The following is a 57,671-nucleotide window of genomic DNA, read 5'->3' as shown; positions in this document are numbered from 1 at the left end:
CAACAAGTCAGAAAATATGATTTCATATGGTTGGGTACTTATGTTTAGCGCTGTGGAGCAGGTAGCAGGTTGATCTCTACACGACGATTTTGTGCACGACCAGCCGATGTGCTGTTGCTGGCAATCGGGTCGGCAGAACCCTGGCCAAATGCGGTGATGCGAGTCGCTGGCACGCCTTGGAATACAAGGTAATCTGCAACGCTTTCAGCGCGCTGCTGAGACAGTGGCAGGTTGATCTTATCGCCACCGGTGCTGTCGGTGTAGCCAACGATCTCGATCAGGTTACGGTCATACTCTTTGAATACTTTGGCAACGGAACCGAGCACTGGATAGAAAGCCGATTTGATCGCGGAACGGCTGGAATCAAAGGTGATGTTGGAAGGCATGATCAGGCTTAGCTGATCACCCTGACGATAGACGTGAACACCCGTTCCCTGAAGTTCTGCACGCAGCACGGCTTCCTGTTTGTCGAGGTAATAGCCATAGCCTGCACCTGCAGCACCACCCAGTACGGCTCCTTTAAGAGCACCGTCTTTACCATCGGCAAGAGCGCCCAGGGCAGCGCCGGCCAATACACCACCAAGGCCATACTTCGTGGACTTATTGGTTTGCTGTTCGCCAGTGTATGGGTTAGTTGTCTGGCAGCCTGCCAGTAGTGCACTTACCATGAGTACTGCAGTGGCAACCATCTTATTTAATTGCATGGATATTTCCTTCATCAGAATTTAACCGCGGATAATACTATTTTCCCGGATTTCTTCACCAATTGTTGTGTCCGGACCGTGACCCGTGACCACAACGGCTTCTTCATCCAGAGTGTAGAGGCGTTGTTTGATGGATTTTTCAATGGTTTTGTAATCCCCGCCCCACAGGTCGGTCCGGCCAATGGATCGACGGAACAAGGTATCGCCAGCAATCAATAGTTTGGGTTCTTCAAACCAGAAACACATGGAGCCAGGCGTATGGCCGGGCGTATGCATGGCGACGCCTTCACAGCAGGGCAGGGCTTCATCGTCTTTCAGCCAATAGTCGGGATCTGGCACCGGACGATAGGGAACACCAAACATGCGGCACTGCATTTCCAGGTTATCCCAGAGAAATTTATCGCCTTCATGGAGGTAAATAGGCGCACCGGTTTTTTTCTTGATATCGCCGCTGGCCAGAAAGTGGTCGAGGTGTGCATGGGTATGAATAATGGCCACAACCTTCAGCTCAAGGGCTTCAAGTTTGGCAAGGATGATGTCCGGATCTCCGCCGGGATCTACAACAAAAGCCCTTTTGGTGACCGGGTCACCGATAATTGTGCAGTTACATTGCAGCGGACCAACCGGGAATGTCTGCCGAATAAAGGTTGTCTGGTCTGTCATCGAATCTTCGCAGTGGTTTGTCAGTTCTGCGGTGATTCTAATCTTATTTCTTGCTGGAGTCTTTAGGGGCTAGAGTGGGAGTGATCGTCTTTTGTAATGTGTAATAGGCGATAATTTGAAAACCGGCAGTGTCTAAACGCTCATCACCAAGCCCCAAAAGCTGCTGAGTAAGAAGAATGGGTGAGCCATGACTGACAACAATAACGTACTGGTTTTCCAGATCACATTCCGAATCGTTTACAATGGTATTCAGCAGTGATGTCATACGCTTTTCGATAGCATCTGGCGTCTCGCCACCAAACTGCTCGGGGTTCTCAGGGAACCAGAAGTCTGCTTCCTTGTATTGCAGATAGTCGTGGCCATCCCGTTTGCCAGCATCGGCTTCTATAGCTCTTGCATCCACTTCTTTTTTAAACAGTGGGATTTGCAGCTTTCCTATTAAAATATCTGCGGTTTCGATGGTTCTGGGGAGCGGTGAGGCAATGATTTTGCAGACCTTATCACTGGCGATCCCTAGAGCCAGTAGCTTATTAGCGGTATCTCTCACTTGAGCACGACCTCGATCAGTCAAGCGGACAGGCTGGTAGTCAGGGTTGTTGGGGTGACTGCTATAGATATGTTTGACATTGTGCTCTCCCTCGCCATGACGCACGAGAATAATCCCCCCTTTACCAAGCTTGAGTTCATCGAGCTTTGATTCTTTGAGTTCTGGGTCTTCAGGGGTGGATTGAAGCAGAGTATCACCCATCGTTACTCCCGTATGTAAAATCATTAGGATTATTAAAAAGGAGGACAGAATGTTACACCTGATACTTCTCATTATTCCACCTAACTGTTTTTCCGAGCTATTCTTCCGAGCTATTCCAACGGACTATTTTTGAAGGTCTGTGTTTACTAACACCCGAGATGGATAAACTATAAGCGCGCTTGCGACCACAGTGAATACCGGCGGCTGCCTTCAATCTGACAGAAGTGAGCTTGTTAACGGTTGTGGCATCGGAAGAGTCTACGAGTAAGGCTCGATGCTCTGGGTAAGGGAAAAACCATTCCTCAAGATACTCTTCGCTTTCTTCAGCCTCTTCTGACAGCAAGAGCTCTTGAATGAAGAAGCGTCTTGATACCTTGTGCAATGGTACGCACTGACCGTCATTTTCAGACCCGATAAAGGAAAAATAGATGTTTTTCAGCATTTTACTACTCCTGAGTCATTCAGAGGGCAACACTTAGTAGGTAGTAGGCGTTTTATAATTGTGAAGCCGCACACGCACATGCCATTGGCGGGAGAAGTCTAGTAGATATTAAGATGGGCTTTTGTCCCAAAAGTTCCTGCCCGGATACAGAGGCCGCCATAATACTTCAGAAACCTCGTTCCCACGCAGGAGCATGGGAACGAGCTGGTTGAGAGTTTCGCGACACCCTCAAAGAATGGGAACCAGAGCTTTCGCGACAACCTCATACAGTGAGGAAGGGTTTTTATTTAGCATCATTCCAGAACAGCCCAAGCTAATACCAAAATAAGATAAGGCGTTATGTGGACTCTGTCTATCTTGTAGAATCTGTTTAATTAAATGGGTGTTGACCACAAATGCAGAAAAACCCTTGTCGCTCCGGTCGGACTTTCTTGTTTCTTAATGGCTCGCTTTTTACGGGAAATAGCGTTCTGATTTTTGCCGGCCTATTGGGGATTTTCACAGGCTGGCTTCATTTACCAGAGTTTTATCAGGCCAGCCAGATTGTTTCTGACCTCTTTATCCGAATGCTGAAATTAATAAGTCTGCCGGTTATTTTCTTTTCACTGGTTTCTACGCTGTCGGGGGGCGGTGATATTTCTACGGTGAAGAAAATGGGAAGCAGTGTCCTTAAGTACACACTAGTGACGACGATTATCGCTGCCACCATTGCTCTCGGGTTGTATCTGTTGATTGATCCACTGGGGCTCTCATTGTCAAGGCAAACGGATCAATTTATGCAAGAGACAAGCGTTAATTTATGGACGCACTTTGATAAAGTGATTCCTTCCAGTTTCATTGAACCGTTTCAAACGCACAACGTAATGAGCATGTTGTTTTTAGCGCTGTTGTTCAGTTTTTCGGTGATTTGTTTGGAGCCGAAGCATCGTTCAAACTTGAATGCTTTTTATGACAGTATGTTTGCCGCTGTGATGAAAATGACGTCATTTGTGCTCAAGTTGATGCCTTTAGCCGTGTGGTCTTTCGTTAACCTGTTTGTTCAAGATCTTCATGGGCAAGAAGTATTAACTGAGTTGGCTTTATATCTGGCCTGTATTTTAGTTGCCAACGTGATTCAGGCGGGCGTTGTTTTGCCTGTGTTTCTCAAAAGCAAAGGGTTTTCCCCATGGCAAACCGCTCGAGTGATGTGGCCTGCTTTGACCATTGCATTCTTTGGTAAATCATCGGTTGCAGCTTTGCCCAGTTCTGTGGAGTGTGCGGAGAAACTGGGCGTTCAAAGCAACGTTGCCCGTTTTAGTCTGCCTATTTGCACCACGATTAATATGAATGCCTGCGCTGCGTTTATTTTGATTACGGTGCTGTTTGTGGCTCAAAGTAGTGGTGTGGCGTTTTCAACCTTTGAGATGGTAGTGTGGATTGGTATTGCCACCGTCGCAGCTATTGGCAATGCTGGCGTACCCATGGGCTGTTATATGATGTCCAGTGCTTTTCTGGCCGCGATGGGGGTACCTCTGCAGCTACTGGTAATCATTCTGCCTTTTTATGCACTGATTGATATGTTCGAGAGCGCTGTGAACGTTTGGTCGGATGCTTGTGTCACCGTCATGGTGAATAAAGAGTTACAGGAAGAGCTTGTAGAAGAGTTTGTAGAAAAGAGTGGCATGGTGGCCAATAAAGAGGCTACTCAGGAATCTTTGTAGCCCCCACTGACAACTCACATCATTTTCAGAGCTGGTGAATCCAGTTCAACAGTTCTGACGTAGCATAGACGGCTTCAACGCCTTTATTCATATGATTATCGCCAGAACGTTTGTGGGCATCTTCGATACTGGTGACACCAATAACTTCGTTAATCACCGGTTTGCCAAAACGCTCAGTGACATTCTGGAAGCCGTTAACAACGGCGTGAAGCACGCTTTCATCGTGGCTGGTAATGCCTTCCAGAACCACACCAAAGGCCAGCACTGCATCCAGCTCTGGATCTTTTTCAAACAGCAATCTTGCAGCCAGTGGTAACTCAAGAGATCCCGGTACTTTGTGTACAGAGATATTCTCCGGTTTGACGTCAAGCGCCAACAATTCTTTCTCAGCTCGGTTGATCATGGCGTCAACACAGTCGCTGTGCCAGCTACCGCCAATAATGGCAACACGGGCGTGGGGGATTTTATGGAACTGCTCTGGGGTTTTTGGAAGACCTGCACCCATTGTTTGTACTCCTTTAAACGACTTAATAAATTGTTGTGAAACTGAAAAATAGCGTCATTTTAAATCATCTGCCAACACGATGAAGGACTCTGCAAATACTATTGCACAGAGTTTTCAGTTCTTCAGGGGTGATGACATAAGGGGGCATCACATAAACCAGTTTGCCAAAAGGGCGCACCCAGACGCCTTCTTCCACAAACAAGGGTTGTATTTCAGCCATCACCACCGGCTCTTTTAATTCCACCACACCAATACCGCCAAGCACCCGGACTTCAGAGACTGAGGCCATTTCGGCACAGGGCATTAGCTCATTTTTGAGGACTGTTTCGATCATGGCCAGCTGAGGTTGCCACTCTCCTCGGGAGAGTATTTCGAGACTGGCGTTACCTGCAGCGCAGGCCAGAGGGTTGGCCATAAAGGTAGGGCCGTGCATGAAAGGGCCGTGTTCTGAAATGGTTTTGCTGACTTGTTCTGTGCAAAGCGTGGCGGCCATGGTCATGTAACCACCGGTCAGCGCTTTGCCAACACACATAATGTCAGGAACAACATTGGCATGTTCACAGGCAAAGAGTTTACCGGTACGACCAAAACCGGTGGCAATTTCATCGTGGATCAACAGAATGTCATATTCATCGCACAGCTGACGCAGGCGAACCAGATAATCTGGCGAATAGAAATGCATGCCGCCGGCGCCTTGCACAATGGGTTCAATAATAATGCCAGCAAGCTGGTGGCTTTGGAGATCCAGAAACTGACGAAGCTCTGTCAGGTGGCTGTCTTCACAGGGTTCATGAAAACCACAGGCAGGCCTTGGGACAAAATAGTGCTGAGGAAGAATCCCGGTAAACCAGTGATGCATGCCCCCGTCGGGATCACAGATAGACATACCACCGGTGGTATCGCCGTAATAACCACCACGTACGGTAAGCATTTTGTTCTTTTCAGGGCGGTCTTGGGCGATCCAATACTGCATAGCCATCTTGATCGCCACTTCTACCGCGACGGAACCGGAGTCGGCAAAGAAAACCGTCTGAATCGGCTCTGGCGTCATCGCTACCAGCTTTTTGGCCAGATCGATGGCGGGTTTATGGGTCAGCCCGCCAAACATAACGTGGGAAAACTCATCGATCTGCTGCTTCAGCGCCTGATTCATTTCAGGATGGTTGTAGCCATGCACCATGCACCACCAGGAAGACATGCCATCAATCACCCGGCGACCATCGTTCAGATGAAGATAAACACCTTCAGCCCCAGTCACTGGGAACATATCCGCCCGATTAACCGTGGTGCTATAAGGGTGCCAGATATGATTGGCATCAAAACTCAGTTCTTCTGGTGTTATCTGGCTGCTCAAAGCTGGCTCCTTGGTGGAGGGTTCCTGGTGCACTGTCTGGCCCATAAAGTCTGGCCCATAAAGTTCATTCTCTTCAGGGTGCAGAAGATAATCGTCTGGCACCGGTGCTGGCAAGCACAATAAAAGCCTGCGTAGGTGTTAGTGCGTATAAATGTAATAAATAGATACTGGCTGTGGATAATTTCACTATTAGCTTCCAAAATAACGGTGCTTTTAATTTCTATTAACAAATCACTTAAAAGCTCGGAAGTACTATGCAGGCATTGTTCGTCAATAAGCTCACGACCCTTGATTTCAGCTATCTCTGTCCAGAGCGGGGTGTGGTTGGTGAAACATGGATTGTCGATGTCACGCTGTGGGGAGATCTTGATGAGCAGGGCATGGTGTTTGATTTTGGTCATGTGAAAAAACAGATCAAAGCGATGTTGGATACTATGGCAGATCACCGACTGCTGGTGCCTGCCAAGTCAGAAAGGACGTCTGTCAGTCATGAAGATAATCAACTCACCGTTCAGTTTTCAGCGCAAGGTGGTTTGATTACCTGTGCAGCGCCCGCTCAAGCCCTACTACTGCTGGACAGTGAGAGCATCACCCCTGAATTATTAACGCCTTTCCTTGAAGCCGCTGTGCTATCAGAGCTGCCGGAGAATGTTCAGAAAGTAGATTTGAATTTATACCCGGAAGATATTGGCGGTGCTTATTATCACTACAGTCATGGCTTGAAAAAGCACGATGGTGATTGTCAGCGAATTGCCCATGGGCATCGTTCGCAGATACAGGTTTATGTGGATGAGCATCGAGATCAGGTGCTGGAAGCCTGGTGGGCGGCTCAGTGGCGGGATATCTATATTGGAACCCGGGAAGATCTGCTGGAAACGTTCCGGGTGGATAGCACAGAGTACTACCGGTTTGGTTATCAGGCGAACCAGGGCTACTTTGAGCTCAGCCTGCCAGTCACACAGTGCTATTTGATCGATACAGATTCAACGGTTGAACTGCTGGCACAACATATTGTTCGTCGTTTGGCGGAACAGAAACCAGATCGGCAGATCAAAGTGTTCGCTTACGAAGGCCTGGATAAAGGCGCCATGGCAACGGTTTGAACGTTTGAACATTGCCATGACCTATGCTGCGACCAAGGTCTTGTTATGCTTTGGTTCAGTCTTTTTTATGCGGTTCCACACCTTTTCATGGAAGTAAAAGGCAACAGTGTTGACTGCAGGTTCTACCAAGGCGAGCGCGCCGCCAATAACGATGTCGCCGGTCATTATATAACCTACTGAAAAAGCAACAAAAAAATGTATTACAGCAAAGGACATAGTCTTGATCACGGTGAACTCCGAGGTCTGAATCGTTGATGACTTAATTGTATGAGAATGAATCTCATTTGCAAATAGATTTTGCTAATCCTGATCGATAGGAAGAGGCTATCGCTTTTCGACTAGGCTTAAATAGTTAGCAATAAAGGAATAGCAATAAAGGAGATAGTGCTATGACCTCGTCGGTACAAGAGACTATGAATGAGCGCTCTTACCAGCCTGAGGCTCTGAAGGATCCAGAGTTTGGTGTTTCTGCTGAAGCGAAAACAGAAAGCAATAATGAATTGGGTGTGAATGAAAAGCTGGAAAAGCTAATGAAGATGATGGAGGTCGATTTTAATAAAGTTGAAAACCATCTGGTCAATCTGGCGGCCACGCACCTGAATCGCCCGGATATGGCATTTGGCAAGCAGGCGGATATCGCCATTATCGATAATGTGCAAGAAGTTCAAACTGCACCGGTTGCCCCAGTCAGCAAAACCGCAGCCGGCGGCTATGCCAATGACTTGAGGCATGTGAACACCGCTCTGGCCGTACACGATGCCAAATTGCAACAGATCTTTGACCTTCTTGCACTTTCCCGGGCTGGCAGAAAGCCGGACATGTTTAATCCTGCTGTTGAGTACGATCGACTGTTGTCGTTTTTTCGGCAAACGGAAATGCACTGGATTAATCTCACGCGGATACTTCCGGAAAGCTTACCGGACAATACGGAAGTGACTATGACTGAGTTGATGCCAGAGTTTACGGACAAGCTGCTGAGGTACGATAGTGAGTTCGGATTACTCCATGAAGCGATTGACAAGGAACTTAAACAGGCAGAGCTTGCTGTTAAGAAATTGAATTAAATATCACAGGCTTCTTGCCCTTCACGATGCTGAGGCGTAAAGCCTCAGCTAGGAGGCTGTCGGACTTGAAAGTAAAAACCGGAGATGGGCCGCAATAAAGTCAAAAATCACAGAATCCAGTCTGGAAGTGCTGTTTATGTCGTCAGTCTCTTTTGCCCAAATATCCAAATGCATGCGACAAATAACCTGTAAGCTGAAATAAACTGCATAAAAATGATACTTTCCTGAAGATCTTTCAGCATCAGCGTAAACATCCGCTTCAGGTTAAAACCCATGCACAGAAGATCCCATTCAGCAGACACTGCTTCAAGACCACGGACCAGAAATTGACGGTATCCCATCACTTCCTTCTGTATCCCAAACGTTGGCTCAATGGTGCTTTTTCTCAATGCATACACCGCCCGTCCTTCCCTGGTTTGCAATCGCCAACGCATCAACTCCAGTGCGGTAACATCATCGCCTGCGGGCATCGGCTCATCGGGCTTAAAGCGCTCCAGTAAAGGTTTGTTATGGGCATCCTTCTTTTCTGCAATGTAAGGGATAGCTCCAAACTTATCCACAGCAGACACATTGCCCTGACTGAAGTAGCCCGTGTCGGCAAGAATCGCGCTGGGCTTGCCAATCTGCTCTGCACGAGAGGCCAGTTCTTCGAGGGCAGGCGCTACCTGTTGTTTGTCATTGGTCGCCTGAGTAATATGATTTTCAACAATAAGACCACTGTCGTTATCTACTGCGGCCTGCGCATTATAAGCCTGTACAAAACCGTTAGCAGACGTTGGCATTATGCGAGACTCCGGATCTGTCAGGTTGACTTGATCTTTGTCCCTGGGGCCCGGCGTAGGGGCTTTCGGTTCTTTGCCCCGTGGCTTTTTTCCCGTATCTCTGATCGCATCACGACGGGCAACTTTGTCCTGGAATTCTGCCAGCTCTTGCTGATAACGTTCTTCAGCTCGTCGCTCAATTTCAGCTTTGGCATCGGCAATCACCTTGAGGCGATCTTCCCTGCGTTTCAGCTCATCAGGAATGGATAATTCGTCTGGCAATTTTTCAGTATCTGCTTTTTCAGCCATCCTGAGGAGCTCTTCAACTTCTGCCTTGAGCTGCTTTTCGAGCTTGCATGCGTGCTTGTAACTGAGCGCCTTGTGTTTGCTGGCATTGGCCTTCATCTTGGTTCCATCGAGGCTGATGGTTCCCAGCTTCAACCATTCTGCCTGTTGCGCAATCAACAATATCTGAACAAAAAGTTCACTGATTTCTTTACGGAAGCGCTGGCGAAAGGTGTTGATACTGTCGTGATCCGGATGCTCGTTGGCGCAGATATATCGAAAGGCGATGGAGTCATAAGTTGCTTTCTCCAGTTTGCGACTGGAGAAGACACCTGTTGCATATCCATAGAACAATAACGACAGCATGAGGGATGGATGCCAGGCTTTAGAACCCCTTCCTTTATAGGCGCTGATCAAAGGTGTGAGGTCTAGCTGCTCAACCACCTCTACAACAAAGCGAGCAAGATGCACCTCTGGCAGATAATCCTGAACAGTGGCAGGAAAAAAGTCAGGGATGTCTCGGTCAATGGGTCTGAAAGTCCATTTGTTCATTGGCTGGCTGTCTTTTACGATCTTGCGGGTATTATACTCAAAAGTTGTTCTAAGTCCGACAGGCTCCTAGACTGAAAGACAACCTTCGCTATGGTTCAGCAATACTTTGATGGGTAAAGGAGGCGGCTATGAATGCGCATATTCAGGTTCGTGATTATCTGCTTTACGACCCCCCGGTTATCTATGGACATACTCCCCTCAGTGAAGCAACAGAATTGCTTTGTCGGCACCATCTGACCGGCCTCCCGGTCGTTGATGAACATAAAAAACTGATCGGTTTTCTATCAGAGCAAGACTGTATTCAGAAACTGTTGGGCAGTAGTTATCATTGTGATTTTGATGTTCTGGCCAGTGATGTAATGCGTAAGGAAGTGCTTACAGCAAGTCCATCGGAGAGTATCATCACTCTGGCCGAATCCATGCAAAATAATAAGCCCAAGATTTACCCGGTGGTAGAAGATGGTCGATTGATCGGGGTGATCGGGCGCACACAAATTCTTACCGCGCTTCGAGAGCAATTGAAGGCTCGTCAGGTGCCCGTATGAATTATCTGTGAAGGTTTGTTAAAACTGCGTACAAGTTTCTCAGGCTTGTGTAAAATGCAACAACAATTGATAAGAACAACTGACCAAGAGGTAAAAGTATGTCAGAGCATCCCGTTAGTCGCTCAACCTTCGATCAGGTAATGGTTCCCAATTATGCGCCACAGTCCATGGTGCCTGTTCGAGGCAAGGGATCACGAGTGTGGGATCAGGAAGGAAAAGAGTATATCGATTTTGCCGGCGGCATTGCGGTCAATGCCCTTGGTCATTGTCATCCGGTATTGGTTTCGGCTCTGCAAAAGCAGAGTGAAGAGCTTTGGCATCTCAGCAACATCTATACCAATGAACCTGCGTTAGCGTTGGCGCAACAGTTGATCGATAACACCTTCGCAGACAAGGTTTTCTTCTGTAACTCTGGAGCAGAAGCCAATGAAGCGGCATTCAAGCTCGCCAGAAAGTACGCGTTTGATAATTTTGGTCCAGAGAAAAATGAAATCGTTTCTTTTACCCAATCCTTCCATGGCAGAACTCTCTTTACAGTAACCGTTGGTGGACAGAAGAAATATCGTGAGGGTTTTGAGCCAGTTCCCGGCGGTGTCGTTCACACCGCTTATAACGATCTGGATGCGCTGAAATCGGTGATGTCTGAACGGACTTGTGCTGTTGTACTTGAGCCTATTCAGGGTGAAGGTGGCGTATTACCAGCGGATGCTGATTTTATCAAAGGTATCCGTGAACTGTGTGATCAACATGATGCACTGTTGGTGCTGGATGAAGTTCAATCGGGCATGGGTAGAACCGGTAAATTGTATGCGTATATGGATTATGGCGTCACACCGGACATTCTTACCAGTGCCAAGTCTATGGGCGGTGGTTTCCCAATTGGTGCGATGCTGGCCACTGATAAAGTCGCCAAAAGTTTTGGTTTTGGTACTCACGGCAGCACTTACGGCGGTAACCCACTGGCTTGTGCTGTGGCTCTGGAAGTCATCAAAACAGTCAATACGCCAGAAGTGCTCGATAATGTCGGCAACAAGCATGCTCGTTTCCGTAAGCACCTAGATGCGATTCAGGAAAAGTACGGCATTTTCAAAGAAGTTCGTGGCAAAGGTCTGTTGATCGGTGCGGAGCTGGTGGAAGATTACCATGGTCGTGGTAAAGATTTTTTGGCTGCTGCGGCTCAGGAAGGCACTATGTTGCTGGTGGCTGGACCTAATGTATTACGTTTTGCACCATCACTCATTATCCCGGATGAAGATATTGATGAAGGTATGGCAAGACTGGAAAGGGCAGTTGCCAAAGTGACTTCAGCCTGAGTGAACTCTCGCTAACTCATACCCCCGTTCGCTGAGCGGGGGTGTATAAACACGATGAGACGTTCTCGATGCAACATATAAACGACACTGTTATTGATACACTCCCTTCCGAAATACGTTCCCTGCTGGATTTGTTAAATGATCAGCAGGATGACATGCTTTCCCGCACCATTGAACTGGCAGAAATCAACTCAGGTACCCTGAACCGTGATGGTGTTAATCAGGTACTGGAAAGCCTGCTCAAACTCACTGCTAACCTATCTTCTGACCATGAACGTATACCTGTTGCCCCTTGGGAAGTGGTGAATGATCAGGGCGATATTGTTCATAACCCGTTAGGAGATGCGCTTCGAATTCGAAAACGCCCGGAAGCCCCTTTACAGGTTTTTCTTTGTGGGCATATGGATACGGTTTTTCCAAAAGACAGCCCTTTCCAAAAGGTGAAATGGCTGGACGATGAAACGGTTAATGGACCGGGTGTTACCGATCTTAAAGGTGGCATTCTGGTGATGCTCAAGGCATTGGAAGTACTTGAGCAAAGCCCTTGGGCTGAACATATTGGCTGGGAGATCCTGTTCAATCCTGACGAAGAGATTGGCTCTCCCGGCTCTGCACCTTTGATTGCGGAATCGGCAAAGCGTGTGCATCTGGGGATGATTTTTGAACCCAGTTTTCCAGATGGGAGTCTGGCCGGGCAACGCAAAGGCAGTGGGAACTTTTCGGTAGTCAGTCATGGCAAGGCTGCCCATGCCGGTCGTGAGCATCACCTTGGTCGTAACGCCATCAGAGCTTTATGTGACTTTGTTTCTGCCATGGACGATCTTAATGGACAGCGGACGGGTATTACTTTTAATCCAGGCTTTATTCATGGCGGTGGCCCAACCAACGTTGTGCCGGATAAATGTGTGCACAAATTCAATATCCGTTTGGAACACCCGGATGATGAACAATGGTGTTTGGATAAACTGAATGACATTATCGATGGAATAAACACCCGCGATGGTATTCATCTGGAGTTACACGGCGGCTTTACCCGCAAGCCAAAATTATTGAGCCCTGCCAATGAAAAGCTATTGGCATTAGCGCAAAACCTCGGCGCTGAGCTTGGTTTGAGCATCGATGTGAAACCCACCGGTGGTTGTTGTGATGGCAACAATCTCGCATCCGCAGGGATTCCAAATATCGATACTCTGGGTGTTCAGGGTGGGGCGATTCACAGCGAACAAGAGTATTTGAAAGTAAATAGCCTGGTTCCGCGAGCGAAACTCAGTGCAGCTTTATTACTGACGCTGGCATACCGGCAAGCTAACGGTGATCAACTGGAGTGGCTGAGAGGCGCGTAACAATGAAACTCACGATTCATGAACTGCTTGATGCCATGTGGCAGGATTATTTGGCACTGACTCCGGATGCCCAACCCATCCATCAGCTCTTCGATAAGTTAAATCAAGGCAATGTGATTAATGACCATATTGCCTTGAGAACTTTTAACCTGGAAAAACTCTCTTTAGAGAAAGTGGCGCAGCCATTTGTTGATGCCGGTTATCAGCCCATGGATGAGTATCATTTTCCGGCTAAAAAGTTGTTTGCCCGATACTACAAGCACCCCGATGACACCCTGCCTAAAGTGTTTATCAGTGAGCTTAAAGTGGAAGAGCTACCTGAAGACTGTCAGACGATCATTAATGGCCTTGTTGATCAGGTCACTGAAGAGAGTGTTAATCAGCAAAGCTTTTGTTGCTCGGGTCGGCCATGGACGGTTTCTATGGAGCAATACAAGACACTAGCCGCAGAAAGTGAGTACGCTTCTTGGCTAGCCGCCCATGGCTTTCGAGCTAACCACTTTACCGTTTCGATCAATCACCTGAAGACACCGGCAGATATCAACGGCGTTAATCAGTTATTGCTGGATAACGGTTATGAGCTGAACACCAGCGGCGGATTGGTGAAAGGCTCACCGGAGGTGTTTCTGGAGCAATCATCGACCATGGCGAAAGAAGTAAGCGTCAGCTTTAACGATGGTGAACTGACCATTCCCGGCTGTTTCTACGAGTTCGCCATGCGTCACCCAATGCCTGACGGACAACTCTATCAGGGCTTTGTCGCTGCTTCCGCGGATAAAATCTTTGAAAGCACCGATGTTCAATCTTAGCATTTCGAAAATAGCTGCTTAGCAACGGAACCCGCAGGCCAGTTTCTGGCAAAGCGGGCTTCATCTTTTTTGAGCAGTTTTTCCGCCGTGTTCCCAGGGCTGAGCACCATCGACTGATCCAGATCGATCACCAGTGGACGGCCATTGGCAAACAAAAAGTTAGTGGCTTTCATATCACCGTGGAAAAACAGTGCATCCTTCAACACCTTCAACGTGTCTTTTAATAACTTCGACCGAGTTGTTGCTTCAGGCGTGATGGTTTTCAGCTCATTGAAGTAATGCAGCGCATCTTCCGCTTCAACGAACGCTGTCACCAGATAACTGCAGGTGACGAAAGGCCCGACTTTATACTCCATCAAAGCAATAGGCTTTGGCGTGTCGATACCCAGCAAACGAAGCAAGTAGTGGGCAGTGTACCAACCATTTCTGGCGCGGGATTGCCTGAAGCCCCGGAGAAACCAGTGCAGCAAACCTTTGGTGCTTTTGTAGCGCTTTACAAAGACCTGGGTCTGATCGTTCAGTGTCACAATGGACACGGTATTCGTACTGCCACGTTTGAGTACTTTTCCGGCGTTAATAAGAGGCTCAGGATCAGCCATAAACTCTGTAAGAGCAGGTCTGATTTCCGTTCTGTTAGTCACCTGAAATTTATTAAATTTGGATTCAGCGACAAAGTCTGTGCAGCTTCTGAATATCTTTTCCAGATAGCGTTCTCGCCACTTCCGTCGCTTGATAATGGCCGCATCTAAATTTTCTTCGGATATGTTTCCAAGCGGGAAGATTTGCTGATATTCCTGCAGGCATTGTACAGAAAGGTGGTCGAACCTTGGAAACAGTACCGACAGGAAAAAGCCCAGGTTATCCAGTGCTGTTGCCGAGGATAACGGATGGCTTTCTTTTTTTGTGCCGCCACCATCAATCAGATATAGCGCACCATCTTTCATCAGAAAGTTATCCAGATGAGGGTCGTTATGGACAGTGTTGTGCTTATGTAAGGTGGCGAGTGTTTTAACGGCCTGTTTTAAAAGCGACAGTCGTTGTTCGTCTGCTAATTCCTGTTGCCAGAGATCATCAAGGGATTGCGAAGCATCTAAAAACTCAGTTGTCAGCAGGCAGCAGTTCTGGGCTTGTAGTGTGTTATAAATGGCTGGCGTGGCAATGCCTGCTGCAGTAAATGATTCCAGCCCATTTTGCTCACGCTGCATATGGCGTTTGGCGGATTCTCCAAGAAAGCACTTGGCCAGCACCACTTGATTATCCAATATCGCTTTTGCGACCAGGCGTTTACCCGGTAAAAAGCGCAGCACGGATTCAATAAGCAATGGTTTGTCTTGAATCTGCAGATATGACCCGTTGGCAGGTGCTTCCTTTAAGGCGGTGAGCGCCTCAACGGTGTAAGTGGTAATCCCTGTGGTCATTGCCTTTACTCAAAAATTCATGAATTCGATGGAAGCTTTCTAGCCATACGTTGATAAAGCTTCTGAGCTTTTTTCTCAATGGCTTGCCACATGGGCTCGTATTGAGTTAATGCTTCTCTTAAAGGCAAACCTGTATAGATTTTGATAAACCGGAACAGATCTTTACGGGTAATACCAACGTCCATGGCTGAATAATAAAGTCCGGACAGGTCTTTAATCCGCCAGCGCAGAGGTGTTTCTGTCCGTAGCTGCGCCCGGTGCAGGTCGATCATGTAAAACGTCAGGTTGTCAGGATCTGGTGACAGGACATCCGGCATCATGAAGTGACAGAGATAATAATCCCGATGATTTAAACCGTTGTTGTGAATCGTTTTACTGATAGTGGCCAGTTTTTTAACCATGGCCAACTTTAATAAAAAAGGAGGCGGCGTTTTATTCCAGGGTTTGCAGAAATCCTCCAGAGTAATCATTCCTTCGAGTTCTTCTGTCACGAGAAATGATCTTCGGGTTGCTGGATTGCTGCCAGTTTCACCGTAGGCGACGGGTGTCATGGTATCAATATTCAGGCTGTGCAGGCGCTCCAGCGCTTCCCACTCATTGCGGGCGCCTAATACGGGCATTCTGAAGTGGAGCAGGTTTTCCAGAATTTCCATCCAGCCAACACCACCATGCACCTTGGCGAAGAATCCATTGCCATTCAGTTCAAAGCGGTAGGTGCGACGCGCTTCCAAGGCACGGTAGACTTCGCCATCCATAGTTTCTACTAGATCCTGAGGGTTTTGACCTTCCCAGGCTTTTTTGAAATCTTCTCTCAGGTACAACACTTAGTTCGTGACCTCAATCGGTTTCTTATCCGCTTCAACTGTGGAGGCCCCGGCGGTTTTGAACGCCTCGGCGATAATGATGTCGGCAGCCCGCTCCGGCATGCTGTATAAGTCGGCCTGCTTGCTGAAGCGCACAGCATTGTCGGACCACTGTTGTTTCTGCTCAGAGGTCAGCATTGATAATGTCGCCTTATTCAATGCGTCTTGGGTGAACGGCGATTGGATCACCTGGCCTGCTTCAGCATCTAAAATGTAATGGGCATAGCCACAGACATCTGTCGTTAATACCGGAAGGCCTGATACCAGAGCTTCCAGCAACACTGTGCCGGTGTTCTCGTTGTAGGCCGGGTGAATTAACAAATCGGCACCCAGAAGAAAGCGCGGAATATCATCTCGACCAGCAAAGAAACGAACGTTACCCAGAACGCCAAGACGTTTAGCCAATGCGATGAATGGCTTCTGATTATCCTGACCAATAATATAAAACTGAGTACGAGCCCTTGTCGCTTCTGGTAATGATGCGATGGCTTTAATGGCTCTGTCTAATCCCTTGGTTTTGAAACCCGAGCCAACCATCAATACAAGGTGATCCTCATCGGACAAATTGAAGGACTGACGAAACTCTCTGCGTATAGTCTCAGCATTCTCCGGGCGGCAGCGGTCTTTGGATATTCCCGGCGGTAAAAGGTGAATCCGGTCGTCGCTGGTAGCGTAAATATTCTGGAAGACCGGTTTCTGTAACGCGGAAATTAATAATGAAACGGTGTGACTTTTCTGGCCGAATACGGACGCTTCAAATGCACAATAGGCTTTGTATCGAGCCGTCATTTTATACAGGAAGGATTTGCTGTCCGTTTTGGCTTTATAACAGGTGTCTGCTGCATAGTAGACATCCAACCCGGGCATTTTATTAAAGCCGACTAATAAAGTATCGGGTGAACCTTTTAATGTCTGCTGAACCTGCTGGGCAAAATCTGACATTTTCTGGTGGTTAGAGAGCCCTCTGGGCTTCAGAAAATGGATGTTGAAACCGTCCGGCTTTACTCCCTGCCATTGGGTCGTATAGACCTGAATCTCATGACCTTTTTTCTGGCATTCAAGGGCAATGCGTAGAAAGTCCCGCTGTAGTCCGCCGTAAGGGAAATATTTGTACAGAGCAAAAGCGAGCATCATTAATGAGTCGTCCCGGGCCACTAAATATTCGATTCAGTCTACTTGGATGCAAGTAACGCTGGGATGGAATTTTTGTGAAATTGAATACATGTCGTTATCAGAAAAACGATGGCGCAGAATTTTAGCGTTATCCCACGATAATGCAACCGGAACCGGCCATCGTATGAGCATGGTCTATACATATGAGACAACGTGAGCCGTCTTACTCTTAATTGAAAAGGCGTGGTGCATTACTACTGTAAACGGAAAGAATAATATGGTCACCAACACAGCTAATTTGAAGCCTGCTATTGATGCATGCTATGCACAAAATCAAGAAGCACAAATATCAGGAAACAGCGCCGGTAACTCTTCCGGATTTACCGGAATGCACGATTGCCATGTTGTCGCAACCAACAGGCTTATAGACCAGAGCAATTCCCAGACTTTAAAGCGATTACCTGAAGAAGTGCTAAGCAGAATTTTTCAGTTTACCTCCTTGAAAGATCGTTGTTCTATCCAGCTGACCTGCAAGGCTTTTAAAAATATTGGTCTTTTGCCTGTGGTGTGTCGGGAGCAAGTCAAGAACAGTTATTACGAGCAATCGTATACAAACGTAAGTTCAATAGCATCAATGAAGGAAAACCCAAACCTGATCCGTCGTATTGTCAATGAAGTGCCTGAATTAGCAGATGTCATCAAAGGAAGGCCATTTGTGCAACAGGCATTGGCCAGACATCTTGGTTTGGTTCCTGCTCATTGCACAGGCACTCATGATAACCCTGGAAACCAATATGATGAGTTTCGTGCCTCCAAACTACTTCCTGATGGCCGTTTGATCGTCGCGGTCGGAACTGGAATTTACTGCTTGGACATGAATATAGGAAGTTCAGGCAAGCTTCAACGTATATCTGGCGAAGCCATGCACGATGATATGGTTATGTGCCTTGTAATTCATACGGATGGCCGGTTGGCATCTGCTTCGGTTGATGGAAAAATAAAAGTATGGAAGGAGGAAAAAAAGAATGTCTGGGCGTGTTCAGCCACCTTCTGCGGACCGTGTGAGACTATCTGGCGAATGACTTTTTTAACGGATGATATTCTTATTTCCACGTCCGGAAATGATATCATTCTCTGGGATTTCAATACACACGAATCAGAGCCTTTGGAAATACTTAAGGGGCATAAAGATCGTGTGATGGAGATGATAAAACTGACGGGCAGTCGATTTCTCTCAGTATCCGATGATGCTACGGCCAGAGTCTGGGACTTAACAACGGACGAAAAATGCATTGCTGTTTACGAAGATCATAGTGATGCTATCTGGGATGCCAGTGTTTTTCCTGATGGTAGAGTGGCGACCCCTTCACGAGATGGGACGGTCAGAGTCTGGGATACCAATATTCTCCCTATTCAATTGCCAACTCATGTTCTGGTAGAACCTGAGGTGGATAGAGACTTTATCCGTAAGCCGATTATTTTATCTGATTCACAATTACTGACGTATTCAGAACTACTGTGCTCCCTTTGGGATTTATACTTACCTGTGAATCTCAAAAAGGAGCAGGGAATTATTACTAACGGTTGCAAGTTAGCATATTGGCATCGTAGTGCTCAGACTTGCAAACCCTGCATTCACGTACAAGAAGGCAGAATGTCTAACTTTAGTTACGTTACTCAGATGGTGGATGGTCGCTTTGCGTGTGTTTCCTCCAGTGGTGAAATTATGCTATGGGATGCAAAGAACTCCAAAAACTGCCGTACACATACGAGCTTTATCAGTAATCATATTAGATTTCTTAGGGATGCATTCTCATTGCCTGATGGGCGATTGGTTACGTTGGGGGATAGTATTATAATATGGGACTATTAATCGAACCGATGGCAGAAATGCTTTTGAGGGCGAATGTGATGGTTGTATTGTTTTTTGGGTGGTGTTGATTGTTTCTTCATGAGTTTGATCTCTTAGGGAGTTGGATGGGAAGATTATACCATCGTCATCTCCGCGAAGGCGGAGATCCACTGTCGTGGTGGATTCCCGCCTTCGCGAGAATGACGTGTGCCGGTATTTTCTTCAATACCACTTCCCTTAAAACATTAAAATTACCCCTCAGACTGTTATCTCTTATAACTGCTCCATGCCTTGCTTTGCACCAACGGAGCGATTATTAAGACTGCGTAGAGCGGTTTGCAAATAAGCAGAAAGCTCTTCAAACAGCATTGCTTCTGTTTCTGGAGATTCAATTCGGGTTGCTGTTGGATTAGTTCCCAGTCGATAGTTGAACAGCTCCGGCTCGATATCTGGCTGTTTTACTAGAACCTTGTCGCCTTTCACCATGGCAACCACAGGGCTGCTGCCTGAAGGTTTGAATATTGCAAAACCATGGTCGTTTTTATCCACAGATAGAATATCCCGTCCCCAGCAATGCTGAGCATATGGCTTGCCAAAAAGGCTGGCCGCTGTTGGCACGACATCGACTTGGGACATAACGGTCGACACCGTTTCCCCTACCGCTTCCTGCAAGCCCGGAGCAATCATTAACACGGGGATTTGATGGCGCAACATATCGATTGGTGTGAGGATATCATCCACACTGAAGCCATGATCGCCCAGCAGTACGAACAGTGTGTCGTTATACCAGGAGGTTTTCTTTGCCGACTCAAAAAATTGGCCAAGAGCCCAATCCGAATAACGCATTACCGTTAGACGCTCGTTTTTTGAACCCTGATCAGTGACAGGCTCAATGTAGAGTTTTTCCGGTAGGGAATAAGGCATGTGATTAGACAACGACTGCAGCATGGCAAAGAATGGTTCGTCTTTACTGGCCAGTCGGTCTAACTCTTCCAGAGACTTGTCAAACATATCTTCATCAGATACGCCCCAGGTTGGGTCCACATGATGAGGCTCATCCATTTGATCTCGGCCAATGAACCGGTTGATGCCTTGATTACCAAAGAAGCCCTGCTGATTATCCCAGTTAAAGGCACCGTTATAGACGTAGACGTTGTTCTTGTAGCCCAGATCGTTGAAGATCGGCGCATAACCACTGAAGTGGGTATCGCCTTCAGGGCTTTGCATCAGGTATTCATTGCCGGGCGTATTCGGGAAGCAGGAGAATGTGGCGAACATGCCCTGATGGGTATGAGTACCGTTGGAAAATGCCCGGTTGAACAACACACCTTCTTTGGTCAGGGCATCAAAGTACGGTGTGATATTAAGAGTGCTGCCTTCTGAAGCGGTATAGCGGGAAGAAAAACTCTCCATCAGAATTATGACGACATTCTTCACATTCCCAGGAAGCGTGCGCTGCTTTGGTGTGGTTTCTCGATACAGTGCCAGTTGTGCAGGGTCGAGGAGCTTATCTTCCGGCTCCAGAACCATTTGACGGGTGATATCCAGAGCATTCTGATTATCCATTGCTTCCAGCCAGACAAGGTTGGCGCTTTTTTTATCGCCCAAACCTTCAACCGCTTTGATGAACGTATACATCCCATTCAGTGCCAGCTGGTTGGCAAAAGTATCCTGACTGTGAACCGCATCTCCCCAGCGCAATGGTGCGCCACTTCGGAGAGTTCCTCCTCGGACACCAACGCAAAGCAGAAGTATTAATGCTAGAAAAGCCGGCAGTCTTGGTAGCCATGCTTTGAAACCACTGTCGTCCATTGTGCGAAACTGACGGTCAAACCATTGAAGTGCGGCGAACACCATGGCAATACAGGTTATCCATACAAACAGCAGAGTGAAGAATGGCGTACCATTGATTAACATGCTTAAAACGGTAGCTGGATCTTCATTCAGGTACTGAATGGCAATGCTGTTTAATCGGTTGTGAAATTCGTCGTAAAAGATGGGCTCAACCAACGCGGTTAATAGCATCATGGCAGAAACCAGCGTCAGCCAAGCCTTCCAGACCTTACGATGATAAAGCCCACTGGGCATGACGATGGCCAATGCCATTGGGATAATGGCTGCGCAGCTAATAATTAAATCAAAGCGCATACCCACGAGAAATCCCATGGTGAGATCGACAGTTGCAGAGGTGGCGGCAACGTCTTTATTCCAGAAAAAAAGTAACAAGCGAGCCAGGGTACTCAGAATCATTAAGGTGAAAAACGCAGAACCCGTAAAGCACAGGTCGGATTTAAGCGAATATCGTTTCATCGATTGAAGCTTCCGTGGGAAGTGTAGAAAAGTCTTGGCTGAGATTAGTACATAAACAAACGTTGTTTGGATTCTCCTCCATGAAGGGTAACCATGAGGTGAAAACGGTTCTTTTCTGCCGGTGTTACCTCTGAACAACAATGTTGAATATCAACAGCGCCTCAGTTTATGGGGCGGCGATGCTATCAGGATTTTTTACAAGAGATAACGACTTCTGGATAAGACTGGCTACAACTTCTCAAAAGCGAAATGCAATCTTTAACAGAGTGGGACGTTCTACTAAAAAATTTCACTTTTACGTATGCCTTTAATCCGTCATTATAGGGCGACCTCTCCCAATAGCGGGTGGAGATCGTTTTTTAGTTGAGTTAGGCACGGCAGTTAATGACAACAGCAAACAGTAACCATTCCGATCAGAAGAACCCGCAGGATAATAACCAGTTGAGCGCTGAAGAGAGTCTTTCTCCGACAGCTGGTGTGGTTGAACTTCCTGAAGAAGCCCGGGTTATTCTCGCCAGACTGGAGAGCCGCCCTGAAAACGATGTGATGAATACGGAAGCGCTTCGTTTAGTACGTATTCTCTGGCCGGAAGCATTCAACGTTTCTCATCCCAGACCATTGAAAATTGGTATTCATAAGGATATGGCAGAGGGCGGATTATTGCCTGAAAATATTATTTCTATCGCGCTTCGTTTCTTTACGACCATGGAACGCTATTTGGAAATTATTAAATCCGGCGCAACACGAATTAACCTGCAAGGCAAAGCTGCCGGTCGGGTGAAGCTTCGGGAAGCGGTGGATGCAGAAATTAAGCTGTATACTCAGAGTAGCGATTTCATCACTACCCGGGATCGGGTAATCATCAAGCAGATCCGTGTGTTGGCGGTGAAAAAGCAGTCAAGTTAAGATTAGGGCCAGAATAACTTCACTGCTTAGAGAAGTGTTTTCCGTTTTCCGTAAAACCACAGCAGCAAGATTTTTACGGACAACGGTTATATCTGGTTATTTGGGTGGTTAAAAAGTAACCAGTTGTGTTTAAAGAGCCGTTTTAAGTGGATTTTGAAAACTATCCCTCGCGTTATCACAAGTTTATCCACAGAAGTTGTGGATAAACTTAACGCGCGACAATGGTTATGTATTTTAACTGTTGACGATGGAGCATCCAGCGGATGAACCAGGTTTTCAGAGTGAGCCTTATCCACATTTTGGAACGCGTCAAAGAAGAAAGTTCTTGATAGTGTTGACCGAACCAGAAGCAAAAACCGGATAGCACGTCGTCAGTTATGTCCAGGATGTCAACTTGCTCAAAACCCTGCTGATTAAGAATGTTTTGATAATTCTCTTTCACCGGCATGTCTTCAGTCATCACACCAGATATACGACCAAAAAAGTTTATTAGGCGCTGTTCGCGGCGATCGCGGAAAGGGCGGGAAAGTACCATGTCAGTAAATGCCAGTGTGCCTTCTGGGCGGAGCACATTTCGGGCATGGGAAAAGAAGACCTGCCGTTTTTTAAAGCGGTACACGCAATCCAAAGCCAGTAGCTTATCAATACTGCCTGCTGGCACTTGATCCAGAGAGGTTTCGCTGCCGCGGAGAAGCTTGAGGTTGCTAAACTGGCCGCAGGCCTCAAGTGCATTGACGATCTGGTGCTCTTCGCTGGATATGGCAGTCAGCTGGTTAACCTGATAATAATCCAACCAGATTCTCAGCTGGTCATGGCTGGTGAAGCCAATATCCAGAACACTGTCCTGACTGGATATGCAGCTTTTATCTGCAAGCAGGCCGGCCATTTCAGAGCAGGCCTGACGATATTGTGAAGTGTCTTTCCAGTAACCCAGAAGGTTCCAGGATGAAGAAGGCTCCGAAGTATTATTCAGCAGCCACTGATCCACTTTCAATTCACGTTCACGGCTGGCGGAAGGCCACCAGATACGGACGAGGAGAGCAAAGCCCTGAGTGAGCAACCCAGACATGATTAGCCATGTCACCAGCACCCCAAGGAGAAATGAAATAATTGGCATAAGCTAACTTTCAGTTATATCCATGCTTATTCTAATTGAATGCAATCATAGATAGATAGGTGGCGCTTTACCAGATTTCATAAGGGTAATTCGTTATTCTTTGATAGATGATCAAAGGATTGATTGACGATTTGTTGGTTTCTACAGGTGATTGTCTGTTTGTCGCGTTACTTTAGCAATTTAATTGTCTGCTATTATCTTATTTCGAAATAATAAATATTCTAGGGTTCATGGAGCTATCCAGCCTGTCTACATAGTAATACAAGCATGATAGAGAGTATCCGAGGTTTGCAGGTCAATTATCAAATAAAATCAGGGAGTATTCTCAGCATTTGAAGCTTCTTAGGTGGAAATACTCACTATGTAGGGTTTATTTCCTAATGCTATAAATGCCGCTTTCAAATAAGAATCTACATTACAACATGTGCCGGGAAACGTATGAACGCCATTATTGATTCGATCAACGGGTTGCTGTGGGGCAGCATTCTGATGTATCTGCTGTTGGGAGCAGGTCTTCTTTTCACCGTAAAAACCCGGTTTGTGCAGTTTCGCCGTTTTTCTTTGGCGATGAAGGCAATGCTAGGCAGTAGGGCGACTGAGTGTTCAACTCACGTATCCCCATTCCAGGCATTCTGTACCAGCCTCGCTGCTCGTATTGGTACCGGTAATATGGCCGGTGTTGCTGTGGCTATTACCATGGGCGGTCCTGGGGCTGTGTTTTGGATGTGGGTCATCGCTTTGTTGGGTATGTCTACCAGCCTTGCGGAAAATATTCTGGCGCAGCTTTATAAAACCAATAATGGTGATGGCACCTACCGTGGTGGTCCGGCCTATTATATCGAAAAGGCTCTGGGTCAACGCTGGTTAGGCATTATCTTCTCCATTTCCTTGATTATTGCTTTTGGCTTTGCGTTTAACAGTGTGCAATCCAACTCAATTGCTGCGGCATTCACGGGCTATGGGATTCCCGCGGAAGCCATTGGTATTGGTCTGGCGATGCTGAGTGCTCTGATTATCTTCGGTGGCATTCGCTCTATTGCGAAAGTAGCTGAGATGATCGTGCCGATTATGGCGTTTGGCTATCTGGGTGTTGCTCTGGTTGTTGTGTTTATGAACATCAGTGAGCTGCCTGCCGTATTTACTCTGATCTTCAAGAGTGCTTTTGGTCTTGAAACCGCTGCTGGCGGTGGTGTGGGTTACATGGTTTCCCAGGCAATGCAGCAGGGTATCAAGCGTGGCTTGTTCTCCAATGAAGCCGGTATGGGTAGCGCGCCAAATGCGGCAGCAACTGCACACTCGAACCATCCTGCTAACCAAGGTCTGATGGGGATGCTGGGCGTATTCATGGATACCATGATCGTGTGTACTGCCACCGCTTCGATTATCTTGATGTCTGGAGCTCTGGATGGTTCAACCGTTACGGGTATTGAACTGACTCAGATGGCGCTGGTCAGTCAAATTGGTCCTATTGGCAAACACCTTGTGGCCATGGCAATCTTGCTGTTTGCCTTCAGCTCAATCATTGCTAACTATTACTACGGTGAATCCAACCTGCGTTTCATTTTTGATAATCGCTGGTTGGTTCATGCTTACCGTGTTGGTGTTCTGGCGATGGTTATCTGGGGTGCTACCAGTAACTTACCAGCTGTATGGGCATTCGCTGATGCTTCCATGGGTGTCATGGCATTGATAAATCTGGTCGCTATTCTGGTATTGTCTGGCATTGTTTCCCAGATATTGAAGGACTTTGATGAGCAGATAGAAGCCGGCGTAACCCCGGTGTTTAATCGCCGCAAATTTCCATTTCTGGACAAAACCATGGATGTGGATGTCTGGACCGAACACAGTTCCGGGCCTTCATCTGTAGCAGATAGCTCTGAAGGTAAGAAGCCAGTCGCTGGCGCGTAGTCATTCAGTCCAGCTCAGCCCTTTAACAAAAGCCGCTTAATTTAAGCGGCTTTTGTTTTGTTCTGGCTTTTGTTCTGAATAGTACGGCCAAAAGCCAGCGAGCTTTCATCAGGCTACCTTATAGCTGACCTTGAATATTGCTTTCATGGCAACCCAACGGGATAATACGCTTTCTTACCCATTTGCAGGCTTCTTCATGTCCAAGAACGCATCGGAAACTCAAGGATTTGCTTTTGAGCAGTCACTGGCTGAACTGGAATCCATGGTTCAGAAAATGGAATCCGGTGATATGAGCCTTGAAGAATCCCTGAAGGCTTTTGAACAAGGTGTGCGCCTGACCCGTGATTGTCAGAAAGCACTGTCGGATGCGGAACAGAAAGTTCATAAGTTGCTAGAGCATAACGGTGAAATGACCTCAGAGCCTTTTAATACCCCGGTGGGAGAAGAATAGAGATGGCCGAAGCGGTACTGCTTTCTCTGACTGATTATATTGACCAGTGTCGTGCAAGGGTGGATGCAGTATTGTCTGCCACATTACCCCGGCACAGTCCGGTCAGTCCACGGTTGCTGGAGGCGATGGATTACAGTCTGTTTAATGGTGGCAAACGCATCCGGCCGATTCTTGTATACGCTTCTTGTCGTGCAGTTGGCGGTTCCATGGAGCAGGCTGACCCTGCTGCCAGTGCGGTTGAGTTTATCCACGCCTACTCTCTGGTTCATGATGACCTGCCAGCCATGGATAATGATGATCTGCGCCGGGGGAAACCAACCTGTCATCGAGCCTATGATGAAGCCACCGCCATTTTGGTGGGGGACACGTTGCAAAGTCTGGCCTTTGACGTCTTGAGTAACCCTGATCTGCATTCACAAAGTCATCTGGCCGAATCAGTTCGCCTTAAGCTGGTAAGATCCTTAAGCAGGGCTTCGGGTCTTGAGGGTATGGCTGGAGGTCAGGCGATGGATCAGCATGCCACCGGGCAGGTTCTTGATCGTCAGCAACTGGAGCTGATGCATTCCCATAAAACCGGCGCGTTAATCAGAGCCAGTGTACACATGGGGGCTTTGAGTGGTGGATGTCATGAGCAGGAAATTCTGGACGCACTAGAGTACTATGCACAGGCTATTGGCCTCGCTTTTCAGGTTCAGGATGACATTCTGGATGTGATATCAGACACTGTGACGTTGGGTAAGCATCAAGGGGCCGATATTGCTTTGGATAAACCAACCTATGTTTCCCTCATGGGTCTTGATCAGGCAAAGTCCTATGCGCAGGAATTGCACAACCGTGCTGTCGGCGCCCTGTCTGAATTTGGGGAAGAAGCTGATTTTCTACGGCAGATTGCCGATTACATTGTTCGAAGAAGCTACTGATTCGCTTCTGGGACAATCCGCTATTCAGTCAAATTAACAGGAAGTATTGGGCTGGTTAAAGATTGCGAGATGCTTTAGCTGCTGTGTTAGATGTACCATTCTCCATGTAGAATGCTTTTCTGCAGCCCGGCCCGGACGATTACAAGCACATGTTTCACGAGATACCTAAAACACGGCCTGATACCCCTTTGCTGGATCAGGTTGACCATCCGGAGCAACTCCGAAGACTCGATGAGTCACTCTTGCCTCAGCTGGCCCGTGAGCTAAGAGCTTTCCTTCTGTATTCCGTAGGACGGAGCGGCGGGCACTTTGGTGCAGGACTTGGCGTGGTGGAATTGACCATTGCGCTGCATTACCTGTTCAACACACCGGAAGATCGGCTGGTCTGGGATGTTGGGCATCAAGCTTATCCTCATAAAATTCTCACTGGTCGCCGGGAAGCTATGCCTTCACTGCGCCAGAAAGATGGCCTTGCGGCCTTTCCGAAACGAGAAGAGAGCGAATACGATACCTTTGGCGTAGGGCATTCCAGTACATCCATCAGTGCTGCACTGGGTATGGCGATTGCTGCCCGGGCAAAAGGTGAGCAGCGTCGTACGGTTGCGGTGATTGGCGATGGTGCCCTGACCGCGGGCATGGCATACGAAGCTCTGAATCACGCTGCGGACGTGAAAGCCAATATGCTGGTCATATTGAATGATAATGATATGTCCATCTCTAAAAGTGTGGGCGGTCTCTCGAACTATCTGGCAAAAGTGTTGTCCAGCCGGACTTACCATCACATTCGGGAAGGCAGTAAAAAAGTACTGAACGTGATTCCCAGGGCCTGGGAGCTGGCGCGCCGTACGGAAGAACATGTTAAAGGCATGGTGATTCCGGGAACCCTGTTTGAAGAAATGGGCTTCAATTACATCGGGCCGGTTAATGGTCATGATTTGCCAATGCTACTCCATACCTTGAGAAATATGCGGGATATGGAAGGGCCGCAGTTCCTCCATGTGGTCACCCAGAAAGGCAAGGGGTTTGATCCGGCTGAGCAGGATCCTATTGGCTACCATGCGATTACCAAGCTTGAGCCGCAAACCATTAAATCAGCACCCGCCGCTAAGGTGAAAAAGCCCAAGTACGCAAATGTGTTCGGTCAATGGCTCTACGATATGGCGGCGGCAGATGATCGCCTGATGGGAATCACTCCAGCCATGAAAGAAGGTTCCGATCTGATTCGTTTCGCGGATCACTTTCCGGAACGTTACTTCGATGTGGCGATTGCGGAGCAACATGCAGTGACGGTAGCAGCAGGCATGGCCTGCGAAGGCTTGAAGCCTGTCGTGGCTATTTACTCAACATTCCTGCAACGGGCTTATGACCAGCTGATTCATGACGTGGCCGTACAAAAACTCGATGTACTTTTTGCTATCGATCGTGGTGGTATGGTGGGCGAAGATGGCCCTACCCATGGCGGTTGTTATGACATCGCGTTTTTACGCTGCGTTCCCGGTATGGTCGTGATGACACCGGGTGATGAAAATGAAACCTGGCGACTTCTCTCTACGGGCTATCAGTATAACGGTCCGGCCTCGGTGAGATACCCAAGAGGCACTGGTCCGGGAGCTGTCATCGGCACTGACCTTGAGCCATTGCCTATCGGAAAAGGTGAGGTTCGCCGTCAGGGTAATCGTGTGGCAATACTGGTGTTTGGTACCGTGCTTGGCAATGCATTAGAAGCGGGTGAGGTGCTTGATGCGACGGTTGTCAGTATGCGTTTCGTCAAACCGTTGGATGAATCATTGATTCGTGAATTGGCCGCTCATCATGAGCTTCTGGTGACAGTCGAAGAAGGTTGTATTGCCGGTGGTGCGGGTTCTGGTGTGTTGGAATTTCTTCAGCAACAGGAAATTAATATCCCCATGCTGAATCTCGGTATTCCTGATATATATATTGAAGCAGCAAGTCATCAAGATCAGCTAGCTCAATGTGGTCTGGATAAAGACGGGATTATCAAATCAGTTCGTGACCGTTTGGGGAGAATTGCCGTTAAATCCATTAACATGAAAAAAGAACTTTCTCTCAGTCATTAGCAAATAAAAAAACGGGAGCTTGAAGCTCCCGTTTTTTAGTCATTTAATAACCTAAGCCATATTGTACATATGACCCAGCTTCCAAACTTTGGTTTCTAGATATTTTTGGTTATGAGGGTTCTGACCCGTCTGGTGAGGAATTCGCTCAACAACCTCAATTCCCAGTTCGGTCAAAGAATCGACCTTCTTTGGATTATTCGTCATCAGTTTCAGACTTGAAACACCCAGATGATCCAGCATGGTTTTACACATGTCGTACCGGCGTTGGTCTGGTTCAAACCCCAGTTCTTCATTGGCCTGAACGGTATCACGACCCTGATCCTGAAGATGGTACGCTCGAACCTTATTTAGCAAGCCAATACCACGACCTTCCTGCCGTAGATAAAGTAGAACGCCTCGACCTTCCTTAGCGATTTTCTCTAACGCCGCTTGAAGTTGTGGTCCACAGTCACAGCGCATGCTGAATAATGCGTCACCGGTAAGGCACTCGGAGTGCACTCTGGCCAGTACTGGTTCCCCTTGGCTGACATCACCCATGGTTAATGCCAGATGCTCCTTGCCCGTACCACTTTCTTCGAAACCATGCATGATGAATTCGCCGTAGGGCGTGGGTAAGCGAGACTCTGCAACAAAGCTAACAGACACTCACTGCTCCTTTCGTAATTCGTGACCGGATTGTATCAGCCCGCGCTATTTCTAGCGAGTATGGGAATAGGGTATCAACTTACTGATAACTACCGTGTCCGACGGGGTTTAATAATTAGATTCAATCTTCATGATGCCGCGGTGCTCGGTGAGTTTTACGTGTTTGAGAAAACTCATACCCAACAATACGGTGTCTGGGAAGTTACCCTCGATGACCGTTGCATCGACGTGGGGAACTCGAATATTACCAATGGTGATGCTATTTAAAATGACCCGGTAGCCATTAGTGCGACTACTGGCCGTTTCTACCGTAATGCGATCGCCGGATTTGTAATCGATGCCCAGTCGCTCGGCATCCATGGAGTTGATTGCTACGGAATTGGCACCTGTGTCCACCAAAACATCCATGCCGTGATTATTGATACGCGCCTGAGTGATGTACTGGCCAATATTATTCCGGCTGATGCTGACGGAGGCTGTTTCCGGTTGTTGAATACCGCCGCTCATATCCCGGCTCAGCTCCAGAGTTTGAACCTGTCCGTTAATCTCCAGTGTTGCGCTAGCACTGTTGGCATCCACTAGCTTAACTCCGGACACTGCCCGCCCACCAACGGACAGAACATGCTTCCGCTCATCAATCATGACCATGGCTTTGTTGGAGAACAGAGCGACGACGCTGACGTCACTGGCAAAAGTGTGCGTCGTGACCATGATGGAAAGCAAAAGTAGTAGCAAACGCATAGTGTTTATTCTTGTTCCAAAATTTATTACAGCAGTTTATACGACGATAATACGATAAATTCCCTGTAAGACAACCATTGCGAATACACCGGCAATGATATCGTCAATCATAATACCGACTCCGCCATGCACTTTTTTATCTAGCCAGCCAATGGGCCAGGGTTTCCAGATATCAAAAATACGGAACAACACAAAGCCGAGAGCGATCCACATCCAGCCAGCAGGGGCTGCGATCATGGTAATCCAGAAGCCACAGAACTCATCCCAGACGATAGCGGGGTGATCGTGAACGCCTAAATCCTTCGCGGTGCGCCCGCAGATCCAGAAACCAATGAGAGACGCAACGGCAACAACAGCAAGGTAAGGTATGAAATCCAGTTGAATTAACAGGAGGTAAAAGGGAATGGCGGCAATAGTGCCAAAGGTGCCCGGTGCCTTAGGTGCAAGGCCGCTGCCGAAGCCAAAGGCCAGCAGGTGTATCGGGTTTTTCCAACAGGTTTCCTGGGGCGTCATAACATCGTGCCTTGTTAAAAGTGCGTATAGGCTTTGGCGGTGATCAGTCTGCCACGGGAATCTCGAAGCGCTCCAGATTCAGAAGTCACCTGACCGATGCAGGTTATTTTGCAGTCGTCGTTTATTTCCGGTGGCAGTGTCATTGCCAGATCACGGGGGATAGTAAAACAGAGTTCATAATCATCGCCGCCAGTCAATGCCGTTTTAAGAGCTGCTGCCGGATGGAATGTGCGTTTCAGTGCTGGTGAAATAGGCACCAGACTCGGGTCGATTTCAGCACCCACGTCACTGGCTTTCAGAATATGGCGAAGGTCACCCAGAATACCATCGGAGATATCCAGTGCGGCGGTTGCGCCTTTGCGACGAAGCCACTGTCCTTCAAGAATCCTGGGAGTGGGATACCAGTAACGATTCAATAATTGTCTGACATGGATGTTGCTGGCGGATTCCGGGCATTCGCCTTTTAATACGGCGGGCAATGCGCCAGCCGCATCGCCCAGTGTGCCCGTAACGCAAATCAGATCGCCGGGTTGTGCTCTACTGCGCAGCATCGCTTTGCCAGTGGGAACCAATCCTTGGGCCTGGATCGTGATCGTTAGTGGGCCGCGGGTTGTATCGCCACCAATTAGAACGATTTTGAATTGCTTGGCAAGGCAGGCAAGGCCATCGGAAAAGGAGGCAAGCCACTCTGGAGAAACATCAGGAAGTGTCAAACCAAGTGTAAAACTGTGGGGTTCGGCTCCCATGGCCGCCAAGTCACTGAGATTGACGGCCAGGGCACGATAACCAAGGGCAAAGGGAGGGGCATTTTTAGGAAAATGAACACCTTCGACCAAGGTGTCCATAGACTGAGCCAGTTGCATGCCGGAAGGGATATCCAGCAAAGCACAGTCATCACCAATACCAAGGGCGACCGGAGACGCCTTGCCCTCTGGAGCTGTTAATTCCGAGCGGGCAAAGTACTTTTGTATCAGTTCAAACTCACCAACGGCCATGTTCCCTCTTCTTATTAATATCCCTGATTATTTTTTGCGGTACGCTTTCACTTCATCCGCTCGCAGGCGTGGCGCCAGCTTGTCCAGAATACCATTAATATAACGGTGAGAGTCTTGGGCACCAAAACGCTTAACCAGCTCAATGGCTTCGTTAATCACGACCCGGTAAGGGACATCTTTGCGATTGACCAGCTCGAAACAGCCAATGCGCAGTGCGGCCAGTTCTACCGGATCCAGTTGCGTCAATGGGCGATCAAGTACAGCCGCCATAGCTTCATCCAGCTGAGAAACCTGAGCGGGCACGCCGTGAAGGATCGCACTGAAATAGCCATCATCCACTTTGCTTAAATCGTTGTCAGCACGGTACTGTGATTCAATCTGGCTCAGTGGCGCTTTGGCTATTTGCCATTGGTACAGAGCCTGAAGTGCCAGTTGTCGAGCTCTTCTGCGAGCAGAAGGACTAGGACGATTCGCTGGCTTCTGACTGTTCTTTGGGTCGCTCTTAGAGACGTTGCTCTGACCTTGTTGAGTATTCATTGGCGAGGTGCTCACCTCAAGCCTCCAGATTCTGCAATAGTGTTTCGGAGCCTGTTAAGCCTGTAAGCCTATTTTCAGGGCAGCCTAACAGGATAACCTGAGACAGCGTTGTAACCAATTCGTTAGCAGCGCAATTGAAGTGCGGTGTTCCGATGCTTCTTTCAGGTGGTAATTGTTAATACAAAAAGTACAAAAAGGCGATGACTTGATTTTGTAGACATTAGTTTACACGATCAGCCATCGCCTGTTTATTTTGTCTGCTGTTTTCTTGTTAATCGCCGTAAGGCAGATATTCAACCACTTCCAGATCAAAGCCGGAAAGTGCAGCAAACTTGATGGGAGAGCTTAGTAGTCGCATCTTACCCACGCCCAGATCCCGCAGAATCTGCGAGCCGGTCCCCGTGGTTTGATAAGCGCGCGACATACCGTCGCTGCGGTCGCTGCTGTCATCGAAGAATCGTTCCAAAGCAGTGCCTAACGCCTGATGTTCATCAGAATCCAGTAGGACGACAACGCCAGAACCTTCTTCCGCCACCTTGGCCAGCGCATTGTGTAAAGACCAGCTGGCACGACCATCACCCTGTGCCGCCAGAAGATCACGAATCGGCTCCATGGCATGGACTCGAACTAATGCGGGATTATCCGGTGTGATATAGCCTTTGCTCAAGGCAATGTGTTTGCAGTTGGCAATGTTGTCTTGATAAATATGCAGATCAAACTGGCCAAAGTCGGTATTGAGCAGTCGCTGCTCAATTTTCTCAACGGTTTTTTCGTTGAGAATACGGTAGTGAATCAAGTCAGCAATGGTGCCAATTTTCAGATCGTGCTTCTCAGCGAAGAGCTCGAGATCAGGGCGGCGAGACATGGAGCCGTCTTCATTCATAATCTCGATAATGGCTGCCGCTGGATTCAGGCCAGCAAGACGCGCCAGATCGCAACCGGCTTCTGTATGTCCGGCACGGCTGAGCACACCACCAGGGCGAGCGCGCAGCGGGAAAATATGCCCGGGTTGAACAATATCTTCCTGACGGGACATAGGGTTAACGGCGGTCAAAATAGTCTTGGCTCGATCCTGGGCAGAAATCCCCGTGGTCACACCTTCAGCGGCTTCGATTGAAACGGTAAACGGTGTGCCGTAGCCAGAATTGTTGCCTGCAGCGCCCACCATCTGATTGAGGCCAAGAAAGTCACAACGTTCGCCAGTCAGCGTCAGGCAAAGCAGACCACGAGCCTCACGGGTCATGAAATTAACAATTTCCGGGGTGATTTTCTCTGCAGCAATGATCAGGTCGCCTTCGTTTTCACGGTCTTCGTCATCCATCAGGATAACCGGCTTACCAAGACGAATGTCCTCAATAATTTCTTCGATGGAGTTGAGCTGCATAATGTCCCTCTGGAATCCGGTTTTCGGAGTGTCAGATGCGGATTAAGAACATTTTATTATGAAAATGCCGCTATTCTGAGCCTGTCACAATATGGTTTTAGTGCGAGGTACTGACTACCCACAACTATTTGGGCGCTATTCTATCCGTTTCCAGTTTTATTGGCATCGTTTTATCGAGATTTTGGTTGCGCTGTGATTTTCCAGTCATCGCCAATGGCTCTGATATCGCTGATGGATAGTGCCATTTTGTCGGACATGTTATCAAATGGCAGCTCAAACAGAGGTCTGGCATTAGATCCCATTAAGATGGGCGCCATAAATACCACCAGTTCATCGACAAGGTTCTGGCGAGCAAAACTGCCGGCCAACTTAGCACCGGTTTCCACCAGAACGTCGTTGCATTCTCTGTTACCCAGCTCCTCCAAAACAGCGTTAAGGTCAACATGGCCTTGCTGACTGGGAAATACAAACACTTCCGCTCCAGCCTGCTCAAGCGCCTGTTTTTGTTCCGGGTCATGCTGCTCTGTAGTCGCAATCAGACAATAGCCGGTACCTGCAATCACTTTGGCATCAACCGGTGTCTTCAGCTGCGAATCAATGATCACTCGTAAGGGTTGTCGCTGGGCAACGGTGTCGGCATTATCAAGACCCAGCTCTTCAGCGCGAACCGTCAGAGAAGAGTTATCCTGCAAAATTGAGCCAACGCCTGTGATAATCGCACCACTTTGAGCCCTCATCTTCTGAACGTCACTTCTTGCCTTTGGCCCGGTAATCCATTGGGACTCTCCACTGGCCATGGCCGTTCTACCATCCAGGCTCATTGCCAGCTTGATGCGAACGAAGGGTTTACCGGTGGCCATCCGTTTAAAGAAGCCTTCATTTAATGAGCGGGCTTCGTTTTCCAAAATACCAGAGAGCGTTTCAATCCCGGCTTGCTGAAGCATTCGTAAACCACGACCTGCCACCACGGGGTTCGAATCCTCCATAGCGGCAACCACTCTGGAAACGCCCGCCGATACTAATGCTTCAGCACAGGGTGGGGTGCGGCCATAATGGCTGCAGGGCTCCAACGTTACATAAGCTGTTGCCCCTTTGGCTTTTTCTCTCGCCATACGCAAAGCATGCACTTCAGCGTGGGGCTCCCCCGCCCGTTCGTGCCAACCTTCTCCAACGATGGATCCCTTAGCATCCACAATGACACAGCCGACGCGAGGGTTGGGCATCGTCGTATACCAGCCCCGGCGAGCAAGCATGATGGCTCTGGCCATAAAGTGGATATCTCTGGATTCCATTGTCACCCAAACCTCGGCTTTGAAATTGTTGGCTAGAATTAGGCTCTTCATATACCCGTGGGGCATGAATGATGTTAAGCCTGAAAAAGCGATGGTGTCTTCCCGTGTTGCTAACTGTTTTGCTTGCGCCTCTTCTCTGGGCTGAGAACCAGGTAAGTAAAGCCGGAGGCCGTGAATCTATAGACAACACAATCAGGCAATTGTGCCCCTATATGGAAAAAAGTCCAATGGGTGGTTTTGCCCAGGATATGGATAACCCTAAACAGATGAAATATCTGATGCTGGATGCGTTGTCCAGGGTTGCATCCCATGCGCCCGGTGCGTTGCTTGGTTATTATCAATACGGTGTCGCTTATGGCCTATTAGGACCATTGGCTGCGCTGGCGCTTTGGGATGCAGGTACTTCGGTCGGCAATTACCTTAGACCGGAAGGTGTGGCGCCGGACTCACCATCCAGGGTTACCTGATTGACGCTTTAGGTGCCGCCTATCAGGGTATGTATGGCATGAGTATGGCTGGAAACTCTGCGGCCAGATTTGCTGCAGGGTTAATGATTCCAACCCTATTTACCCTGAAATACCTGACCAGAAGCCAGACGATCAACACCGCTTATATCGCCAGTTACCGAAATAGAACAGTGTTAAAATACGGGTCGGCTAATACATTGATCCGGGAAGCAAACCGATATAATGGTCGGCTTAGATTGTGTTCAGGCTTTGAGGTGTTGAACAGCGGTTTAAATTCTTCTGTTGTCAGCTTTACCGGAGATCATCAGAAAGATAGCGCAGCTTTAATGACCGATATATTCCCCTAGGAGCCTGTCGGACTTAGAACAACTTTTGAGTATAATACCCGCAAGATCGTAAAAGACAGCCAGCCAATGAACAAATGGACTTTCAGACCCATTGACCGAGACATCCCTGACTTTTTTCCTGCCACTGTTCAGGATTATCTGCCAGAGGTGCATCTTGCTCGCTTTGTTGTAGAGGTGGTTGAGCAGCTAGACCTCACACCTTTGATCAGCGCCTATAAAGGAAGGGGTTCTAAAGCCTGGCATCCATCCCTCATGCTGTCGTTATTGTTCTATGGATATGCAACAGGTGTCTTCTCCAGTCGCAAACTGGAGAAAGCAACTTATGACTCCATCGCCTTTCGATATATCTGCGCCAACGAGCATCCGGATCACGACAGTATCAACACCTTTCGCCAGCGCTTCCGTAAAGAAATCAGTGAACTTTTTGTTCAGATATTGTTGATTGCGCAACAGGCAGAATGGTTGAAGCTGGGAACCATCAGCCTCGATGGAACCAAGATGAAGGCCAATGCCAGCAAACACAAGGCGCTCAGTTACAAGCACGCATGCAAGCTCGAAAAGCAGCTCAAGGCAGAAGTTGAAGAGCTCCTCAGGATGGCTGAAAAAGCAGATACTGAAAAATTGCCAGACGAATTATCCATTCCTGATGAGCTGAAACGCAGGGAAGATCGCCTCAAGGTGATTGCCGATGCCAAAGCTGAAATTGAGCGACGAGCTGAAGAACGTTATCAGCAAGAGCTGGCAGAATTCCAGGACAAAGTTGCCCGTCGTGATGCGATCAGAGATACGGGAAAAAAGCCACGGGGCAAAGAACCGAAAGCCCCTACGCCGGGTCCCAGGGACAAAGATCAAGTCAACCTGACAGATCCGGAGTCTCGCATAATGCCAACGTCTGCTAACGGTTTTGTACAGGCTTATAATGCGCAGGCCGCAGTAGATAACGACAGTGGTCTTATTGTTGAAAATCATATTACTCAGGCGACCAATGACAAACAACAGGTAGCGCCTGCCCTCGAAGAACTGGCCTCTCGTGCAGAGCAGATTGGCAAGCCCAGCGCGATTCTTGCCGACACGGGCTACTTCAGTCAGGGCAATGTGTCTGCTGTGGATAAGTTTGGAGCTATCCCTTACATTGCAGAAAAGAAGGATGCCCATAACAAACCTTTACTGGAGCGCTTTAAGCCCGATGAGCCGATGCCCGCAGGCGATGATGTTACCGCACTGGAGTTGATGCGTTGGCGATTGCAAACCAGGGAAGGACGGGCGGTGTATGCATTGAGAAAAAGCACCATTGAGCCAACGTTTGGGATACAGAAGGAAGTGATGGGATACCGTCAATTTCTGGTCCGTGGTCTTGAAGCAGTGTCTGCTGAATGGGATCTTCTGTGCATGGGTTTTAACCTGAAGCGGATGTTTACGCTGATGCTGAAAGATCTTCAGGAAAGTATCATTTTTATGCAGTTTATTGCAGCTTACAGGTTATTTGTCGCATGCATTTGGATATTTGGGCAAAAGAGACTGACGACATAAACAGCACTTCCAGACTGGATTCTGTGATTTTTGACTTTATTGCGGCCCATCTCCGGTTTTTACTTTCAAGTCCGACAGCCTCCTAGTTAAACCCTTGCCGGAATATGGAGCAGTTGAGTGACGTTAATAAAAGACAATGTGAACATATAGTGAATGTTCAAAAAACATGGGAGTTGTTTTCTGAACCGGTATTCGGCTCCCGATTTGCTTCAAGTCTCAGTCGGTCTGATGCGAAAATCACTTCTTTGGTCAATCAAACCCGAGGCATAAAATTGACATCACTGGGTGTGATGGACGCCTACAGTGAAAACGCTTGGGATAATGCCGTGTTATCGGATGGCAACTGGAGGCTGGTGGAGTTCAGTGATATCAGTAATTTTCCATCGGTGTCGGAAATCACCAACGATGACTTTCAGTATTTTGTGACGGTTGCCGGTAATAGCCGTTACTACCTGTTGCTGGGTGCAGAACTACAAGCTGTAGAAAGTGATGGCAATATGACCAATACATTGGTTTACCTTTCGCACTTTGGTACGTCACAACGTGAGTCTTCTGTGGTTACGCTACCCATAGAGTTTGATGAGCGGGAAGACCTGTTGAACTTTGCAGAGTCATTAGCTTATGTCTTTGGCGAGTCGAGAAAGAGAACGCTGTTGTTTAGAGTTGAATCACTAAACGACTAACGTTCTTTGTATTCAGAAAGGCTGATTACTTTTTATCAATAACTATATGAGTTAATGAGCCATCGGTGTTGATTTTAAAGGCCTTGCCAAAACCAATGGTGTATTGCCCACTTTGAGGTGTCAGAGCAAACAGGTGAAAGTCAGGAAGGTTTCTTAATACTTCAACTGTGTTGCCAAATTTTTCCTGAAACAGATCAATCAGCCGGTCACAAGGCTCTGAACCTCGCGGGAGTTCTTCCACATCACATCCCAGGAACGCACGTTCACGGGCAAATAGATTCCGGGTTTCGGATTCAGGTGCTGCAAAGAAGATAGAGCAAGCCGGGTTTGCCAACAGATTGGGTGTGTGGTGTGCCAGCTCACTAATGAAAATGTAGAACGTGCCATCTTCACCACGAACATACGGTGTATAACTGATCTCAGGCTTGCCTTCTGAAGACAGTGTCGAGAGTGTCAGTGTTTTGTGGCTGTTGATTAATTGCTGACAACTTTCAGCAATTGCTTCCAGCTCAGAACCTTCAATGGGTGCAACTTCTTTACGCATATAAACCTTAAATGAGAATCATCATCACTTCGGTGACTATACCTTAAAGCGACAATGGGCATCTACAGGATTTGTGCTTCTCTAATCATGACGGCAACTGTCTTCAAAACCACCAGTGTGAGAATCAGCTTCGGTGCCCAGTGCATACCCCAGACGTCTTTCAGAAATTGAGTAATCATTATTAACCACCACGGTTGGCTGTATTTTTCTGCATCCTAACATATGATGAGTGCACAACTACTTACAATTCATGAATTCAGCGAGCGACTGTGGCGTCAGCTATGATAAAAATAATAAAGCGTACAGCAATCACTCTTCTTGTTCTTTTCCCTGTCATTGTGCTTTCAGCAGCATGGTATTTTTCCTCACAATTACTTCATCCGGGTTTGTACCCCTGTAATGAAGAACATTATGTGTTTTGCGAGTCGCCAGCTCAGGTCGGGCTTGAGTACACCGATGTTGAACTCACCACTGAGGATGGTTTAGCGCTGGATGGCTGGTTTATTCCCGGTGCGAATGAAAAGGCTGGAGTTGTGTTAATTCATGGTCGTGGTGCAACCCGACATGAAGGTCTTCGGGACGCTATCGCCCTGCATAAAGCCGGTTTTCCGATGCTGCTGATAGACCTTCGTAATTCAGGTACCAGTCAATCGTCTTATAACACCATGGGCTATCTTGAGCAGCAGGATGTTGATGCCGCTGTTGCAAGATTGAAAGAGCTGGGTATGGATAAAGTGGGTATTGTTGGGTACTCCATGGGTGCAACGACGAGTATTCTTGCCATGGCTGATAATCCGGATATTGATGCGGGCTGGTTTGATTCCGGTTTTAAATCGCTGGACGGCATCATCCAGGAAAGAGGGCGGGAAGATTACGGGATTCCTTTGGTTGAGCAGTTTTCAAAAGTGGTCCGGTTCTTTTATCGCCTGCGCGGAGGCTTTGAAGATTCAAGAACACCCGAAAATGTGATTGCCTCCATATCTCCCAGACCAGTCATGATTATTCACGGCACGGCTGATAAGACAGTATCGGTAGAACATGGTCGTTCGCTGTATGCGGCAGCAGCAGAACCAAAACTGTATTGGGAAATTCCGGGTGGTGAGCACACCCGGGCGTGGCAGGCTGACAAGACGCAATCTGAGGTGTTAATAATAAAGTTTTTTCAGAATTCACTTAACCAATAAATAAAGAAAGTTGAACAGTGGAGTTAAGTTGCTCCACTATTTTTGGTTTACTTCCGTTGAATAAAAATACTGATAAGCGCAAGCATGCCGGATCCCAGCATCAATAGCGTTGAAACAGCATTGAGTACCGGTGTTGAACCTTCCCGCATTCGATCAAACAGCGTTATGGTTAAGGGCGAATCACTGCCTGCAAGAATCAGTGTGGTATTAAAATTCTCGAAAGACATCAAAAACGCCACAACGGCTGAGCCAATCACTGCGGGTTTCAACCAGGGCAGAGTGATGGTTCTGAATACATCCAAACGGCTTGCGCCAAGATTCAACGCCGCTTCTTCCATCTCTGTGTCCAGCTTTCTAAGACGTGCCGAAATCACAAGTGTTGCCATGGTGCTGATAAAGGCAAACTGCCCAAGCACGATTAATGGCAAGCCCGGGCGAAGAAACTCGAGATCAAGGCCGTAACTGTCTTCTATGGTATTGGCAATGCCACTACTGAACGACAGGATGGAAATACCCAGAATAACGCCGGGAATCACCAGCGGCAGTAGCATCAAACTATAAAGAAATTGTTTGCCTTTAAAGTGATAACGCTCAAACAGCAATGCGTTGGTAATGGCCAGAGCCACTGCCAGCAAAGCCACAAAAACGGCAATGACCAAACTGGTGACAATACTTTCCAGTAATGCGCCGTCATGAAATAAGCCTCTTCGCTCGCGGTCATCAGCAAAATACCAATCCAGCGTAAAGCCTTCCCAGGGTAAAGAAGGAAATAAACTGTCGTTCAGTGAGAAAACAGCAACCACTACCAGTGGTGCTAACAGGAACAGAAAAAACAGGCCAACATAAACGGCATACGTCTTTTGAAAAGCTCTGCTCTGGGGAATGCTTGGTATCATGATTTACTCCTCAGGCATCGCTGGTCATGGCTTGTTTAAAGGATTGCTTACTGAGTTTCAGGCCGAGCCAGACAATCAACGACGAGAGGCAAAGAAGCAATACGCCAAACGCTGCGCCCTGTTCCCAGTTAAAACGAGTAATAAACTGAGTGAAGATTTGCTCTGTGAACCAGAGGCTGTCCTTTCCGCCCAGAAGCGTCGGCGTCAGATAATTACCCAGCGTCAACATAAAGACGACAATGCAGCCGGAAACAATGCCAGGCACGGCATAAGGCACAATCACTGTACGCAACACGGTAAAGTGATTTCCGCCTAAATCGTAGGCGGCTTCTACCAGGCTGTCGTCCATGCCTTCCAGAGTGCTGACCAGCGGAACCACCATAAAGAGCATGGAGGTATAGACGAGGCCGGTCATTACAGTGATGTCGTTGTACAGCATTTCAACAGGGGCGTCCGCAAGCCCTGTCCATTGCAGAAAACCACTGATCACACCACTTTCCCGCAGCAAAATCATCCAGCCATAGGTGCGTACCAATTCACTGACCCAAAAAGGAATCAGGCAGGCCAGAAACATCAGATTCTTGTTTTTCCCCTGGGCGATTTTGGCGATGTACCAGGCAACCGGAAATGAAATCAGTAATGTTAATGCGGTGGCTAGAATTGACATTACGGCAGTACGAACAAATGTATTCCAGTAGAGCGGTTCGGTGAAAAATGCCTGGTAATGGAGCAGGCTGAATTCATAAACTCCGTAACTCACCCGCTCCCGCAGAGAAATACCCAACATATCCAGCTGTGGAAGCAGAATCAGCAGCGCCAGAGTGAGTAGCAATGGTATCAATAACAGATAAAAAGAGAGTTTTTTCCCATTCATAATCAGGGCTCACTCTTGTTATTGGCTGAAAAAACATTGCTCTGTCGTATGTCCCAGGATAAGGAAATCATTTCTCCCGCTGTCAGGTCATTAAACTCCTGGGTTTGAGGAAGAGATACGGTAAGTTCCTGGGAAGACTCTGTATCTTTTACCAGCACCTGACTGTTGCCACCATCAAATAGAATGCTTTCGACTCGACCATTGATATGGTTCTCCGAGGTGACGTTTTGATCTCTGCGAATATGAATGGCTTCTGGCCGGATATACAGGTGAACTTGTTGACCAGAGTGCAATTTGGCTTCAGGGAACGTGGTTTTGAATTGTTGACCAGCGTCCGAACGAATGATGGCCGTTTCACCCACGATGGATTCAACGACGCCTTCAATGCGATTGTTGTTGCCGACAAATCCAGCGACAAATGCCGTATTTGGTTGATAGTAGAGAGACTGCGGTGAACCTACCTGCTCAAAACGACCATGGTTCATAACAGCAACCTGATCAGACATCACCATGGCTTCTGATTGATCATGGGTGATGTAAATAAAAGTGGTGCCAAACGCCTGCTGCAGTTTTTTAAGCTCTACTTTCATTTGCTCCCGAAGTTTTAGGTCCAAAGCGCCCAGAGGCTCATCTAATAGCAGCACATCAGGTTCCAGAACCAGACAGCGGGCAATGGCTACACGTTGCTTTTGTCCGCCGGACAGTTGATGAACGGATTTATTTTCAATCCCCGGTAAGTCGATACGCTCCAGCACATCAGCAACTTTCTTGTCTCTTTCCTGCTTTGGCACTTTGTTGCGCTTCAAGCCATAGGCAATGTTTTCCCCAATATTCATCATGGGGAACAAAGCAAGGTGTTGAAAAACCATGTTTACCGGGCGTTTATTAGGAGGAATGCCCGCCATCTTTTTCCCTTTGATGAGAATCTCTCCCTGGTCTGGCTCAGAGAAACCCGCAAGCATTCGCAGTAGTGTTGTTTTGCCGCAGCCGGAAGGGCCAAGTATGGAAAAAAATGAGCCAGCAAGAATTTCAAGAGAGATGTCGTTTACTGCCTGAAAGTCACCAAACTGTTTGGAAACATTGCGGCATTCAAGGTCGAAAGTCATGGGGGTACATCCAGAATCAGAGGTGCCACCAGCCATGAATGGCCGGTGGGTTCAGCATTATGTGTATTTATTGTGCAGCTTTAATACGATCCAGGGTTTTACCCTCGATGATTTCAAGCCCAGCTGGTACTGGTGGATACCACTTGATGTTGTCCAGGCTGCTTTGGTTATAACTGATTTTATAACTGTTGCTGAGTTCATCGTTAACAAACTCTTCAGCACCGGCGGAAGCGGTAAAGTTACCAGCGGCTTCGGTGATCTTCGCTGCAATTTCTGGCTGCATCACGAAGTTAATCCATTTATAGGCAGCTTCATCATTCTTGCCTTTAGCAGGCAGGGCAAAGGTGTCGATCCAGCCCAGAGCACCAGACTCCGGTGGTACGAAGTTGATGTTGCCCGTTTCTTTGTGCAGCTTCCAGCCGCCGGCATCCCAGCCCATGGCCAGAGTCACTTCACCGCTGCGCAGCAGGTTGATCAGGGCATCGCCGCCACTCCAATAGGCTTTCACATTGTCTTTGCAGTCGATGAGCTTTTGTTCAACCTTGCCCAGAATTTCTGCGTATTTTTTTTCATCGGTATACGCGGCAAAAGGATCTTCACCCATGGCAAAAGCAAAACCAATCAGCGTTGGGCGCTTCAGACGATAGGAGACCTTGCCCTTATAATCATCAGAGCAAAGATCATTAAAACTGTAAGCGTTTTTGCTTTCTGAAACACCCGCGATCAGGCCGCTGGTTCCCCAAATGTGAGGCACACCATAAACGTCACCATTAATGGTTGTGTTGGTTTTGGTGGCAGCAAGCATGGAAGGAATAAACTGTTCAGCGTTCAGCTGGCTGAGATCCATAGGCTTATAAATACGGTACTCTTTTTGAGCGCCGGTCACCCGATCCTGACTAGGCTGAACCAGGTCATAACCGGCACCACGGGTGGCACGCAGTTTGGAAATCATGTCTTCGTTGTTGGATTTGGTTACTTTGACGGTAATGCCGGTTTCCTGCTCGAACTGATCAATCACTTCCTGAGGTGCATACCCGCCCCAGGTTAAAAGGCGAAGTTCTTCCGCCTGTGCGCTGGCAGATATCATGACAGCGGCTGATACCGATAAGGCCAGTAGACCTTTCATTGTTTTTAACATGGTGCGCCCCTTTGAGGTTTGTTGTTATTCTTCGCTATTGTTATGAAATTTTGTTACAGAAATATTTCACCCTTTACCACTCAGGTCAATGGCTTTAATCCATTGATTGCTATTCAATAGACTGTAAACGTCGAATAAAAATAATTTTAAAAATATGTGACTGGATTTATGTCTTACCCATTTGGTTTTGATTTGCGCTCTCTTGAAGTCTTTGTTGAAGTGGTGAAAAGCGGCACCATGACAGCGGCGGCGCAGCGCCTTGATATCAGTCAATCCGCAATATCTCAGACGTTGGCAAATATTGAAGAAACGCTAGAGGCACAACTCATTGACCGGGCTGTCAGGCCTATTCAACTAACCCCTGATGGTCGTTTTTTTTACGACCGGAGTATCCGAATACTGGATCATGCTCGCCAATTAAGCAGAAGCGTTAAAACAGGGCAGGTTCAGCATATTGATCGAGCAAGAATTGCCATGGTGGACTCTCTGGTGACGGCTATTGGTAAGCCGCTGACGGAATTATTAAAAAAACAAACTGCTGAATGGTTTATCAGCACAGGGCTTTCACACATTCACGCCCAAAGTCTTTTATCACATGATGTGGATATTATTATTTCAGATGATCAGGTGTTTGATGGCAATGAACTCAAACGTTACCCGATTCTCAGAGAGCCTTTGATCATGGTGTGCCCCGCTGGCTTTCAAGGCGGTGATGACTTGATTATGTCGTTAGCAAGCCAACTGGACTTTGCCCGCTATCCGGTTCACTCGCTCATTGGTAAATCAATTAACCATAAGCTAACCCGGCTACAGCTGGAATTACCAAGAAAACTGCAGCTGGATAATACCGCAGCCATTGTCAACATGGTCTCTACCGGGCTGTGCTGGGCAATCACCACGCCGCTCTGTCTCTATCAGTGCCGGCAATGGATAAATGGACTGGTAGATGTCCACCCACTGCCCGCGCCAGATGATTTTCGTGAACTGACACTGGTTAGTCGCAGCTATGACTTATGGACTATTCCCGAGGAGATGGCTGTCAACAGTCGTGCAATTCTGAAAGATAAAATTGTGCCTGAGTTGATCCAATGGATGCCATGGCTGGATGCAAAAATCAGCATTCAGAAATAGTGGTATTAGGTTTGCTTGTATTAGTTTTGCTAATAGTACGACTTCAGAGTTTGTGAAGATGATTGTTGCCTCGTAATGGGGCTTTTACACTTTGATCTAAGCATATTTCGCTGAATCAGTGCCGAGCAGTATGGGCCACAAACCATAACAATAAAACGGAGTCACTGATGCTGGAAACAGGAAGACCACCGGTCAATAACAGTACAGTCGGGTACGAAAAAGTCTCGGACGATTACCTGAAACAACGACAGCTGAAAAAAGGCGCCGCCGGCTGGATATTATTAGCAGGCCTGGGAGTGTCGTACGTCATTTCCGGCGACTTTGCCGGTTGGAACTTCGGCCTCGAGCAAGGCGGCTTTGGCGGTATGTTGCTGGCAACCATTGCCATGGCCATCATGTATATGTTCATGGTGCTTTCCCTTGCAGAACTTTCTGCATCGCTGCCAACGGCGGGTGGCGGTTACTCCTACGCCCGTCGTGCACTTGGCCCGTGGGGTGGCTATTTGACGGGTACTGCCATTCTCCTTGAATACGCTATTGCACCTGCGGCCATTGCCGTTTTTATAGGCGGCTATGTGTCTGAGCTGGTGGGGCTGGATGGTCCGCTGGTTTACCTTGCTTTCTATGCCATGTTTGTGGGTATTCACCTTTGGGGTGCCGGCGAAGCATTAAAGATTATGATGGTGATTACGGCGTTGGCTTCATTGGCTATTGTCGTCTTTATTGTCGGAATGATTCCTGCTTTTGATAGCAATAACCTGTTTGATATTGCCGTAAATACAGAGGCTGCAGGCGCATCGTCTTTCCTGCCTGAAGGGTATATAGGCATCTGGGCAGCGATTCCTTTTGCAATCTGGTTGTTTCTGGCTGTGGAAGGCGTACCACTGGCAGCGGAAGAAGCGGGTGACCCAAAAAAAGATATGCCTAAAGGCATCATCACCGCCATGTTGGTTCTGTTGGTGTTTGGTGGCTCAGTGTTGGTACTGGCGCCGGGTGGTGCGGGTGCAAATCTTATGAAAGACCATGCTGCGCCATTAGTGGGCGCGCTGCAGCATGTGTATGGAGAAGACTCCACAGCCGCCACATTTGTGAATCTAATTGGTCTTGCCGGTCTGATTGCTTCTTTCTTCTCCATTATTTATGCCTATTCCCGTCAGGTGTTTGCCTTGTCCCGTGCCGGTTATTTGCCACGTTTTCTGTCCAAAACCGGTGAACGCAAGGTGCCAGCCATGGCATTGATTATTCCCGGGATTATTGGGTTCCTGCTTTCATTGACCGGTGAAGGTGATCTGCTGATTACCATGGCGGTATTTGGTGCCACCATCTCTTATGCCATGATGACGTTGTCGCACATCATTCTACGAGTGAAAGAGCCTGATCTGGAACGTCCTTATAAAACACCTGGTGGCACATTGACGTCTGGCATTGCTTTCTTGTTGTCCATTGTCGCTTTTATTGCCACCTTTGTGGTGAGCAAAGAAGCCGCCTTTTGGTCTGCAGTATTCTACGCCATTATGATTGCGTACTTTGCTTTCTATAGTCGTCATCACTTGGTGGCTAAGGCGCCAGAAGAAGAGTTTGAGGCGATTGCCAAAGCTGAGTCTGAGCTGAGTTAAGGGATAGGCCGGGTAAAGCGTTACCCGGCTGTTTAAAACAAGAATAAAAACAATGGAGTGAGCGGTATGCAGAACCCCAGAGATGTGAAAACTGTAGCCGATGCCAAGCGAATCGTTGAAGAACGGGGGTTAAGCCATGTAAAAGTGGGCTTGTTCGATAACGATGGCGTCATGCTCGGCAAGTACATGAGCAAAGCCAAGTTTTTTTCTGCCCTGGAAAATGGTTTTGCCTTCTGCGATGTGATTCTGGGTTGGGACAGTAAGGATCAGCTTTACGATAATGTTAACTATACGGGCTGGCATACCGGCTATCCTGATGCGCCTGTCAGAATTTTGCCGGAGACTTGTCGTGAAATTCCTTTTGAAGATGGCATGTTGCTGTTTATGGGGGAATTCTCAGAGCAGGCAGAAGCACTTTGCCCTCGCGGCACATTACGAAGGGTTATCGAAAAAGCTGATGAGTTGGGTTTTGATGTGTTTGGTGCTCTGGAATATGAATTCTTTATGTTTCAGGAAACGCCAGAATCAGCCCGGGAAAAAGGGTTTAGAAATCTCAAGCCACTGACGCCAGATTGGTTTGGATATTCCATTCTTAGAAATTCTGTTCATTCAGATCTGTATCATCAGATTCTTAACCTTGGTGAGACAATGGATTTTCCCATTGAAGGTATCCACACCGAAACAGGTCCGGGCGTTATCGAAGCAGCCATTACAGTTGATTCAGCGATTAATGCGGCAGATAAGGCGGCACTGTTTAAAACGTTCATCAAAGTGCTGGCTCAGCGCAATGAACTGATGGCGACGTTTATGGCGAAATGGTCTGGAGATTATCCGGGTCAGAGTGGTCATATTCATTTGTCTCTTCGCAATAAATCGGATGGTAAGTCCGCATTTTACGATCCTGATCAGCAAAACAATATCAGCAAAATTCAACGGCATTTCATCGCCGGCCAACAACGACTAATGCCTGAATTCCTGCCAATGATTGCCCCAACGGTGAACAGTTATACACGACTGATTCCCGGTTTCTGGGCGCCGACCGATGCCACATGGGGTGTGGAGAATCGTACGACAGCATTGCGAGTGATTCCCGGTTCCGATAAATCCCAGCGGGTAGAATATCGTCTTGGTTCTGCGGATGCCAACCCTTACCTTTCTCTGGCCGCCGCTTTGGCTTCTGGCCTGCAGGGCATTATTAATGAGTGGGAGCCGGAAGAGCAGGTGAAAGGCAATGCCTATGAACAACAGCATTCGCCAGAGTTAGCATTACCTTCAACTCTTTGGGATGCGGCTCAGAAATTCAAACAATCCAGTGCTACGCGCTCTATGTTAGGGGATGATTTTGTCGATCATTACGCTGCCAGTCGTGAGTGGGAAGAGCGTGAATTCCGTAAGCACATTACGGATTGGGAAATGGATCGTTATTTCGAAATTATTTGAGAAATCATCATGACAGATGTTCAGCAAACCATCTCGCCTGTGGATGGGCAGGTTTATGTGGAGCGAAAACTCGCAACGCAGAATCAAATTGATTTGGCATTAGCGCAGGCAGTCAGTGCGCAAAAAGCATGGCAATCATTAAGTGTGAATCAACGGGTAGAGATCTGCACTAAGGCCGTTGATATTTTTGTTAGCCAAAAAGGCGACATTGCCCGTGAAATCACCTGGCAAATGGGGCGGCCTATTCAATACGCTGGTGGTGAAGTGGCAGGGTTTGAAGAGCGTGCCCGCTACATGATTTCTGTGGCGGAAGAAGCATTGAGCCCTGTGGCTTTGCCGGAGAAGGCAGGGTTTACTCGATACATCAAGAAAGAAGCGCTCGGTATCGTGCTGATCATTGCGCCCTGGAACTTCCCTTTGCTGACAGCCATTAACAGTATTATGCCCGCTTTAATGGCAGGTAATGGGGTTCTGCTAAAGCATTCTGCACACACGCCATTATGCGCCGAGCGTCTGGTACATGCATTTACCGAGGCCGGTTTGCCTGAAGGTGTCTTTCAATATTTGCATATGTCTCATCAGGACACGGAATATCTGATTAAAGCCGATCAGGTCGCCCATGTTGCTTTTACAGGCTCAGTGTCTGGGGGGGCTTCCGTGGAAAAGGCAGCAGCAGGGCGTTTTATCGGTATGGGGCTGGAGCTTGGGGGGAAAGATCCGGCCTATGTTCGTGAAGATGCTGATTTGGATTCCGCCGTTGCCACGGTGATTGATGGTGCTTTTTTTAATTCCGGGCAATCGTGCTGTGGTATTGAACGGATTTATGTGCATGAAGCCGTTTATGATGATTTTTTAGAAAAAGCGGTGGCATTGGTTAAAGCCTATCGTCTTGGTCTGCCTGATGACCCGACAACCACTTTAGGACCCTTGGTGAAAGCCGGTGCTGCGGATTTTGTACGACAGCAGATAAATGATGCGATAGCGCAGGGCGCAGTGGCTCATATAGATCCTTCAGCGTTTCCTATGGATCAAGAAGGCACACCTTATTTAGCTCCTCAGCTATTAACCAGCGTGGATCACTCCATGCGGGTGATGACTGAAGAAAGCTTTGGTCCTGTGGTGGGCGTGCAAAAAGTCCGTTCCGATGACGAAGCCATTGGTTTGATGAACGACAGTGAGTTTGGCTTAACTGCTGCCATTTTTACGCAGGATGTTGAAGCAGGGATCGCATTGGGTGAACGGGTTCAAACCGGCACATTTTTTATTAATCGGTGTGACTATTTAGACCCGGGGCTGGCCTGGACAGGTATCAAAAACTCCGGGCGAGGTTGCACTTTGTCGGTGTTGGGGTATGACGCTCTTACTCGGCCCAAGTCTTTCCATATCAAGCAGCCATAACCTTTAAAAGAATAAGAAGTAACAGAGGCGTTATGACGATCAAAAACTATACCGCAAACTGGAATTACCCCACCAATGTTCGCGTGGGCGCTGGGCGTATTAGAGAGTTACCAGAAAGCTGTCAGGAACTTGGCTTTTTCAATCCATTGCTGGTGACTGATCCGGGACTTGCTTATTTACCCATGGTGGAGCAGTCAGTTGAGCATTGTCGTAAGACATTAGGCAACTGCGGATTGTTTTCCGATATTAAGGGTAACCCCACAGGTGCTCATGTTGATGCCGGTGTTGCAGCTTTTAAAGCAGGCAGCCACGATGGGGTTATTGCTTTTGGTGGTGGCTCGGCCCTGGATGCAGCAAAAGCAATTGCGTTAATGGTTGGGCAGGATCGCCCAATCTGGGATTTTGAAGACATTGGCGATTACTTTACACGGGTAAACGTCGATGGCATGGTGCCTGTCGTCGCGGTGCCAACCACTGCTGGCACCGGTTCTGAAGTTGGGCGGTCATCGGTCATTACCCATGAAGGGCTGAAGGTTAAGAAAATTATCTTCCATCCTCGGATGTTGCCGGAGATTGTCATTCTTGATCCGGTTCTGAGCTGCGGTTTACCGGCAAAAATAACGGCGGCTACTGGTATGGATGCACTGTCTCATAATCTGGAAGCTTTTTGTTCACCCCATTATCACCCAATGGCACAGGGTATTGCGCTGGAAGGTATTCGGTTAATCAAAGAATATCTTCCAACGGCGGTTTCTGATGGCAATGATCTTGAAGCGCGAACGCAGATGCTGGTGGCTTCTACTATGGGGGCGACATCATTTCAAAAAGGCCTTGGTGCCATGCACGCGCTGGCTCACCCGTTGGGGGCATTATTTGATGCGCACCACGGTCTTCTTAACGCGGTACTGATGCCTTATGTTTTAAAGGCTAATGAGTCAGCAGTATCAGAGCGACTGACCGATTTGAGTCGTTATCTCCATTTGGATAACCCTGGTTTTGATACGTTTCTGAATTGGATTTTGAAGCTTCGTGCTGATCTAGGGATTCCTCACACCCTTGCCGAGATAGGCATTCAAGACGATGATTTTGAAAAGATAGGTGAAATGGCATTTGCAGACCCTTCAGCGGGTGGAAACCCTATTGTATTTTCTGTTGAGGAGTATCAGCAATTGTTTATTGCTGCCGTAAGAGGGCGCTTATGAATATCGGTCTGCTGTTGTGTGATGATGTGCATCCAGAGCTTCAAAAAATTTACGGAAACTATCCGGAAATGTTTGCGACTCTGTTACAGCAGGTCGAGCCTTCCATTGAACTGACCACTTGGCGGTTGATTGATATGGAGTTCCCGTCGTCTGTTGATGAGTGTGATGGCTGGATTATTTCTGGCAGTAAACATGGTGCTAATGATGACCTTCCATGGATAGCACCATTAGAGGCGTTTGTCCGGGTTGTGTTTGAACAAAAAAAGAAATTGGTGGGCATCTGTTTTGGTCATCAAATCATTGCAAAAGCACTGGGGGGAGAGGTTGTTCGCGCTTCGCAGGGCTGGGGGGTTGGCATGTCCGACAATGCAGTGTTCAGTCACCCTGAGTGGATGCAGCCAGACTGTACTGACTTTAAGCTGCTAGTCAGTCATCAGGATCAGGTTACATCTGTGCCTGATTCTGGCGCTGTTCTGGCAGGTAGTACTTTCTGTCCTAATTGGATGATCCAGTACGATAATTGTCTGCTTGGTATTCAGGGGCATCCGGAGTTTACCAGAGAGTTCTCCAGATCTCTGTTGGATCTGAGGCGTCATGTCTTTGGGGAAGATGTTTATGTGAGGGGACTTGAGGCTTTATCGGACAGCACAGAAAGTCAGCTCGTTGCGCAATGGGTGATTAATTTTTTTAGGGTTTTCGAAAAGTAAAAAAACTATCTGGTGTCGTGTTTAAAATAGTTGGGTAAGTTCAAACATAAGTACCCAACCATATGAAATCATACTTTCTGACTCAGTGGCCAGCTACTCTACTACGTTGCAGCTTCGATCACATAGCTACGGCTATGCTCACTCCGCTGCGCCTTGCATAGTAACTAACCACTAAGCCAGAAATATTCGATTTCATATGGTTAGGTACTTATTGTCTATTGATCAGGTTTTTAGCTTTTATCAAAAATACGTAGTGAGTCGGGCTTTTATAAGGATTTTCCGATAAAGCGTTGCGCTTTAATGATCGTTTATGCAAGGTTTGCATGTAAATGAGATAATTATTTAATTCTTCATTTCATAACATTTCTACAGAATATGCATGTTTATAAACACGTTTACTATTTTGATAAGCGTGGATAATTAATAACTAAGATTTAATTCTGTAGCGTTAATTCTGTCGTGTTAATTCTGTCGTCTACTTGTTTTTATGAATAAAAGGATAATGCTTAATTATGTCAATGCCTTTGCTTGCTCCTCAGAGTACGAGCTTTACAAGCTCTTCAAAAATGGATTCAGCAATTACAGTTCAACCCAGGAATCTTCAGGGTGCTGGTCCTGTTGCTGAGAAATATTTCCAGCAATATGCCGTAAGGAAAACGCCCGCAGAAAAGGATCAGGTTTTCTTGAACAGGGATGCAAAAGCTACCTTCAAAGATGGATGTGTATCTACGCTGAAAGCGGCTGGTCGTTGTAATGTGATTTATCCCTTTATTGAGTCTGTAAAGCACTTAACCCTTCCAAAAGAAAAAACGGATTTGGCCACAGAGCAGGTTGTGGATCAGCGTTTACTTGAATTATCCGAAAATCATTTTGAGGCGTTTGAGGCAAGCACTGTATCCGATTATATCGATGAGTGGAACGGTTTGGTATTTGGAAAAAAAGATGTATACGGCAGTGAAGAACAGAAGCAAATGGGATCTGTCCTACGTTGTTTATGTCTCGGTAATGGGGCTGCAACACAAAATGGAGAGGAGGTGGTTAAGGGTGAAGTAATGAAGTTGCTGGCGGAGCTTAAGGGTGCAGATTATCCATTCATAAATGTAGAAGAAGTTACTAGTCATTTAAATGAGTCATGCATTCCTACGCCAGACATCATAATGGCTAAGTTTCAGTTACTTATTAAAAACCATACGCATCCAGATAATGTCGATTTTTATGTGGATCAATTTATTGACAGTATTAAGAAAATGCATGAATTCAATATTCAATTGTCCAGCATGTATATATACCAGGAAAGTGTTCGGCTCCAGGATATAGCCGAACATTTTCAGGGTGGAGCTGGTAAGGCATTCATGAGTTTTGTTTCAGAGCTGGGGCGTATTATGGGTAAATATGTCCCCGTGGCTTATATAGCCCTTCTTGGAGGCTTGCTTTTAGAGCGGGAAGTGGGCTCTATCCCGAAAAAGCAGAAAGTTCGTGATTTTTTGAGCACCGCTGGTGTGACATTACCGAAAGAAGTTTTAAAGAAGATAGACAACCTGTTTACCGTTGCCAAGTCGGACTCTTTTTTGATGAAGATAGGAAACGGTGCTGGTTCCGTTGGTGCTATGTTCCTGTATGCCATGGGCACGCTGGAGAACGTCGGCCAGCGTTTGACTAAAAACCCCAATGAAGGATTGATTGCTGGCAGTGTTGAGAAAATATGGGAGGCTGCTCTGCAATCAGGTTTAAGAGATAGTGGGGCTGGCGAAGCCTATGGTGTGAAAAAGCAGCCGAATACTTTCGAAAAAATTGCGAAATACGTTGGAATGATCGCCAGTACTTGCAGAGTGTGCGATAACCTTGCTTTTGAAGTTAAACATGTCACACCAGACCTTCCGATTCGGGATTTTCCCTACAGCATGGGTAACCGGGCATTTCCCTGTTTATTGAATTCAGAATATGAAGGTATGACCCGTGAGGTAATTAATGAAGCTTACGCAAAAGGCGTTAAGGCAGTAAGAACCAAGCTATTGACGAATCAGGTACTCACAAAAAAGGAGCGGGATCTTCTGGACTTTGATAATGGCCTTGACACCGAATGGTTGTGGCCACAGGAAGGCAACACCGGTTGCCTACCGCACTTAGGTCAGCGCAGTAAAAAGCTATGGACGGATATTAGCATGGGGGCAACTTTGCTGGGGAGTTGTGGCTTTGCGATATTCGATCTTGGTCTCCATTTGAAAAATGCGGCCTGGCTGCTGAAACGGGCCAAAAACACTCATGGTGCCGATGGTTATAAGAAGCCGTACCTCGACTTCTGGAAAAAAGTACTGCCCTGTTGTGATGGTGGTAAAAATATTGATATTGAGAAGCTGAAGGGGATGAGACCACCCAACTGGCTTGACGTGTATAAAACGCTGCCTGTCTGTGTATCCGGCAAGGGAATCCTTGAAGTACGCTACTGCTCTCCGGGTGCTAATAAGTATGACTATGAATATCTCACTTATGGAAATTGCCGCAGTGTTTTGGGTGTGGCACCCTCTGTTGGTTGGGAAGTGGGATCCACCAAGTGTGATACGATGTGTAATATTTTTGATACAGGCCCTGTCACTTATGGGCCGGATGCAGCAGCAGGCACTGCCAAGGCTAAATCAAAGCTGGATTATGTGCTGGCTGATATCGCCAATGGTTTGAAAATAATGGAATACAACAAGGCAGTTGAAGTTGGAAATGCCGGGGCTTCAGCAAGCGCCGGGAGTTCCAAATCATTTGAAGGTTCTGACAAGCCCGTGAACGGGTGGGGCTCGGTCAGTGCACTATATAATGGTTTGGTTAGTGACTACAGGCAACAGCTGATGACACTGATGGCCACAGGAGATTCGAAGAGGGAAGAAGTTGCAGGCTATTATATTCCCCCGATAAGTGATAACAGCAGGCTTTATAAAACAAAGAGCGGAGGTTTTGTCGTTGATAGTGATTCGAATTTTGAAAGGGTGGAGTTAAAGCCCTTGAGTAAGGAAAGTATGAGCGAACGTATAAAAAACTCTGAGGTTGTTTGATCGCCGCAGAGAATATGATCTGACACCTTATGTCTGAGAAAGGTAGTCGACCGGCTGAGTTACCGTTGGTAGTTGGTATGAATTTCTTTTATACGCATATCAGTTGTAAATTAATATCTTTAATTCACTTTGATACATTCATGCTGAATATCAAGCTATTAGATAATCCAAGGTAATAATTTTCCAAGTCATTTTTTGGGGGATTGCGAGATTCTTGGATTTTAAATAACGGCATGAAATTTATATTTCCTGAATTCGTATCATAAATGCATAACCTCTGTAACCACAGAGTTGCTACAGAACCGCCTTTGAATTGAATCAGAACTCAGGTGTACTCTGTAAAGCGACGAAACACTACAGAGGATGCCACGGATGGCCTTTAAGCACCTGAGCTCTGAAGAGAGACATTATATCGAAATCGAACTGAAAAATGGGACTTTCCAAAACAAAATTGCACAAAAACTCGGGCGCGATCAGAGTTCCCTGTCAAGGGAGTTAGGGCGCAACAAGGGGTTACGCGGTTACAAACACCAGCAGGCCCATCGTATGGCTCAACAGCGTCATCAGGAAAAAACCAAGGCTGTTAAGCTAACGGATGATATTAAACGACGCATAGCTAATGATATCCGTGCAGACTGGAGTCCAGAGCAAGTGGCTGGAAGACTTAAAAAAGAAGGGGTAATTGAGCTACACCACGAAACGATTTATCAGTATATAGCGGATGATAAGCGTAAAGGAGGCACCCTCTATAAGCACTTACGACACCAGAAAAAGACCTACAGAAAAAGGTATGGTTCAGCCCATAACCGAACCGGGATACCCAATCGGGTTGGAATTGAGGAGCGTCCGGCAGTAGTCAACAACAGAGAGCGTGTTGGCGACTGGGAGGCTGATACCATAATTGGCAAAAACCATAAGGGGGCAATCGCCAATGGCACTGACTTAAGCCCTCAGCTCTTGTACTCCTTGAGCTTACGAGCTTTCTTTCTTGAGTGTTGAAGTTTCTTTGATGGCTTGCTACGCCTTTTCACTGCTCGGGGTTCGGATCTTCCTGGTCGATTACCGACCTTGTGCTTGCCAATCAACTGGACCATTGTTTCTAACAGCTGAAAAATATTGATGGTTCCCATAAGCAACAAGTGATGGTAACTACGCAGAGTATCCTGAGCTGTTTTGAAACTCATTTCCCTTGGCTTATGACCCTCAGCCTCTGTTGCTTTTGCCATCAACCCACGGATAAGGTTATACACCAGCAAGTGAACGTATATCTCTTTGCGCAACATCTCAGGTGTTTTACAACGCAGAATGTCCATGTTCATCATGGTTTTTATGCATCGGAAATCAAGCTCAATATGCCACCGATCTATGTACAAATCGGATATGTCTTTTCTGGGGTAACGCTCCGCATCTATTAGCGTTGTGACAATTATTCGTTTTTTAGTTTTGATCGCCCGGATAGTGATCTCTTTTGGGACTTCACGGTAGGAATCCTCATCCATCCACGCTGGACGCGCAGGCCTCGCCAGCTTGAAAAGTCCTTCTTTGCTACCCAGCTTCACATGACACTTTCTGAAATCAAGACTACGAGAGTCGTTTTTCTCAAAAACACCATCAATGTTTGCTGATATCAGCGCTGCCAGTATGAAATAATTCTCAAAATTGGCATCACCCAAGAGAATATCTTCCTTGTTTAAGCTTCCGAACATTTGTCTGAGCAGCGCCTGCTCACCGGTTTCCTTACCAGTGCAGGGTGCGACTGCTGCATCCAACAGAGCACCGCTGGCAAGAGTGATAAGTACAAGGATTCTGATTAGCGGAAATCCAAGCCCTTTTTTTGGGAGGATGGTTGGGGATATACCTTTTGATTGGCCTCGGTGTCAGGTCCGGATAAGGTAGAGCCATCGGTCATTACCACCCTGCGGTTATGCCAAAGCCAGTCTGCTGGAGACTCATCAGAAAGACGACACCCGGAAGTTTGAAATAATGATTTAAGAGCTTGTTCCCTGAGTCGTCCCCGTGCCTTACAGTAGGCATCGTTTTCAGTTTTTAGCATTTTTTTCCCAAGCGCTAACTGGTCTGCGGTGTCTTGAATCAACACTTTGCTGCTTGCTGCAGGATTTATCATCATTAGACACTTGTCTCATAAATAACGTTATTGTTTTTATTGCTGGGTAGTTTCGCTCTCGTCCCGGATGCTGCTCTTGAAATTTATCCAGATCTTCAGAGCGTAATATTGAAGTATGCTCAGCATCAGAAGCCTGGGCAAACTGGTTACGACAGTCATTAGCGAGACGTAAATACTCTGGACTACACTTGCTCATGGAGGCTTGCCCGGTAGGATGATTCTGATCAGTTTAGACAGCTGGTTTGCTTTCTGGGCAAGTCTTTCATGCCAAGGCTTTAAGCCTTAAGTCAGTGCCATTGGTGCAATCGCTACATTGGATGAGCGAAAGACCAAGCTTCGTCTTGCTGTTCCCCTGCCTGGAAAGAAAGCAAAAGCGGTTAAACAGGCGATGATCGGCGTGCTCAAGCCACTGAAAAAGTTTGTAAAAACCATAACGTACGACAATGGAAAAGAATTTGTTCAGCATGAAGAGGTTGCCAAAGCGTTGAAGTGTGACAGTTACTTTGCTGCTCCGTATCACTCTTGGGAAAGAGGTCAGAATGAGAATGCTAATGGGCTACTCAGGCAGTACTTCCCCAAGTCGATGGAGCTTAATAACGTTACAGAAAAAGAAGTTATCATAGCGGTTGATAAGCTGAATAATAGACCTAGAAAATGCCTTGACTACAAAACACCTTATGAGGCTTTCAAAGAGTTAACTGGGATTGATGTAAGAAAAGTTATGGGTTATGCATTTATTACTTGAATTCAAGTTTCTTCTTTAACTCCCATTACGAATTAAAACACCACCAACCATTAACGGTAGCTCAGCCTAGTCGACCTTTTATACTAATCAAACTTTCTAAACCCGTTATGTGCATGACTAACTAAATGAGGTGCAATAGGAATTTAGAAAGTGCGATTGGTATTAGAAACTGAAAAAAACATTGCAGGTAGGAACCCCCTATAGAATGAACGGCAGTGGTTTTGCAATACCCTGTGCAAGCATTGGTTTGAAAGTAGTGAATTGTCTATCCAAGAGCCTGTTGCAGTTGCAGTATTTTCCAATCCCAAAATGAGCCTGAAAAGAGTATAAACCCATGATTTCAGGCCTTTCGCTTAAAGATGCCTTGAAACAGTGATTCTCTGGCAGACTGCAGTTGCTGGGCAGCCTCGTTATCACTCATTGATTCAGCCTTTGACTCCAATGCATGCGGCGGAGTTCCTTTCTTCAAATATTGCGTCCAGTCAGGCAAAGATTTCAGTTTTTCATAAGGTGTCATCATGTTTTCGTAAAGGTAACGTTTTCTCTCTTTGCCTTTTTCATCT

General features: G+C 47.3%; 51 protein-coding genes and 4 pseudogenes. 27 read left to right on the top strand and 28 right to left on the bottom strand.

Annotated features, from left to right (window positions below):
- Positions 1 to 44 precede the first annotated feature (44 nt).
- The 4 genes from AKL11_RS01800 to AKL11_RS01785 form a co-directional block, all read right to left on the bottom strand.
- Complete coding sequence (locus tag AKL11_RS01800) at positions 45 to 704, bottom strand: YiaD family glycine zipper/OmpA-like lipoprotein (protein WP_067514926.1); 660 nt, start codon at positions 702 to 704, stop codon at positions 45 to 47.
- A 21-nt stretch (positions 705 to 725) separates the two neighbouring features.
- Positions 726 to 1,367 (bottom strand): MBL fold metallo-hydrolase, encoded by a 642-nt coding sequence (locus AKL11_RS01795; protein ID WP_067514925.1) that lies wholly within the window; start codon positions 1,365 to 1,367, stop codon positions 726 to 728.
- 43 nt (positions 1,368 to 1,410) lie between these two features.
- A complete protein-coding gene (locus AKL11_RS01790) occupies positions 1,411 to 2,115 on the bottom strand; it encodes a histidine phosphatase family protein (protein ID WP_067514924.1) in 705 nt (234 codons plus the stop codon).
- Positions 2,116 to 2,212: 97 nt separating this feature from the next.
- The gene (locus AKL11_RS01785) at positions 2,213 to 2,557 is read right to left on the bottom strand and encodes a hypothetical protein (RefSeq protein WP_067514923.1); all 345 of its coding nucleotides are present in this window, start codon (positions 2,555 to 2,557) and stop codon (positions 2,213 to 2,215) included.
- 395 nt (positions 2,558 to 2,952) lie between these two features.
- Between AKL11_RS01785 and AKL11_RS01780 the strand changes: the two genes are divergently transcribed.
- Positions 2,953 to 4,257, top strand: a complete 1,305-nt coding sequence (locus tag AKL11_RS01780) for a dicarboxylate/amino acid:cation symporter (protein ID WP_095210087.1) — start codon at positions 2,953 to 2,955, stop codon at positions 4,255 to 4,257.
- 25 nt (positions 4,258 to 4,282) lie between these two features.
- On the opposite strand, the gene ribH is transcribed toward AKL11_RS01780, so the two are convergent.
- Both ribH and bioA read right to left on the bottom strand, forming a co-directional pair.
- Positions 4,283 to 4,762, bottom strand: a complete 480-nt coding sequence (gene ribH / locus AKL11_RS01775) for a 6,7-dimethyl-8-ribityllumazine synthase (protein ID WP_067514922.1) — start codon at positions 4,760 to 4,762, stop codon at positions 4,283 to 4,285.
- A gap of 64 nt (positions 4,763 to 4,826) precedes the next feature.
- Positions 4,827 to 6,116 (bottom strand): adenosylmethionine--8-amino-7-oxononanoate transaminase, encoded by a 1,290-nt coding sequence (bioA, locus tag AKL11_RS01770; protein ID WP_095210157.1) that lies wholly within the window; start codon positions 6,114 to 6,116, stop codon positions 4,827 to 4,829.
- A 254-nt stretch (positions 6,117 to 6,370) separates the two neighbouring features.
- Between bioA and AKL11_RS01765 the strand changes: the two genes are divergently transcribed.
- Positions 6,371 to 7,219, top strand: coding sequence for a 6-pyruvoyl trahydropterin synthase family protein (locus tag AKL11_RS01765; RefSeq protein ID WP_067514921.1), 849 nt, complete (start codon positions 6,371 to 6,373; stop codon positions 7,217 to 7,219).
- Between the two features lie 21 nt (positions 7,220 to 7,240).
- Here AKL11_RS01765 and AKL11_RS01760 read toward each other — a convergent pair whose 3' ends face one another.
- Complete coding sequence (locus tag AKL11_RS01760; RefSeq protein WP_067514920.1) at positions 7,241 to 7,447, bottom strand: DUF2061 domain-containing protein; 207 nt, start codon at positions 7,445 to 7,447, stop codon at positions 7,241 to 7,243.
- Positions 7,448 to 7,608: 161 nt separating this feature from the next.
- Between AKL11_RS01760 and AKL11_RS01755 the strand changes: the two genes are divergently transcribed.
- Positions 7,609 to 8,283 carry a hypothetical protein gene (locus AKL11_RS01755; protein ID WP_157673358.1) on the top strand — a complete coding sequence of 225 codons (675 nt, stop codon included), beginning with the start codon at positions 7,609 to 7,611 and terminating at the stop codon, positions 8,281 to 8,283.
- Positions 8,284 to 8,525: 242 nt separating this feature from the next.
- Here AKL11_RS01755 and AKL11_RS01750 read toward each other — a convergent pair.
- Positions 8,526 to 9,881 (bottom strand): annotated as a pseudogene (locus AKL11_RS01750) (IS1182 family transposase); the annotation flags it as partial.
- Between the two features lie 128 nt (positions 9,882 to 10,009).
- Between AKL11_RS01750 and AKL11_RS01745 the strand changes: the two are divergent.
- The 4 genes from AKL11_RS01745 to AKL11_RS01730 all read left to right on the top strand — a co-directional run bounded on the left by AKL11_RS01745 (position 10,010) and on the right by AKL11_RS01730 (position 13,891).
- Entirely contained in the window at positions 10,010 to 10,426 is a 417-nt protein-coding gene (locus AKL11_RS01745) for a CBS domain-containing protein (RefSeq protein ID WP_095210086.1), read from the top strand.
- A 98-nt stretch (positions 10,427 to 10,524) separates the two neighbouring features.
- Positions 10,525 to 11,739: an aspartate aminotransferase family protein gene (locus AKL11_RS01740; protein ID WP_067514918.1), complete on the top strand. Its 1,215-nt coding sequence runs from the start codon at positions 10,525 to 10,527 to the stop codon at positions 11,737 to 11,739.
- A 68-nt stretch (positions 11,740 to 11,807) separates the two neighbouring features.
- Entirely contained in the window at positions 11,808 to 13,082 is a 1,275-nt protein-coding gene (locus AKL11_RS01735) for a hydrolase (RefSeq protein WP_067514917.1), read from the top strand.
- 2 nt (positions 13,083 to 13,084) lie between these two features.
- Positions 13,085 to 13,891: a DUF1338 domain-containing protein gene (locus tag AKL11_RS01730; protein ID WP_067514916.1), complete on the top strand. Its 807-nt coding sequence runs from the start codon at positions 13,085 to 13,087 to the stop codon at positions 13,889 to 13,891.
- On the opposite strand, the gene AKL11_RS01725 is transcribed toward AKL11_RS01730, so the two are convergent.
- Genes AKL11_RS01725 through AKL11_RS01715 form a run of 3 tightly spaced genes read right to left on the bottom strand, consistent with a single transcriptional unit; the run spans position 13,888 to position 17,306 of the window.
- A complete protein-coding gene (locus AKL11_RS01725; RefSeq protein ID WP_067514915.1) occupies positions 13,888 to 15,309 on the bottom strand; it encodes a lipopolysaccharide kinase InaA family protein in 1,422 nt (473 codons plus the stop codon). The two genes, AKL11_RS01730 and AKL11_RS01725, sit on opposite strands and share 4 nt — an antisense overlap.
- 17 nt (positions 15,310 to 15,326) lie before the next feature.
- On the bottom strand, positions 15,327 to 16,133 hold the full coding sequence (gene rfaP, locus AKL11_RS01720; protein WP_067514914.1) for a lipopolysaccharide core heptose(I) kinase RfaP: 807 nt from the start codon (positions 16,131 to 16,133) through the stop codon (positions 15,327 to 15,329).
- Positions 16,134 to 17,306, bottom strand: a complete 1,173-nt coding sequence (locus tag AKL11_RS01715; protein ID WP_067514913.1) for a glycosyltransferase family 4 protein — start codon at positions 17,304 to 17,306, stop codon at positions 16,134 to 16,136. It abuts the gene before it with no gap.
- Positions 17,307 to 17,562: 256 nt separating this feature from the next.
- On the opposite strand from AKL11_RS01715, the gene AKL11_RS01710 reads away from it, so the two are divergent.
- Positions 17,563 to 19,158, top strand: coding sequence for an F-box/WD repeat-containing protein (locus tag AKL11_RS01710; RefSeq protein ID WP_067514912.1), 1,596 nt, complete (start codon positions 17,563 to 17,565; stop codon positions 19,156 to 19,158).
- Positions 19,159 to 19,410: 252 nt separating this feature from the next.
- On the opposite strand, the gene AKL11_RS01705 is transcribed toward AKL11_RS01710, so the two are convergent.
- Positions 19,411 to 21,447, bottom strand: a complete 2,037-nt coding sequence (locus tag AKL11_RS01705) for an LTA synthase family protein (protein WP_067514911.1) — start codon at positions 21,445 to 21,447, stop codon at positions 19,411 to 19,413.
- 384 nt (positions 21,448 to 21,831) lie between these two features.
- Between AKL11_RS01705 and AKL11_RS01700 the strand changes: the two genes are divergently transcribed.
- A complete protein-coding gene (locus AKL11_RS01700) occupies positions 21,832 to 22,353 on the top strand; it encodes a ProQ/FINO family protein (RefSeq protein WP_067514910.1) in 522 nt (173 codons plus the stop codon).
- Positions 22,354 to 22,561: 208 nt separating this feature from the next.
- Here the strand turns inward: AKL11_RS01700 and AKL11_RS01695 are convergent, their stop codons facing one another.
- Complete coding sequence (locus tag AKL11_RS01695; RefSeq protein WP_067514909.1) at positions 22,562 to 23,470, bottom strand: methyltransferase domain-containing protein; 909 nt, start codon at positions 23,468 to 23,470, stop codon at positions 22,562 to 22,564.
- A 438-nt stretch (positions 23,471 to 23,908) separates the two neighbouring features.
- Between AKL11_RS01695 and AKL11_RS01690 the strand changes: the two genes are divergently transcribed.
- From AKL11_RS01690 to dxs, 4 genes are all read left to right on the top strand, one after another.
- Positions 23,909 to 25,378: an alanine/glycine:cation symporter family protein gene (locus tag AKL11_RS01690; RefSeq protein WP_067514908.1), complete on the top strand. Its 1,470-nt coding sequence runs from the start codon at positions 23,909 to 23,911 to the stop codon at positions 25,376 to 25,378.
- 196 nt (positions 25,379 to 25,574) lie between these two features.
- On the top strand, positions 25,575 to 25,829 hold the full coding sequence (locus tag AKL11_RS01685; RefSeq protein WP_067515339.1) for an exodeoxyribonuclease VII small subunit: 255 nt from the start codon (positions 25,575 to 25,577) through the stop codon (positions 25,827 to 25,829).
- Positions 25,830 to 25,831: 2 nt separating this feature from the next.
- The gene (locus AKL11_RS01680) at positions 25,832 to 26,749 is read left to right on the top strand and encodes a polyprenyl synthetase family protein (RefSeq protein WP_067514907.1); all 918 of its coding nucleotides are present in this window, start codon (positions 25,832 to 25,834) and stop codon (positions 26,747 to 26,749) included.
- A gap of 149 nt (positions 26,750 to 26,898) precedes the next feature.
- Entirely contained in the window at positions 26,899 to 28,827 is a 1,929-nt protein-coding gene (gene dxs, locus AKL11_RS01675; protein ID WP_067514906.1) for a 1-deoxy-D-xylulose-5-phosphate synthase, read from the top strand.
- A gap of 51 nt (positions 28,828 to 28,878) precedes the next feature.
- Here dxs and ribA read toward each other — a convergent pair whose 3' ends face one another.
- From ribA to ribD, 7 genes are all read right to left on the bottom strand, one after another.
- The gene (gene ribA, locus AKL11_RS01670; RefSeq protein WP_067514905.1) at positions 28,879 to 29,472 is read right to left on the bottom strand and encodes a GTP cyclohydrolase II; all 594 of its coding nucleotides are present in this window, start codon (positions 29,470 to 29,472) and stop codon (positions 28,879 to 28,881) included.
- A gap of 108 nt (positions 29,473 to 29,580) precedes the next feature.
- The gene (locus AKL11_RS01665) at positions 29,581 to 30,213 is read right to left on the bottom strand and encodes a retropepsin-like aspartic protease family protein (RefSeq protein ID WP_095210085.1); all 633 of its coding nucleotides are present in this window, start codon (positions 30,211 to 30,213) and stop codon (positions 29,581 to 29,583) included.
- 36 nt (positions 30,214 to 30,249) lie between these two features.
- A complete protein-coding gene (locus AKL11_RS01660) occupies positions 30,250 to 30,726 on the bottom strand; it encodes a phosphatidylglycerophosphatase A family protein (protein WP_067514904.1) in 477 nt (158 codons plus the stop codon).
- Positions 30,727 to 30,740: 14 nt separating this feature from the next.
- Positions 30,741 to 31,721 (bottom strand): thiamine-phosphate kinase, encoded by a 981-nt coding sequence (gene thiL / locus AKL11_RS01655; RefSeq protein WP_067514903.1) that lies wholly within the window; start codon positions 31,719 to 31,721, stop codon positions 30,741 to 30,743.
- Between the two features lie 27 nt (positions 31,722 to 31,748).
- Entirely contained in the window at positions 31,749 to 32,258 is a 510-nt protein-coding gene (nusB, locus tag AKL11_RS01650; protein WP_067514902.1) for a transcription antitermination factor NusB, read from the bottom strand.
- 271 nt (positions 32,259 to 32,529) lie between these two features.
- Entirely contained in the window at positions 32,530 to 33,642 is a 1,113-nt protein-coding gene (gene ribBA / locus AKL11_RS01645) for a bifunctional 3,4-dihydroxy-2-butanone-4-phosphate synthase/GTP cyclohydrolase II (RefSeq protein WP_067514901.1), read from the bottom strand.
- Positions 33,643 to 33,812: 170 nt separating this feature from the next.
- The gene (gene ribD, locus AKL11_RS01640; protein ID WP_067515337.1) at positions 33,813 to 34,934 is read right to left on the bottom strand and encodes a bifunctional diaminohydroxyphosphoribosylaminopyrimidine deaminase/5-amino-6-(5-phosphoribosylamino)uracil reductase RibD; all 1,122 of its coding nucleotides are present in this window, start codon (positions 34,932 to 34,934) and stop codon (positions 33,813 to 33,815) included.
- 212 nt (positions 34,935 to 35,146) lie between these two features.
- Between ribD and AKL11_RS01635 the strand changes: the two genes are divergently transcribed.
- The 4 genes and pseudogenes from AKL11_RS01635 to AKL11_RS01620 all read left to right on the top strand — a co-directional run bounded on the left by AKL11_RS01635 (position 35,147) and on the right by AKL11_RS01620 (position 37,961).
- On the top strand, positions 35,147 to 35,401 hold the full coding sequence (locus tag AKL11_RS01635) for a hypothetical protein (RefSeq protein WP_067514900.1): 255 nt from the start codon (positions 35,147 to 35,149) through the stop codon (positions 35,399 to 35,401).
- 38 nt (positions 35,402 to 35,439) lie between these two features.
- A complete protein-coding gene (locus tag AKL11_RS01630) occupies positions 35,440 to 35,748 on the top strand; it encodes a hypothetical protein (RefSeq protein WP_067514898.1) in 309 nt (102 codons plus the stop codon).
- 66 nt (positions 35,749 to 35,814) lie between these two features.
- Positions 35,815 to 37,170: pseudogene (locus tag AKL11_RS01625) on the top strand (IS1182 family transposase); the annotation flags it as partial.
- 257 nt (positions 37,171 to 37,427) lie between these two features.
- Entirely contained in the window at positions 37,428 to 37,961 is a 534-nt protein-coding gene (locus tag AKL11_RS01620; RefSeq protein WP_157673357.1) for a hypothetical protein, read from the top strand.
- Positions 37,962 to 37,986: 25 nt separating this feature from the next.
- Here AKL11_RS01620 and AKL11_RS01615 read toward each other — a convergent pair whose 3' ends face one another.
- Positions 37,987 to 38,505 (bottom strand): HugZ family pyridoxamine 5'-phosphate oxidase, encoded by a 519-nt coding sequence (locus tag AKL11_RS01615; protein ID WP_067514892.1) that lies wholly within the window; start codon positions 38,503 to 38,505, stop codon positions 37,987 to 37,989.
- A 281-nt stretch (positions 38,506 to 38,786) separates the two neighbouring features.
- Here AKL11_RS01615 and AKL11_RS01610 point away from each other — a divergent pair, with 281 nt between their 5' ends.
- Positions 38,787 to 39,689 (top strand): alpha/beta hydrolase, encoded by a 903-nt coding sequence (locus tag AKL11_RS01610; RefSeq protein ID WP_095210084.1) that lies wholly within the window; start codon positions 38,787 to 38,789, stop codon positions 39,687 to 39,689.
- Between the two features lie 47 nt (positions 39,690 to 39,736).
- Here the strand turns inward: AKL11_RS01610 and AKL11_RS01605 are convergent, their stop codons facing one another.
- The 4 genes from AKL11_RS01605 to AKL11_RS01590 all read right to left on the bottom strand — a co-directional run bounded on the left by AKL11_RS01605 (position 39,737) and on the right by AKL11_RS01590 (position 43,703).
- On the bottom strand, positions 39,737 to 40,585 hold the full coding sequence (locus AKL11_RS01605; RefSeq protein WP_067514890.1) for an ABC transporter permease: 849 nt from the start codon (positions 40,583 to 40,585) through the stop codon (positions 39,737 to 39,739).
- A gap of 10 nt (positions 40,586 to 40,595) precedes the next feature.
- Positions 40,596 to 41,459 (bottom strand): ABC transporter permease, encoded by an 864-nt coding sequence (locus tag AKL11_RS01600; RefSeq protein ID WP_172807224.1) that lies wholly within the window; start codon positions 41,457 to 41,459, stop codon positions 40,596 to 40,598.
- Positions 41,460 to 41,461: 2 nt separating this feature from the next.
- Positions 41,462 to 42,565 carry an ABC transporter ATP-binding protein gene (locus AKL11_RS01595; protein ID WP_067514886.1) on the bottom strand — a complete coding sequence of 368 codons (1,104 nt, stop codon included), beginning with the start codon at positions 42,563 to 42,565 and terminating at the stop codon, positions 41,462 to 41,464.
- 67 nt (positions 42,566 to 42,632) lie between these two features.
- A complete protein-coding gene (locus AKL11_RS01590; protein ID WP_245673608.1) occupies positions 42,633 to 43,703 on the bottom strand; it encodes an extracellular solute-binding protein in 1,071 nt (356 codons plus the stop codon).
- Positions 43,704 to 43,871: 168 nt separating this feature from the next.
- On the opposite strand from AKL11_RS01590, the gene AKL11_RS01585 reads away from it, so the two are divergent.
- From AKL11_RS01585 to AKL11_RS01550, 8 genes and pseudogenes are all read left to right on the top strand, one after another.
- Entirely contained in the window at positions 43,872 to 44,834 is a 963-nt protein-coding gene (locus tag AKL11_RS01585) for a LysR family transcriptional regulator (RefSeq protein WP_067514884.1), read from the top strand.
- A gap of 167 nt (positions 44,835 to 45,001) precedes the next feature.
- Entirely contained in the window at positions 45,002 to 46,450 is a 1,449-nt protein-coding gene (eat, locus tag AKL11_RS01580) for an ethanolamine permease (protein WP_067514882.1), read from the top strand.
- Positions 46,451 to 46,516: 66 nt separating this feature from the next.
- Positions 46,517 to 47,890: a glutamine synthetase family protein gene (locus AKL11_RS01575; protein WP_067514880.1), complete on the top strand. Its 1,374-nt coding sequence runs from the start codon at positions 46,517 to 46,519 to the stop codon at positions 47,888 to 47,890.
- Positions 47,891 to 47,899: 9 nt separating this feature from the next.
- Positions 47,900 to 49,288 (top strand): aldehyde dehydrogenase family protein, encoded by a 1,389-nt coding sequence (locus AKL11_RS01570; protein ID WP_067514878.1) that lies wholly within the window; start codon positions 47,900 to 47,902, stop codon positions 49,286 to 49,288.
- Between the two features lie 32 nt (positions 49,289 to 49,320).
- Positions 49,321 to 50,490 (top strand): iron-containing alcohol dehydrogenase, encoded by a 1,170-nt coding sequence (locus AKL11_RS01565; protein ID WP_067514876.1) that lies wholly within the window; start codon positions 49,321 to 49,323, stop codon positions 50,488 to 50,490.
- Positions 50,487 to 51,197, top strand: a complete 711-nt coding sequence (locus AKL11_RS01560; RefSeq protein WP_067514874.1) for a glutamine amidotransferase-related protein — start codon at positions 50,487 to 50,489, stop codon at positions 51,195 to 51,197. Before AKL11_RS01565 ends, AKL11_RS01560 begins: the two co-directional genes overlap by 4 nt.
- Positions 51,198 to 51,763: 566 nt before the next feature.
- Positions 51,764 to 54,238, top strand: a complete 2,475-nt coding sequence (locus tag AKL11_RS01555; RefSeq protein WP_157673356.1) for a hypothetical protein — start codon at positions 51,764 to 51,766, stop codon at positions 54,236 to 54,238.
- 372 nt (positions 54,239 to 54,610) lie between these two features.
- Positions 54,611 to 55,213, top strand: a pseudogene (locus AKL11_RS01550) (IS30 family transposase); the annotation flags it as partial.
- On the opposite strand, the gene AKL11_RS01545 reads toward AKL11_RS01550, so the two are convergent.
- Both AKL11_RS01545 and AKL11_RS01540 read right to left on the bottom strand, forming a co-directional pair.
- Positions 55,189 to 56,010, bottom strand: coding sequence for a transposase (locus tag AKL11_RS01545; protein WP_245673612.1), 822 nt, complete (start codon positions 56,008 to 56,010; stop codon positions 55,189 to 55,191). The pseudogene AKL11_RS01550 and the gene AKL11_RS01545 sit on opposite strands and share 25 nt — an antisense overlap.
- Before the next feature lie 38 nt (positions 56,011 to 56,048).
- Complete coding sequence (locus AKL11_RS01540) at positions 56,049 to 56,366, bottom strand: hypothetical protein (protein ID WP_067514867.1); 318 nt, start codon at positions 56,364 to 56,366, stop codon at positions 56,049 to 56,051.
- Positions 56,367 to 56,661: 295 nt separating this feature from the next.
- Here AKL11_RS01540 and AKL11_RS01535 point away from each other — a divergent pair.
- Positions 56,662 to 57,108 (top strand): annotated as a pseudogene (locus AKL11_RS01535) (IS30 family transposase); the annotation flags it as partial.
- Between the two features lie 340 nt (positions 57,109 to 57,448).
- On the opposite strand, the gene AKL11_RS01530 reads toward AKL11_RS01535, so the two are convergent.
- The coding region (locus tag AKL11_RS01530; RefSeq protein WP_216636740.1) for a hypothetical protein at positions 57,449 to 57,671 on the bottom strand (223 nt) is incomplete at its 5' end.

This window comes from Endozoicomonas ascidiicola (assembly GCF_001646945.1).
In the GTDB taxonomy this organism is placed as follows: Bacteria; Pseudomonadota; Gammaproteobacteria; order Pseudomonadales; family Endozoicomonadaceae; genus Endozoicomonas; species Endozoicomonas ascidiicola.
Note: the sequence above shows the minus strand (reverse complement) of the source record. Positions and strands in the feature narration are given on the sequence as shown.

What these genes read in the sequence shown, in the direction of transcription:
- AKL11_RS01755 (WP_157673358.1), top strand. Translation starts at nt 7,609, where the DNA reads ATGACCTCGTCGGTACAAGAGACTATGAATGAGCGCTCTTACCAGCCT.
- AKL11_RS01600 (WP_172807224.1), bottom strand. Translation starts at nt 41,459, where the DNA reads ATGAATGGGAAAAAACTCTCTTTTTATCTGTTATTGATACCATTGCTA.
- AKL11_RS01735 (WP_067514917.1), top strand. Translation starts at nt 11,808, where the DNA reads ATGCAACATATAAACGACACTGTTATTGATACACTCCCTTCCGAAATA.
- AKL11_RS01790 (WP_067514924.1), bottom strand. Translation starts at nt 2,115, where the DNA reads ATGGGTGATACTCTGCTTCAATCCACCCCTGAAGACCCAGAACTCAAA.
- ribBA (WP_067514901.1), bottom strand. Translation starts at nt 33,642, where the DNA reads ATGCAGCTCAACTCCATCGAAGAAATTATTGAGGACATTCGTCTTGGT.
- ribD (WP_067515337.1), bottom strand. Translation starts at nt 34,934, where the DNA reads ATGGAATCCAGAGATATCCACTTTATGGCCAGAGCCATCATGCTTGCT.
- AKL11_RS01695 (WP_067514909.1), bottom strand. Translation starts at nt 23,470, where the DNA reads ATGCCAATTATTTCATTTCTCCTTGGGGTGCTGGTGACATGGCTAATC.
- AKL11_RS01610 (WP_095210084.1), top strand. Translation starts at nt 38,787, where the DNA reads ATGATAAAAATAATAAAGCGTACAGCAATCACTCTTCTTGTTCTTTTC.
- AKL11_RS01680 (WP_067514907.1), top strand. Translation starts at nt 25,832, where the DNA reads ATGGCCGAAGCGGTACTGCTTTCTCTGACTGATTATATTGACCAGTGT.
- nusB (WP_067514902.1), bottom strand. Translation starts at nt 32,258, where the DNA reads ATGAATACTCAACAAGGTCAGAGCAACGTCTCTAAGAGCGACCCAAAG.
- AKL11_RS01540 (WP_067514867.1), bottom strand. Translation starts at nt 56,366, where the DNA reads ATGATGATAAATCCTGCAGCAAGCAGCAAAGTGTTGATTCAAGACACC.
- AKL11_RS01785 (WP_067514923.1), bottom strand. Translation starts at nt 2,557, where the DNA reads ATGCTGAAAAACATCTATTTTTCCTTTATCGGGTCTGAAAATGACGGT.
- AKL11_RS01715 (WP_067514913.1), bottom strand. Translation starts at nt 17,306, where the DNA reads ATGATGCTCGCTTTTGCTCTGTACAAATATTTCCCTTACGGCGGACTA.
- AKL11_RS01605 (WP_067514890.1), bottom strand. Translation starts at nt 40,585, where the DNA reads ATGATACCAAGCATTCCCCAGAGCAGAGCTTTTCAAAAGACGTATGCC.
- AKL11_RS01685 (WP_067515339.1), top strand. Translation starts at nt 25,575, where the DNA reads ATGTCCAAGAACGCATCGGAAACTCAAGGATTTGCTTTTGAGCAGTCA.
- AKL11_RS01745 (WP_095210086.1), top strand. Translation starts at nt 10,010, where the DNA reads ATGAATGCGCATATTCAGGTTCGTGATTATCTGCTTTACGACCCCCCG.
- AKL11_RS01660 (WP_067514904.1), bottom strand. Translation starts at nt 30,726, where the DNA reads ATGACGCCCCAGGAAACCTGTTGGAAAAACCCGATACACCTGCTGGCC.
- AKL11_RS01555 (WP_157673356.1), top strand. Translation starts at nt 51,764, where the DNA reads ATGGATTCAGCAATTACAGTTCAACCCAGGAATCTTCAGGGTGCTGGT.
- AKL11_RS01590 (WP_245673608.1), bottom strand. Translation starts at nt 43,703, where the DNA reads ATGTTAAAAACAATGAAAGGTCTACTGGCCTTATCGGTATCAGCCGCT.
- AKL11_RS01765 (WP_067514921.1), top strand. Translation starts at nt 6,371, where the DNA reads ATGCAGGCATTGTTCGTCAATAAGCTCACGACCCTTGATTTCAGCTAT.
- thiL (WP_067514903.1), bottom strand. Translation starts at nt 31,721, where the DNA reads ATGGCCGTTGGTGAGTTTGAACTGATACAAAAGTACTTTGCCCGCTCG.
- AKL11_RS01730 (WP_067514916.1), top strand. Translation starts at nt 13,085, where the DNA reads ATGAAACTCACGATTCATGAACTGCTTGATGCCATGTGGCAGGATTAT.
- AKL11_RS01635 (WP_067514900.1), top strand. Translation starts at nt 35,147, where the DNA reads ATGGAAAAAAGTCCAATGGGTGGTTTTGCCCAGGATATGGATAACCCT.
- AKL11_RS01710 (WP_067514912.1), top strand. Translation starts at nt 17,563, where the DNA reads ATGGTCACCAACACAGCTAATTTGAAGCCTGCTATTGATGCATGCTAT.
- AKL11_RS01795 (WP_067514925.1), bottom strand. Translation starts at nt 1,367, where the DNA reads ATGACAGACCAGACAACCTTTATTCGGCAGACATTCCCGGTTGGTCCG.
- AKL11_RS01615 (WP_067514892.1), bottom strand. Translation starts at nt 38,505, where the DNA reads ATGCGTAAAGAAGTTGCACCCATTGAAGGTTCTGAGCTGGAAGCAATT.
- AKL11_RS01585 (WP_067514884.1), top strand. Translation starts at nt 43,872, where the DNA reads ATGTCTTACCCATTTGGTTTTGATTTGCGCTCTCTTGAAGTCTTTGTT.
- AKL11_RS01575 (WP_067514880.1), top strand. Translation starts at nt 46,517, where the DNA reads ATGCAGAACCCCAGAGATGTGAAAACTGTAGCCGATGCCAAGCGAATC.
- AKL11_RS01595 (WP_067514886.1), bottom strand. Translation starts at nt 42,565, where the DNA reads ATGACTTTCGACCTTGAATGCCGCAATGTTTCCAAACAGTTTGGTGAC.
- AKL11_RS01725 (WP_067514915.1), bottom strand. Translation starts at nt 15,309, where the DNA reads ATGACCACAGGGATTACCACTTACACCGTTGAGGCGCTCACCGCCTTA.
- AKL11_RS01570 (WP_067514878.1), top strand. Translation starts at nt 47,900, where the DNA reads ATGACAGATGTTCAGCAAACCATCTCGCCTGTGGATGGGCAGGTTTAT.
- ribH (WP_067514922.1), bottom strand. Translation starts at nt 4,762, where the DNA reads ATGGGTGCAGGTCTTCCAAAAACCCCAGAGCAGTTCCATAAAATCCCC.
- AKL11_RS01800 (WP_067514926.1), bottom strand. Translation starts at nt 704, where the DNA reads ATGCAATTAAATAAGATGGTTGCCACTGCAGTACTCATGGTAAGTGCA.
- AKL11_RS01690 (WP_067514908.1), top strand. Translation starts at nt 23,909, where the DNA reads ATGAACGCCATTATTGATTCGATCAACGGGTTGCTGTGGGGCAGCATT.
- AKL11_RS01740 (WP_067514918.1), top strand. Translation starts at nt 10,525, where the DNA reads ATGTCAGAGCATCCCGTTAGTCGCTCAACCTTCGATCAGGTAATGGTT.
- AKL11_RS01665 (WP_095210085.1), bottom strand. Translation starts at nt 30,213, where the DNA reads ATGCGTTTGCTACTACTTTTGCTTTCCATCATGGTCACGACGCACACT.
- AKL11_RS01780 (WP_095210087.1), top strand. Translation starts at nt 2,953, where the DNA reads ATGCAGAAAAACCCTTGTCGCTCCGGTCGGACTTTCTTGTTTCTTAAT.
- AKL11_RS01560 (WP_067514874.1), top strand. Translation starts at nt 50,487, where the DNA reads ATGAATATCGGTCTGCTGTTGTGTGATGATGTGCATCCAGAGCTTCAA.
- AKL11_RS01630 (WP_067514898.1), top strand. Translation starts at nt 35,440, where the DNA reads ATGAGTATGGCTGGAAACTCTGCGGCCAGATTTGCTGCAGGGTTAATG.
- eat (WP_067514882.1), top strand. Translation starts at nt 45,002, where the DNA reads ATGCTGGAAACAGGAAGACCACCGGTCAATAACAGTACAGTCGGGTAC.
- AKL11_RS01705 (WP_067514911.1), bottom strand. Translation starts at nt 21,447, where the DNA reads ATGAAACGATATTCGCTTAAATCCGACCTGTGCTTTACGGGTTCTGCG.
- AKL11_RS01565 (WP_067514876.1), top strand. Translation starts at nt 49,321, where the DNA reads ATGACGATCAAAAACTATACCGCAAACTGGAATTACCCCACCAATGTT.
- AKL11_RS01700 (WP_067514910.1), top strand. Translation starts at nt 21,832, where the DNA reads ATGACAACAGCAAACAGTAACCATTCCGATCAGAAGAACCCGCAGGAT.
- dxs (WP_067514906.1), top strand. Translation starts at nt 26,899, where the DNA reads ATGTTTCACGAGATACCTAAAACACGGCCTGATACCCCTTTGCTGGAT.